The organism is Shewanella glacialipiscicola, assembly GCF_023283485.1.
Lineage (GTDB): Bacteria > Pseudomonadota > Gammaproteobacteria > Enterobacterales > Shewanellaceae > Shewanella > Shewanella glacialipiscicola.
This window is the reverse complement of record NZ_JAKILU010000003.1, coordinates 57,672-115,342: the sequence shown is the minus strand read 5'-3', so window position 1 is coordinate 115,342 and position 57,671 is coordinate 57,672. Positions and strand designations below refer to the sequence as shown.

The following is a 57,671-nucleotide window of genomic DNA, read 5'->3' as shown; positions in this document are numbered from 1 at the left end:
GCTTTATCATGGCTGGCGCTAAACTTACCGATGAACAAAAAGTTAAAATCCGCGCGTTAAATGAAGAACAATCAACACTAACGAATGAGTTCTCTCAGCGTTTATTACGCTTAACTAAAGAAATTGCGGTGGTAATGGATTCAAAAAATGAGCTTGCAGGATTAACTGATAGCGAAATCACGTCAGCAGCAAACGATGCCAAAGTAGCGGGTCACGAAGGCAAGTATCTAATTAACATCACCAACACCACTCGCCAACCTGTGTTGGCCTCACTGGAAAACCGTGAGCTACGCCAGCGTATTTGGGAAGCCTCAGCTAACCGTGGCTTGAGCGGTGAAAACGAAACGGCGTCGCTAGTATCTCGTTTAGCGCAACTCAGAGCAGAGCGCGCAACACTATTAGGCTATGAAAACTGGGCAAGTTATCGATTAGCACCGCAAATGGCAAAAACACCCGAAGCGGTTTACAGCATGTTTGGCTCAATGGTGCCTGCGGTAGTTGCTAACACAGAGAAAGAAGCCGCCGACATTCAAGCCATGATCACTAAAACCGGTGGAAAATTTGAACTGGCACCGTGGGACTGGGCATTTTACGCCGAAAAAGTCCGCCAAGAAAAATATGCACTGGATGGTGATAGTGTTCGCCCATACTTTGAGTTTAACCGCGTCCTCGAAGATGGCGTGTTCTACACACTCAAAGAACTCTATGGCGTCACCTTAAAACCACGCCCAGATTTACCGGTTTACCATCCCGATGTAAAAGCCTACGAAATGTTTGATGCCGATGGCTCAAGCATGGCCATTTTCTACGCCGACTATTTTGCCCGTGAAGGCAAACGCGGTGGTGCTTGGATGAGTTCGTTCGTCGGCCAATCCTTCCTCGAAGGCACTAAACCTGTGGTCGTCAACGTGATGAACATTAAGAAAGCGCCAGAGGGTGAACCCACATTCGTCAGCTATAACGAAGTCACGACCATGTTCCATGAAATGGGCCACGGCACCCACGGCATGTTCTCCAAAGTAACTTACCCAAGTCTGGCGGGCACCTCGGTTTCCCGCGACTTTGTCGAATTCCCATCGACGTTTGAAGAAGATTGGGCCGCCCATCCAAAAGTGTTGGCCAACTACGCTAAGCACTATGAAACCGGTAAACCTATTCCTGACGAACTACTGCAAAAACTACTGAAATCCGGCAGCTTCAACCAAGGGTTCGACACACTGGAATATATGGCTGCGGCATTAGTAGATATGGAGTGGCATTCAATAAGCCCAGATGCACCACTGCAAGATGTGCCAACCTTTGAAGCCAATGCGCTGAAAAAGCACGGCTTAAACATCAGCGCAGTACCGCCACGCTATAAATCGGCCTACTTTGCCCACGCCTTCCCCGGTGGTTACTCTGCAAGTTATTATGCATATATGTGGAGTGAAATTTTAGCGGCGGATGCCTTTGCCTATGTGCAAACCCAAGGCGGGCTTAATCGTGAAATCGGCATGAAGTACCGCAAAACTATCCGAGAAGTGGGCAATAGCATAGCGCCTATGGAAGCCTACAAAAACTTCCGCGGACAAGAGCCAACGACAGAAGGTTTACTTAACCGCCGTGGTTTAAATTCCGCAAATAAGTAAAGCTGACGTATTAATACTATCCATAACAAATCAGCCAGCATAATGCTGGCTGATTTTTTTATCTTTTATTATTTTTGCGCAATAACGTTTTACAGTGACAGGCTCAATTAACGGTTTAGTTAATCGCTCCTTTAGATTTGATTTTGAGCACAATAATACTGAGCACAAATACCACACTACAAGCCACTAATCCTGCGGTCACTGACTCGGTAAAACCAAGCACCACATAACCCGCCAAACTAATAAATGCCGCGATAAGCGCATAGGGAAGCTGAGTGACCACATGGTCGATATGATGGCAACTGGCCCCTGTTGACGACAAAATAGTGGTATCTGAAATGGGCGAGCAATGATCGCCAAATACCGCGCCAGCCAGCACAGAGGCAAGCATAGGTAACATCATGCTAGTGTGACTCCCCATGGCCATATCAGCCGCAATCGGCAACATGATCCCGAACGTGCCCCAGCTAGTTCCGGTAGAAAACGCAGTAATACCCGCTAACACAAACATCAACGCAGGCAAAAAGGCGAACGGAATATTGCCTGTCGCTAAGCTCGCCATAAACTTACCGGTTTCGAGTTGACCAATTACACCTGCAATCGTCCAAGCAAACAACAGGATATAAATCGCCGGCAGCATAGAGCGAGCGCCCTGCACAACACCTTTGACTATCATCGACTTTTCAACGCCCTGTATTAAATTCAACAGTAACGAAATGGCTAAGCCAATTAACGCACCAAAGAACAGTGATGAACTAACATCGGTTTTCTCAAAAGCGGAAATGATATTAAACTCAATCCCTTCTGCGGCTAATACTTGAGCCCCGCTATTGACCATAAAATATAAGGTGGCAAACACTAACGCGATAATGGGCAGAAATAATCCTAAGATCTTACCGGTTTCCGCTTCGGGTAAATCGGCATTCGCCCCTGGCGGTAATCCTTTTGACTCATCGTATAAATTCCCCCGTTGGGCATTAAGCTCATGCTCGCGCATTGGCCCAACATCTAATCCCATAAACACCACAAAAAGTAATAATAATAAGGAGAAGATGGCATAAAAATTCATGGGGATCATTTGAATAAAAATACTCAAATGGCCTGTATCTGCAAAACCATGGGCGGTTAATATTCCGCCGATGAGGGCAATAATATACGCGCCCCAACTTGAAACCGGAGAAATCACGCATACTGGCGCAGCTGTAGAATCGAGTAAATAAGCTAACTTAGCGCGGGAAATATAATAACGGTCAGTCACAGGTCTTGCGACCGAACCAACCACTAAGCTATTGAAATAGTCATCAATAAAAACTACGCAACCTAAAAACATGGTTAATAGTTTAGCGTCACGCTTATTACGAATGTGTAAACGAGCCCAATCGGCAAAAGCCCGAGCGCTGCCACTTACCGTAATTAACGCGGTGATCATTCCCAGTACAATTAAAAAACCGAGAATATATAAGTTCCACGAATTAAGGCCTTCACCCGTCCAAAAAAGTCCTTTAACGCCATTAAATACAAATTCACCAGTGGCTAAGGGTGAAAATTGATTGAGCAATAAAGCACCAATCAAGATACCTAGCCCCAAAGAAAGTAGTACACGGCGAGTAAAAATTGCCAACACAATCGCCACCGCAGGCGGCAATAAGGAAAGTGCCGAATCGGCATAATTCATAACAGTCATTGATTATTATCTTCGTTAAATACGAATGGAGGGCGACTGAACTGGTGGGGGAAGGCAATAGATACCCAAGGTCACCTGTCCTATCAGTAGCGCTCCATAGTAACTATTTCCAATATCCGTATCGGAAAATACTATGGCAGTGTTGTACCTATTAGGCACAACCCCAGCAGTTGATTGTGATAAATCGAACTACTTCGGCACCAAATCCTTTCGTAATCGATCAACGGAATCACCCTACTGATCACTACTGATATTTGGCGCACCTCTACTTCTAAGAACGCTCGTACTCGAGCGCGTGGCACATAAAAACATAAGCGGCTGAGCTGATGCTAGTGCAAAGCCGCTTAGTGTGATCTAGATCGCAAATAAAATCAACCGAGGCTAGAGATAAGCTCAGGCACAGCCTCAAATAGGTCAGCAACTAACCCATAGTCGGCCACTTGGAAAATTGGCGCTTCGGGATCTTTGTTGATAGCAACGATAACTTTGGCGTCTTTCATGCCCGCTAAATGCTGAATTGCCCCTGAGATACCAACAGCAATATACAAGTTAGGTGCGACAATTTTACCTGTTTGACCGACTTGTAAATCGTTTGACACAAATCCTGCATCAACAGCAGCACGCGATGCACCCACTGCTGCACCAAGTTTGTCAGCTAGCTGCTCTAACATGCCAAAGTTTTCACCACTGCCCATACCTCGACCACCAGATACAATAATACCCGCATTACCGAGTTCTGGTCGTTCAGAAACGGTCAATGATTGAGATACAAACTGTGTTTTCGCTTCAAACACCTTATCGAGTGTCGTCACAGCTGCGTTGTTGCCTTCTGATACTGCATCAAAGGCGCTGGCGCGCACTGTCATCACTTTAATGGCATCAAGGCTTTGCAGTGTTTCTAAGGCGTTACCCGCGTAGATTGGGCGCACAAAGGTGTCAGCACTCACTACCGCGATCACTTCCGAGATTTGCGCCACATCGAGCAATGCCGCCACGCGTGGCAGTGTATCTTTGCCTAAACTCGAAGCAGAGGCCAAAATATGACCATAACTTGGCGCTAAATCCACCAGCAATTTAGCAAAATTTTCGGCTAAGTGCGCTTGGTACGCACTGGCATCGGCCACGAGCACTTGGCTAACGCCTTGTAGCACCTGCGCTGCTTTGACAACAGCATCACACTGATGACCAGCAACTAAGACGTGCACTTCATCACCAATAGCGCGAGCAGCGGTAACTATTTTCGCGGTATCCAGTTTCAGCGCGCTATTATCATGTTCAGCTAATACTAAAATGGCCATTTAGATCACCTTCGCTTCATTTTTTAACTTTTCAACTAGCTCAGTTACCGACGCTACCATGATGCCTGCTTTACGTTCTGCTGGCGGAGTGACCTTAACAATCGTTTGGTGACTCTTTAACGTCACCCCTAAATCCGCCACAGTGAATATGTCTAATGGCTTACGCTTAGCTTTCATGATGTTAGGCAGTGAGGCATAACGCGGTTCGTTTAAGCGTAAATCCGCGGTGACAACCGCAGGTAAAGACAATTGCAGCGTTTGCATACCACCGTCAATTTCACGGGTAACTTGCAATCCATTCGCTTCTAATTTGATTTCTGAGGCAAAAGTCGCCTGCGGCATATCCATCAGTGCAGCAAACATTTGGCCGGTTTGGTTGTTGTCACCGTCAATCGACTGCTTACCAAAAATCACCAGATCAGCCTGCTCTTTGTCTTGTACTGCTTTAAGCAATTTAGCGATAGATAATGGCACTAGACTTTCGTCAGTCTCAATATGGATCGCGCGATCTGCGCCTAATGCCAGCGCGGTACGCAGTTGTTCTTGCACGGCTTTACCGCCAATACTCACCACCACCACTTCAGTAGCGCTACCCGCTTCTTTTAAACGAACCGCTTCTTCAACTGCGATTTCACAAAAAGGGTTTAACGCCATTTTTAGGTTTGCAGTGTCGACACTGGTATTGTCAGCTTTGACCCTGACCTTTACATTGGCATCAACAACGCGCTTAACGGGCACCAATACTTTCATAGGGTTTCCTTTCTACACTTTCATGTACATGGACAAAACATTGGTTAATACCAATGCAAGATACAGCAACTTTACGTCCTGTTGACGTTAACGTCAATCAAAGTAAAACGCTTGTTTGCATTTTTAATAAGCTTGAACGACCATTTTTAACGCACTTAATTAGCTCAATTTAAAAAGTTCAAAAATTAAATAATATTTAATTTTGATTAAATGCATAATTTTATTTGATTCGAGCTATATTAGTTTCTATCATTCAGGGGTTGTTCACCATTATCCTGTATTAAAAATTGAGTGGGACTAAAATAGATATGAACGAATTTTTAGAAATATTAACTCACGGTCGTCGTTTTAAAGCGGCAGTAAAAGAACTTAGCGTTGAAGAGCTACGTGATTTAGCCGACAAATTGAATAAGATTTTAGTAGAACGCGAGTCTATGGCCGAGGAAGAAGAACAAGCCATGGCAGCTCGTAATGCTAAAATTGAAGAAATCCGTCAGCAAATGGAAGCCGTTGGTTTATCCATTGATGATTTAGGTGGCACAGCTGCTAAAGCAACAGCAAAGAAACGTGCTCCTCGCCCAGCGAAATACCAAATTGAAGTTAATGGTGAAATGGTTCAGTGGACTGGTCAAGGCCGTATGCCAACAGTCTTTAAGAACGAGATCAACAAAGGTCGTTCTATGGAAGACTTTTTAATCTAATCGAGTAATAGATTAGGTACAGCACCCACCATATGTTGCATAAAAGCCCGCATTATTGCGGGCTTTTTTATATCTACACTTTATTTTAATCTTAAGCTATAGCTAGTAAATTTTATGCTTTAAATTACGTTACAATTCAATCTTAGTATTTACATCTGCTTTAAGTTAACCTTTATTCACTCTAACTAAAGTGAATAAAATAATGCAGATAAACAATAAGATAATTATAAGCTGCAGCATAATAGCGAGCTTAGTATCACAGGCAACATTTGCTAAAAACAATACTGAAACACCCCCAAATAAACTGACTGCCCTTACCCATGCTGAATTAATTATTGCTCCAGGTAAACACTTAACTAATGCGACTTTATTAGTTGAAAATAATCATATTAAGGCGATTATTGAACACGGTGAAATTCCCGCTGGCGCATTTGAAATCAACTTAAGTGGTTATACTATTTATCCGGGGTTTATCGATCCCTTCACCGACTATGCCATTGAGTTCGAATATCCGAAGCTTGGGCTCACGCGTCCTGTCTATGATATTAAACGTATTGGCGGCAATGCAGAAAATGGTGCAATTCATTCTGAAAAAGAATGGTTTAATTACGTTTACCCCAATAAAGAACGTGCAAAAGAGTGGATTAATAATGGTTTTACCAGTGTGCAAAGTAGCAAACTCGACGGTATCTTCCGCGGCACAGGTGTTAGTCTTTCATTAGCGGCTAAAACGGCCAATGAAGTGATTTATCGCGCTCGCAGTCAAACTTTTATGGCATTCGATAAAGGCTCGTCTGAACAAGATTATCCAGAATCATTAATGGGCAGCATTGCACTTATTAGGCAAACCTTTGCTGATGCGAGTTGGTATAACCAAAATAAAAGTAAACTCGCGAATGGGGTAATAAATAATCAAATAGAATTTAATATTGCCTTTGAACGCTTAGATAATTTGGCGAGTAAACAAATCATCTTTGAAACCAAAAATCTCAACGACCAATTACGCGCGGCCCATTTACTCAAAGAACATAAACTGCCAGCAAACCTGCTTGGTAATGGTCAAGAATACTCGCGTATCAATGAGTTAAAGGCGCTGAACTATCCGTTGATCTTGCCTTTAAACTATCCACAGGCGCCCGATGTTGGCACTGATGATACTGAGCGCGAAGTGTCACTAGCAGATTTAAGACAATGGGAGCGTGCGCCAACCAACCCCGCAGTAGTTGCCAAAGCAGGTATCCCCTTCGCGCTAACACAATTTGGCATTAAGACTGAAGATTTTTGGCCGCGCCTGCGCCAAGCAATTAATCAAGGTTTAAGTGAAGATCAAGCTTTAGCGGCACTCACTACCCAAGCCGCGAAGATGGCAGGTACTGATGATTTTACCGGCAAACTCGCGCCTGGCTATATGGCTGACTTTGTTATCACTAAAGGCAATATCTTTAAAGATGGGCAGATTTATAGCGTCTGGCTTCAGGGGCAAGCACAAACGGTTCGGTCCCTCGCGCAGGCTAAATTATTGGGGGATTATCAATTAAGCCTCGACAACCTCACGCTGGATTTATCGCTGCAAGATACCAGTAAAGGCAATAAGCCTAAAATCGAAGGTAACTTAAGCAGTGGCGATCACAGTATTACTCTTAGCCAACTTCAGTTAGATGACGATGGCAGAGTGAGCTTTACGGCTGACTTAAGCGCTGCAGGTATCAATGGCCTGAGCCGCTTTACGCTGTGGATGGCAAAGGAAGGCATCCAAGGCCGTATGACTGATGCCAATAGTCGCACCATAAATGTTGCGGGTATAGCAATAGCTAAAACGATAACTGTGACTCAAACAGCAACGATTGATAGTGTTGACCAAGCAAGAAACCAGCTACCCAAAAATGAAGTTAATAAAAATCTAGTGAGTCAGCTTACCTTCCCTAATGTCGCTTACGGCCTGAGTGAAGTGCCTAAGATTGAAAAACTGCACATAAAAAATGCCACCCTGTGGACATCGGATAAGCAAGGTATTCTCGAACATGCTGACCTTTTGATGGCCAATGGCCGTATCGAAAAAATTGGTCAGCAATTAAATACACCATCTGACTACCAAGTACTCGATGCAACGGGTAAACACCTCACCGCCGGCATAGTCGATGAACACTCGCATATCGCCATTAATGGCGGTACTAACGAAGGAACAGACGCAGTAACCTCTGAGGTGCGCATTGGCGATGTGATTAATCCCGATGACATTTCACTCTATCGTGCTTTAGCAGGCGGTGTCACCAGTGCACAATTGCTCCACGGCAGCGCCAATCCTATTGGCGGCCAAGCACAACTGATAAAAATGAAATGGGGCGAGCCAGCCGAACAGCTTAAATTTGCTAACGCGCCTGCCAGTATTAAATTTGCCTTAGGAGAAAACGTTAAGCAAAGTAACTGGGGGGAGAAATTTGTGCAGCGCTTCCCACAAACGCGTATGGGCGTTAAAGCATTTTTCGAAGAAACCTTCGATGCCGCCCTTGCCCATGAAGACGCATTAAAAGCCTATAATGATTTGCGCGCCAGCGATAAAAAGCAAACCATCGCGCCACGCCCAAGTTACCGTTTGCAAGCAGTGGCCGAAGTCTTAAATCAACAGCGTGATGTACATATCCACTCCTATGTGCAGTCAGAGATCCTGATGTTTATCCGCTTAGCCGAGGCCTATCACTTTAAAGTGCAAACCTTTACCCATGTGCTCGAAGGTTACAAGGTGGCGGGTGAACTTGCTGCCCATGGCGCCGGCGCATCAACCTTTGCCGATTGGTGGGCCTACAAGTTTGAGGTGTATGATGCGATTCCGCAAAATGCTTGTCTGATGCAAAACAAGGGTGTGACCACCAGCATTAACTCAGACGATTATGAAATGCAGCGCAGACTCAACCAAGAAGCGGCTAAGTCTATGATGTATTGCAATATGTCAAAGGAAGATGCTTGGAACATGGTCACCATTAATCCGGCTAAGCAATTAAGAGTTGATGAATTTGTGGGTTCACTCACTACAGGGAAAATGGCCGATATTGTGCTGTGGAACGCAGAGCCACTGTCGATTTACGCCAAAGTGACGCAGGCATGGGTTGAAGGAAAACGCTACTTTGACCGCGACCAAGACCAGCTCGCCCAGCAAGCTGTGGTGAACGAGCGCGCCGCACTTATCCAAAAAATTCTTAGTAGTGATGAGCAAGCCAAAGCAGGTGAAAAAGTCACACCACTTAACGAGCCTCAGTGGCACTGCGATACCCACTATCAGGCATGGGGTCACGCTCATCAGGGAGCCAAATAATGCATTATTCAGCTAAAACCTTTTTATTTACGCTGCTACTGGCCACTCTTTGTACCGCGCCGGTAATGGCTAATAATATCGTGCCTACACCTAAACAAAGCCGCAGCGTACTGATTAAAAATGCTACGGTGCACACCGTTAGCCAAGGCGTACTTAACAACACAGACGTCCTGATTGAAAATGGCAAGATCACTGCCGTTGGATCTCAACTCTCCAGCCAAATCAACAATGCAACCGCAGAAACCAGTGACACTCAAATCATCGATGCCAGCGGTAAACACTTGTATCCGGGCTTAATTGCCCTAGATACCAGCTTAGGCTTAGTCGAAATTGAAATGAGCCGCCCCACGGTTGATAACGCCGAAGTGGGTTATATCAATCCGCAGATCAGCACTGCCACTGCTTACAATGCGGATTCGGAGCTCATCCCGACCATACGTTTCAACGGTATTACCCATGCACAAATCGTCCCAAGCGGCGATGGTTTAGCAGGACAATCGGTACTGGTGGATCTCGATGCATGGACGATTGAAGATGCGCTGACGCCAAGTGCTGGACAGTTCCATGTCTATTGGCCGCAAATCAAACGCATGCCAGAAGATGAAAAAGAAAAAGCCAAGGCCATCGAGAAAAATCAGCTGGCGACCGACAAGCTCAATATCGCCTTTGAAGATGGCTATCGCTATTTCTTAAGTGATAAGGCCAACGGTAAAGACAAAAACCAGGATAAAGATCCACAGTCCGCGACCAACAACCTGCGCTGGCAGGCCATGTTGCCGCTATACCAAGGCAAAGCGACACTGTTTGCCCATGCCGACAGTGTTGGCCAAATTGAGCAAGTGATCGCCTTGACGAAAAAGTACCAATTCAAACTGGTGATTGTTGGCGGATATGATGCGTGGCGTTTGGCCTCAAGCCTGAAGGAAGTTAACGCTGGGGTTATTTATCCACATACCTTGAGTCTGCCAAGGCGTAAAGACGAGCCGGTGGATTTACCCTTTAAAATCCCATCCTTGCTCGCTAGTGCTGATATCCCCTTCGCCCTTGGGTTTTCATCGGACTGGAATAGCCGTAACCTGCCCTACGCTGCGGGTTATAGCGCCGCCTATGGTTTAACGCCTGAGCAAGCACTTAAGTCCATCACCTTAGATGCTGCAAAACTGTTAGGTATCGAGGATTTAGGCGCCATTGCCGTGGGGTATCAAGGTAGTGTTGTGCTGTCCGAGGGTGACATTCTCGACCCTATGACCAATAGAATCGATGCTATCTGGATTGAAGGGCGGCAGATAGATCTGAATAATCGCCATCAGCAGCTTTATCAAAAGTACCTTAAGCGGTAGAATTTACTCAGATAATAATATCGCATCGGCGCAGCCTACTTAAGCTGCGCAGTTTTTCCCCTTAACCTCAGGTCAAACCATGAAAATTATCTTCTCAAGTGCATTAGTGCTCCTGCTCAGTGCCTGTGCAAGCGACTACAGTTTTAACAGTAATTTGGACGGTGAGGCGATCAATGACTATTTCAAGGCATCCGATGTCGTCCTCTACGAAGGCGATGCCTTGCCTAAAGGTCATTATGAGTTAAAAGGGTTAGTCCAAGGTGAATCCTGTCAGGCCGATCTCAACGGTGCTCCGGCATCCTTAGCTGATGCGAGAACCGAAGCCCGTCGTAACGCCGCAGATAAAGGTGCTAACGGTATTGTCATTAAACAGTGCGTCATATTTGAAGAAGCTGCCCAAGGTTGTATCAGCCGCGCCTTATGCGTTGGCCAAGCAATCAAAACAGCAACAATCAAATAAGTTTCACGCATATCAAGCGTACTGCAAGCCACTTGATTCAATAGTGTTCTGAGATTGAGCATAGTAACCGCTTAATGACTAATGCTTCATGATTAGTGCTCAAAAACGGGCGATTAATGATGAGCTTAGGCGGTTGTTATCTTTACCCTTTTAGGTAGTTTTTGCATGACATTTACCAACCAAATAGTTGCAGTAGCAACATGCCGCACGCCCTACAAACAAAAATTTGGCATTCCAAGACAACCCGGGCTCGTTGAGGCTCGCGGCTATGTTGAACTTGAACCCCATGTGAATCATATCGATGCGGTACGTGGCATAGAGCAGTATTCCCATCTCTGGCTGCTTTTTTGCTTCCATGAGAATCTTGCCCAAGGTTGGAAAACTACAGTCAGACCACCGCGATTAGGTGGCAATGAAAAACTCGGCGTATTCGCCACTCGCTCCACTTTTCGCCCCAATGGTATAGGTCAATCAGTGGTGAAACTGCACGGCGTGGTGCAGCGCAAAGGCAAAGTATGCCTCGAGATTTCCGGTATGGATCTGCTCGATGGCACGCCGATTATCGATATAAAGCCGTACATTCCATTTTCGGATTCAATTATTGATGCTATCGGCGGCATTGCTCAAGACGCCCCTAAACTGATTAGCGTGGTGTATTCCGACAATGCCAAGACGCAGATAGAGCATTACGCCCAGCAAGAAAGCTATACCGATTTAGCCGTGCTTATCCGCGGTGTGCTAGGGCAAGATCCGCGCCCCGCCTACAAAAAAGCCAAAGACGACCCTAAGTTATATCAAGTCGCGCTCTATGATTTAGACATTTTTTGGCAAATGGCGGTCGATGATAATGGTCAAGAATACATCTTGGTATTAGAACTCAAACTGGGGAAATGTGGCTAAATGTCAGCGCCCATATCAACAATAGAGCCCGATTATCAAAGCCAACACAAGAAGCGCCTATCTTGGATGCCATGGCTGTATTTTTCTTTAAAAGAAAAACATTTAGTCTGGGCGAAGCCTTGGCAAGATCACATTCAAGCAAAACTTTGCGCCCTCGAAACGGTCAGCATCGGTGAGCACTGTTTTATCGCCCCCGAAGCACAGTTATTTGCTGAACCCAATCGTGATATCCGCATGGGTAATCGTTGCATGATCGCCGCCGAGTGTTTTTTACACGGGCCAATCACGCTAGGCGATGAAGTGGCGATTAATCATGGTTGCTCCTTCGATGGCGGCAGAGTCGGTATTCAGATAGGCAATCAAACCCGCATCGCTAATAATGTCACCCTTTACGCCTTCAACCATGGCATGGCGCCAGAGACGCCCATCTATCAACAACCCGCTAACTCCAAAGGCATTGTTATAGGCAAAGATGTGTGGATTGGCGCACAGGCTGGCATAGTCGATGGTGTGACCATTGGCGATCACGCTGTGGTTGGTATGGGTAGCATAGTCACTAAAGATGTGCCCGACTGGGCGATAGTAGCAGGCAACCCCGCCAAAGTGATTGGCGACAGGCGTGATAAAAGCTAAAGCGGCCAGTGCACCTCACCAGTTAAATTGCTCTCCTTTAGCTCAGTAATCCTCTCAAAAATGCTATTTGTCTCCCAACGAGTTGAATTTAACCTAAATCCATAGGTGACATCATCAAAGCAGGTGATAAAATGGCGACCATTCAACTCAAATTTGGACATCGGTAATGCGCGTCAGCAAGTACCTGCTATCAACACAAAAAGAAACTCCTGCCAACGCAGAAGTCATTAGTCATCAATTAATGTTACGTGCGGGCATGATCCGTCGTAATGCCTCGGGCCTTTATAGCTACCTTCCCACGGGTTTACGCGTACTGCGTAAAGTCGAAGCGATTGTTCGTGAAGAAATGAACAAAGCCGGTGCAATTGAAATTCTAATGCCTATGGTGCAACCGGCAGACTTGTGGGTTGAAACAGGTCGCTGGGAAAAGTTTGGCCCTGAACTGCTACGCTTTAAAGATCGTCACAATCGCGACTTTGTACTGGGTCCAACCCACGAAGAAGTGATTACCGATCTTATTCGTAAAGAAGTCAGCTCATACAAGCAATTACCACTGAACCTTTACCAAATCCAAACTAAATTCCGTGACGAAGTACGCCCACGTTTTGGCATGATGCGCTCACGCGAATTTTTGATGAAAGACGCCTACTCTTTTCACCTTGACGTCGATACCATGAATGAAACTTATGAGGCCATGTACACCGCCTATAGCAATATTCTATCGCGCATGGGTTTAGCCTTCCGCCCAGTATTAGCTGACACAGGTTCTATCGGTGGCAGCATGTCACACGAGTTCCACGTACTGGCACAAAGCGGTGAAGATTTAATTGCTTACTCAACGGGCAGCGATTACGCGGCTAACATTGAGAAAGCCGAATCACCTATGCCAACTGAACCACGCGGCGCAGCCACTGAAGCATTGCGTTTAGTCGATACCCCAAATGCGAAAACCATTGCTGAATTAGTTGAGCAGTTTGATTTAGATATCACTAAAACAGTCAAAACCTTGATTGTAGTAGGCGCGACAGAAGCCACGCCGTTAGTGGCACTAATTGTTCGTGGCGATCATGAACTCAACGAAGTCAAAGCCGACAAATTAGATTTAGTCGCATCACCATTAGAAATGGCATCAGAAACCTTAATTCGTGACGCTATTGGCGCAGGTCCTGGTTCACTTGGCCCTATCGGTCTTAAAATCCCTATCGTTATCGATCATAGTGTTAGCGTAATGAGCGATTTTGCCGCCGGTGCCAACGTCGATGATAAACACTACTTGGGTATCAATTGGGAGCGCGACCTACCGACAGCACAAGTTGCCGATATTCGTAATGTGGTCGAAGGCGAGCCAACACCTGATGGTTTAGGTACTTATGCTATGGCACGCGGTATTGAAGTAGGGCATATTTTCCAACTGGGTACCAGTTATTCAAAATCAATGAATGCAACGGTACTTGACGAAAATGGCAAATCACAGGTGTTATTAATGGGTTGTTACGGTGTTGGCGTAAGCCGTATTGTAGCAGCTGCCATCGAGCAAAACTTCGATGACCGTGGCATCATTTGGCCAGAAGCGATTGCGCCATTTAGCGTGGGCATTCTACCAATGAACATGCACAAGTCGCATCGCGTAACCGATATCGCCGAGCAGTTATACAAAGACTTAAGCGAAGCGGGTATCGACGTATTACTAGATGACCGTAAAGAGCGCCCAGGCGTGATGTTTGCCGACATGGAACTGATTGGTATCCCACATACTGTGGTGATTGGCGATCGCAATATCGATGCAGGCGTTTTTGAATACAAAAACCGCCGCACCGGTGAAAAACAAGATATCCCCTTTGATCAACTGCTCGATTTCCTGAAAAATGCCGTTAAAGGCTAAGCCTAAACGCTAGGTTTGATTTAGCACAATATCGACGACATACAAACGCACTTGGGCTCAGCTTAAGTGCGTTTTTTATTATATTACGGAGAATCAGGTGATTGGCGTTATCTGGATATGATACCAATCACATTAAATATCTAATCAGTTCAGAGCCTCACAGGTATTTCAATCCGAGGCGTATTGACGTAGAAATGGTTATTCCCTTTTAAGTCAATGCAACACGGGAGTGGAATACCTGTGGGGCTCCCAAAGGGCGGGTTTCAAAGCGCTTTATACTGCGTTTAAGGCTTTCGACAGAGCACCACTATGTCTTCAATCCTTCGCCTTGTCTAAAGCGCGTTGAACTCCCGCTGAATGAACAGATATTTAATACGACTGGTATGACACATCAGCCCTGCCTTTAGCGCCGAATCAATACCACTTAAAAATTAATTTATAAAAAAACCACTAATCTACGTTACAGACTTGCTTTTTATAGCACAGCATTGCTTTAATCAGATGATTATAATAATACATTGAGTCTGAACATTGCCAACATCAACCGCATTAGTTTTAGGTGGCGGCGGCGCCAGAGCCGCCTATCAAGTCGGCGTGCTCAAAGCACTGGTTCAACTTTATCCACGCAATCACGGCATTCCCTTTAAAATTATTTGTGGTACATCGGCGGGCGCCATCAATGGTACATCCATTGCTACCCATGCCTCTTGTTTTCATCTTGGTGTTAAAAAACTCGAATGGGTATGGCGTCATTTTGAGACCCGCAAAGTCTACCGCGCATCGATTACTGGTGTAGTTAGCCATCTTGGTAAAATGGCGCTCAAAGGCATGCAGGATGATAAAGTTAATACCGACGCAGGCAGCCTGCTGGATAACGAACCACTCAGAAAATTGCTCAATAAATTAATCGATTTTAAACGCATTGATCGAAATATTCGCAGTGGTGCACTTAACGCTCTAAGCGTCGATGCCTCTTGTTATAATAATTCTCGCTCGGTAACCTTTTTCCAAGCCACACGAGATCTTGAAAACTGGACTCGCGCAAGGCGCAGCGGCGAACGCATGATGCTCAACACTGAGCACCTACTCGCCAGCTCAGCAATACCGATGGTTTTCCCCTCCATTAAACTTAACCAAGGCTATTATGGCGATGGTTCAGTCCATCAACTCGCGCCGCTTTCAAGCCCCATTCATTTGGGCGCTAACAAACTCTTTGTGATTAATTTAGATAACCCACATAAATACTCTGCGATGAAAGCAGAATACCATCCTAAAACAGCGACGATTGCAGGCCACCTGCTGGATACTATATTTTCCGATACCTTGAATAGCGATCTTGAGCGACTTGAAAGGATTAATCACACCTTAAGCCAGATCCCTGAAGCCGGCCGTGTTAAAATTGCCCTGCAACCGATTAAAACGTTAGTAATAAAGCCCAGTGAAGATCTCAGTAAAATTGCTGCCCGCTTTTACGATGACATGCCATGGGCAGTAAAAACCTTACTCAGATTTATTGGTATCGATAGACAATCGGATTCGAGTATCGTTTCCTACTTATTATTTGAAAAAAACTATACCAGTGCACTTATAGACTTAGGTTATAAAGATGCCATGGCACAAATGGATTCAATTAAAGCATTTTTCGGTTTAGAGAACATTAGAGAAATATGAGATAAAGTTTGAATTTTAACGCTAATAATTCAAACTTTAGTATGAGCTTGCTAATCGATTTAACATTGATAATTTTATTTATATCACTTATTATGTTTTACTAGATTATCTTAGCATTACGTAATTTTTTCAAAAAGGGAATCACCATGAAAAAAACTTCACTAGCACTTATCGTTGCAATGACTGCATTTGGTTCAATGACTGCAACTGCAGCTGAAGGCGAAGCCGCAGGTACAAGTGCTGGCGCAAGCACTGGCGCTATCGCTGCTGGTAGCATTGCTGCTGCTGCTGCCATTGCTGGCGCAGTTGTTGCCTCTAATAGCTCTGATGGTAACCCAATTACCAACACAGGTACTGGCACTGGTACAACTACTGGTACTGGCAACTAAACCATTATTAGCAAACTCCTAAACAGCCGCCTTATTGGCGGTTGTTTTTTTTAAAGCATTTACACAGCTAAACTCATCACTTAAAACTGTCAGTTTCCTTTTAAATTCGATATTTAATCCTATTGAGAATAAGCAACTCGGATGCGTATACATAAAAAATTACTATCACTCCTTACAATCTCGATTGTATTAATGAATACAACAGCTTGTAGCCAAAGATTTAGTGCCCTTAATGATACCTTAAAACTGGCATTTATCGGTGACAATGATGCTGTACTGTCAACACAACAAGTTAATGACATTCCCTATGCCAGTATTTATGCCAAAATTGACGATGTACCACAGGCTTTCATTGTGCTTGCCCTCGCAGAACCTCTATTTACCTTAAATAAGCAACCGACGCCTACAGTTAAAGAGCTTAAATGGCTCTCAGCCGATAAAGCCATGCTAGTCACAGTCAATGGCCGTTTGGTGAAGACGCATAATCTCTTAACCGGTGATTTAGTCGCTGTAGAAAGTCAGCAAGCCGATCCATTACTGTTAGGGCTACATTTAGACACTACGCCCAAAACGTGGACTCGTACCATTGATTGGCAGCCTGGTTACCACTTTGGCTATAAGGTCAACTCACATTTCGATTTTATTGCTACAGAAACCATTCTTATCAATGAGACTCCGACTCAAGCACTGCATTACCTTGAATCCGTTGTCGTCGATAATCTGAATATTCAGTATCAAAATGAATTTTGGCTCGCGCCAGAGACAGGACATGTGATTAAGAGCCGTCAAAAGATTGCTCCAAATCAGCCTTTTATTGAAATGACCTTACTCAAATCGTTTGCGTCTTAGTGGAGATATGATGAGATCTTATTTATTACTCTCAGTACTACTTGGCTGTGTTTTTAGTACCATAGCTCAGGCTGAAACACAGGTTTTTGTGACAACGTCACCAAGCCAAGATGCCCTCGTTCGGCTCCATTATCCTGCTGCGGTTCGGCTTGAGCAAATAATACAAGACAGCTTACAACAGCTTCCAACACATAATAGTGACGCTAACGTCGTCCCAATTTATTGGTTAGGCGCTGCGCTGCTCGATGTTCAAAATACTGCAGTTTTAGAAGTAAAACGTAAAGAAGCACTAACTCAGCTTGCACAAATGGGTGAAGCTGCAGATGACAGCCTCTATATCGCCAAACTTGCGCAATTAGCGCAGTTTTTAAGACAAATAAAACTTGGCCAGCGTGTTATGCAGCCATTAGATTTCGATCTCATTCGCATAACTGAATCATACAATCCGCTCATTACTGGTCGCTTCGAACTGGTTTTACCTCCTCGTCCAACCACAATCTCGGTTGTTGGTGCCGTCGCTAAAACAGGCAGTGTGGATTGGCAGTTCAATACCAGTAGTCAAGAATATCTAGCGAAAGCCCAACCATTAGAAAACGCTGACGATAGTTTTGTATGGATAATTCAGCCTGATGGTAAAGCATTAAAACAACCGATAGCGTATTGGAATGCTCAAACGCAAAATATTGCGCCTGGTGCCGTACTTTATGTTGGGTTTTTAGACTTAATAGAAGACTACAGCACATTGAACAACAATATTATTGAATTACTAAGGAATCGGGCTCTGTAATGAATCACCCTACCCACTCTAATCTTACCTTGTGTAAGCTTTCAGCCATTGCTCTTGCCCTGTTTCCTTTATTTCATGCCCAAGCCGATGAGTTGAGCTATCCCCCATTATTAGCATCGCAGTCCGACTTTGGCGGGGTTGGTTTAATGCAAATGCCAACGGGTCGAATGGCACCCGAAGGTGAATTTAATTTTGCAACTACCTATAACTCTGAATACCAGCATTTTTCAGCCTCTGTACAGCTCTTCCCTTGGTTTGAAACCACAGTCCGTTATACCCAAGTACAAGATCTACTCTACAGTAATGATCCTAGCTTCAGTGGTAATACTAAATACACAGATAAAGGCATCGATTTTAAAATTCGTTTATTAGAAGAAAGTTATTGGCTACCTGAAACGTCTTTTGGCGTTCGCGATTTTGGCGGTACAGGGTTATTTGATGGCGAATTTATTGCCGCAACGAAACGCTTCGGGCCAGTAGATTTCACATTGGGCGTCGGTTGGGGCTATATCGGTAATAGCGGTAATTTGACCTCTGATAAAAAAGATCTTAATAGCAATTGCGATCGAGACACCTCCTATGGTGGTTCTGGAGGCACTGTAGATTATCAACGTTGGTTTAAAGGCTGCGCAGCTTTATATGGCGGTATTGAATATCAAACACCGTGGGAGCCCCTGCGCGTTAAAGTAGAATATGATGGCAACGATTATCAATCTGACTTCCCTGTGGTACGCGGTGGCATAGATATGCCACAAGACAGTAAGTTCAACTATGGCTTACTTTACCGCGCAACAAGTTGGAGCGATTTCCACCTAAGTTATGAGCGAGGTAATACTTGGACATTAGGCGTTAGCTTACAAACAAATTTCAATGATTTGCGACAAATTAAACGTGATACTCCTGCAGATAAATATCAGCCGATCGCAGCAGTACCTATGTCGAATAAAATACCTAGCAAGCCATCTGACACAAAACAAAGACAAGATGAACCGGTAATAACCTCAGTCGAAAATGTTGAGCTTGCGATAACAGCGCCAGCGCAGCCTTCAACGCAGGCGGATACACCAGCACTCGCAACTAACGCCATCAACGCACAAATGCTCAATCAAACGGATTGGAAAAAAGTGGCGGCAGACCTAAGTCGAATAGCGGGCTACGATAACCCTAAAATTTATCTTGATACCCATAGCGTCACTATCGTCGCCAATCAGCTTAAGTACATGGACCGTAAAGAGGCCCATCATAGAGCTGCGACGATACTGGCAAATAACACAGACAAGCAGATGATCACCGAGTATCGTCTGATTGAAACCCGTTATAACCAACCTATCACCGAGACACGTATCGACGCCGACAAATTTGCGCAAGTGGCCACTTACGGTTATATCGACGCCGATATGGCCGATAGCACCGAAGTCAGTATACCAAGATCACCACAGGGCACATTAGTCACTCAAACCGATGTGGACTGGCTAGATAAGCTCAGTTTTGATGTATCACCGACTATGGTGCAATCCTTCGGCGGTTCTGAAGGTTTCTACATGTTCAACATAGGCGCGACGGGGAGCTCGGCCTATCGCTTTAATGATAATTTAGAACTTTCAGGCTCGCTTTATCTTAACCTCTTGGATAACTATGATAAGTTTTTATACGATGTCCCACCTGATGGTACCGATTTAAAACGAGTGAGAACACTGATTCGCCAATATGTCCAAGACTCGCCGGTTAGAGCGACTAACTTGCAGCTCACTTGGATGGACAACGTGAGCGATAACATTTATTACCAAGCTTATGGCGGCTATTTGGAAATGATGTATGGCGGTATAGGCAGTGAATTCCTCTATCGACCGCTCAATAGTCAATGGGCCTTCGGTCTTGATGTTAATTATGCTAAGCAGCGCGATCCTGACAGCATGTTCGGTTTCTTCGAAGATGAACAGCAATTTGATCCTATAACTGGGAGTCATTATCGAGTACAAACAGGCGTAGTGACAGGACATGCTACGGCGTATTACCAACCAACATGGTTCCCAAATACGTTGCTTAAAGTCAGCGCTGGTCAATACCTTAGCGATGATAAAGGTGTGACTGTCGATTTCTCTAAACAATTTGATAGTGGCGTAATTGTCGGTGCCTTTGCGACTAAAACAAATCTATCGGCGGAAGAATATGGCGAGGGTAGCTTTACTAAAGGCTTCTATATCTCTATTCCGTTCGATTTAATGACGATTAGACCAACACAAAGTCGTGGTTTCCTTTCTTGGATGCCATTAACTCGAGACGGTGGCCAAATGCTCGGTCGTAAGTACAATTTGTTTGATGTAACAGATGCTCGCGCACCTTGGTATACCAAACCTATTGCTGATTCTACAAAGTAATTTATAGGTCATTAAAACAAAAATGGGCAAGAGATTTGATTTTCTTGCCCATTTTCACTAAATAACTTGTTGAAATATTTAACGTATAAACACTTAGCGAAATTTTTTATACTATGGGTGATTTCACGGCATGGGGCGCAGAGCGTAAATATTGTGGCGGCGCTTTAACCGTCGCGCCCAGTGTCGCTGCCGCATGCCAAGGCCAATGTGGGTTATAAAGCATGGTACGCGCTAACGCGATAGCATCAGCCTGCCCTTGAGCCAAAATCGCTTCGGCTTTATTCGCATCGGTTATCAATCCAACGGCAATCACCGGCATATTCACCTCAGCTTTAATCGCTTTGGCAAAAGGCACTTGAAAGTGCTCCGCTACAGGGATTTGTTGCAGTGGACTCAAACCGCCAGTGCTTACATGAATAAAATCACACCCTCGGGCATCTAATTCTTTTGCCAACACGATACTTTGTACTAAATCCCAACCACCCTCGACCCAATCCGTTGCTGAAATGCGTATGCCCAGCGCCATTTTAGGCGATATCACGGCTTTCACCGCATCAAATACCGTCAACAATAAACGCAATCGATTCTCTAAACTGCCACCATATTCATCTAGGCGTTGGTTTGATAAGGGAGATAGAAATTGATGCAATAAATAACCATGGGCAGCATGTAACTCAATCGCATCAAGCCCTAAGCGCTCAGCTCGTTGCGCTGAACTCACAAATGCCGCAATAAGCTCATCGATGTCATCAGATGTTATTGCACTAGGTAACGCTGTGCCTTCATTAAAAGCCTGAGCGGAAGGCGCTATTGTCTGCCAACCACTAGGTTCATCAGGCGCGATAGTGCCACCGCCCTCCCAAGGCTTTCGAGTTGATGCTTTACGCCCCGCATGGGCAAGTTGTATCGCCATGGGCATAGATGAGTATTGACGAACTGACTTAAGGGCATTCGCTAGCGCAGCTTCTGTTTTATCATCCCATAGTCCCAAATCAGCATAGGAAATTCGGCCATTGGGCAAAACGGCAGTGGCCTCTAAAATAAGCATTCCTGCACCCGATAATGCCATGCTACCTAAATGAATTGTATGCCAATCAGTTGCCTGTCCGTTTACAGCCGAATACTGGCACATAGGGGCAATAATAATACGGTTAGCTAACTCAAGCTGACCTAACATTAAAGGCGAAAATAACATGCTCATCGTCATTCCTTTTTATACACATAGTGAGTGATTTTATCGTGTTGTGCAGGCAGCGCTATCTCTCGCCGATAAAATTGGCGTGGCACTCAATGGCCAATTAATAGAAAAGTCGCTGCTATTCCAAGCTAAAATACGTTCATCTTCAGGATCATAATACTGAGTACATTGGTAGATAACATCGGCATAATCACTGAGCACATAAAACCCGTGAGCAAAGCCTGGTGGAGTCCACATTTGCAAATGGTTCTCTGCCGACAACACGCGCCCCACCCATTGACCATAGGTTGCTGAGGCGATACGTATATCCACGGCAACATCAAAAATGCTCCCAGCACAGACTCGCACCAATTTACCCTGTGGTTTACGTTGCTGGAAATGTAAACCACGCAGGACATTACGTTGCGAGCGACTATGGTTTTGCTGCACAAATATAGGCGGCTTTAATCCTTTAGCCGTAAAACAGCCATCAAAATAGGATTGCCTAAAGGTCTCCATAAAGAATCCTCGTTTGTCCCCAAATACTTTAGGTTCAAACACCAGCACTTCGGCCAACTCGGTTTCACTACATTTCATCAAATACCTGCTTATCGAGTAAACCGAGCAAATACTCACCATAACCACTTTTGAGTAAAGGTTGAGCTAATTCAGCTAATTCAGCTAATTCAGCTAATTCAGCTAATTCAGCTAATTCAGCTAATTCAGCTAATTCAGCTAATTCAGCTAATTGTGACACAGTGTTCCAACCATTGTGAAATGCCACTTCCTCCGGACAATTAATCTTCAAACCTTGGCGCTTCTCTATCGCGGCAACAAATTGCGTTGCCTCGGCATCCGACGTACCAGTATCTAATCAAGCGGTACCTCGTCCTAAAATATCGACTCGTAATTCGCCTAATGCTAAATAGTGGTGAATGACATCGACAATTTCTAACTCACCTCTTGCTGAAGGCACAACTGTTTTTGCAAACATAGTGGCTCTACCATCAAAAAAATAAAACCCCGGCATAGCTTAATGTGAACAAGGATGCAGAGGTTTTTCCTCAATAGAAAGAACGTTACCCGTATCATTGAATTCAATGACACCGTAGGCATGAGGATTAGCCACATGGTAACCAAAAACGGTCGCCCTTGATTGGGTTTGCCAAGCTCGATTCAAATTAGCCGTTAAGTGCTGGCCATAAAAAACATTATCACCAAGAATAAGCGCACAAGCTTCACCAGCTAAAAAAGACTCCGCAATCATCAGTACTTGCGCCAATCCTTTGGGCGACGCTTGCTCTGCATATTGTAATTTAAGCCCCCAACGACCACCATCGCCAAGTCATGCTTGAAATAGCGATAAATAATGAGGTGTGCAAATAATGAGGTGTGCAAATAATCAAAACATCGCGAATATTAGCCAGCATCAAGGTGACGTGTGGATAATAAATATCGGTTTATCGTATATTGGAAGGAGTTGCTTACAGACAACTTGCATCATGGAATGCTTTCTAGACGTAAAATACAAAAAATATTCAAAAAAAAGCCAAATCAATCCTGATTTGGCTTTTGAAAAAAAACAAAACTAAGAAAACAAAGTAACCACTTTCTTTTTAGCTTCAACTAGCGGTAACGATTTCTTTTGTAACCATACAAGATCACAAATACCATCTGTCGGATTAAAACCTGTTGGCGCGGTTAGCAGAATATCGCGGATCCACTCATGGTTGAACTCATGACAAGCTTTATCTAAGCCATTTATAATAATATCGAGCTCATTCCAAGGCAGACATAATTCATTGGCTGTCATAATACGTTCATGCTCAGTACCGGTAACATCATCACCAATCAGCAATTCTTCATATAGCTTTTCGCCAGGACGTAGGCCACTAAATTCAATTGCGATATCGCCATCAGGATTTTTTTCATCTTTAACTTCAAATCCACTTAGGCGGATCATCTTCGCCGCTAAATCAACTATTTTGACTGATTTCCCCATATCCAGTACAAACACATCACCGCCCTTTCCCATAGCCCCCGCCTGAATGACTAACTGAGAAGCCTCTGGAATGGTCATAAAGAAACGAGTGATCTCAGGATGTGTCACCGTCACTGGCCCACCGTTAGCGATTTGACTCCTGAATAAAGGCACAACTGAACCAGAAGATCCTAGTACGTTACCAAAACGCACCATACAAAAACGCGTGTTATGATCTAACTTCGATAACGCTTGCAGAACCAACTCAGCCATACGCTTAGTGGTCCCCATAATATTGGTCGGTCTTACCGCTTTATCCGTTGAAATGAGAACAAAGGTCTCAACATTAGCCGCTATAGCCGCTCGAGCGGTATATAAGGTGCCAAACACATTATTGCGAACACCTTCAACCACATTGTGCTCAACTAACGGAACATGTTTGTAAGCGGCGGCATGATAAACCGTCTGCACACTAAAAGCCTTCATCACGGCTTCAATGCGATTTGCGCGTTGAACAGAGCCCATCATGGGAAAAATTTCAACATCCAAACCTAAATCATGCGCCGTAGCGCGTAATTCGCGTTCTATGGCATATAGGCCATATTCCGATAGCTCAAATAGGATTAATTTTTTAGGACGTTGCTTGAGGATTTGCCGACAAAGTTCAGAACCAATTGAGCCGCCAGCACCGGTTACCATCACCACTTTATTACGAATATTCGCACTTAGAAGGTCGCTTCGCGGGTTAACCGCATCTCGACCTAATAAATCATCAATTTCGACTTCTTTAATGTCACTATATAATTTTGTGCCATTAACCAAATCAGCCATCGAGGGTAAGGTTAATACTTGAACGGCTAAGGGCTCAAGTTGTAATAAAATCTCTTGTCGACGAGATCGCGATGCACTAGGCATTGCCAACAACACCTTAGTAGCCGTTTTTTGTGAGATAAGCTTTTTTATAATAGAAGGCGAATGAACATGCACTCCTTGAATAACCGTGCCATGTAAGGTCATATCGTCATCAACAAATGCGAAGGGATAATATTCATGACTCTGGGCTAACGAAGTAACTAATTGGCGCCCACTTACACCGGCGCCGTAAATAATCACAGGTTCACCAATACGCTTCATACCTGAGCCCGCAAATGAGCGAACCATGGCACGAGTCCCCCCCACAAAAACTAACGAAAACGCAGCGTAGATAATCGGTACTGTGCGGGGTAATTGCGCCTCAGAATAATAGGCAACGATAACTAACGCAATTGTTGAAGCAACCACGCCAAGCAGAATGGCGGTAAGAGCTTGTAGACCCATATAACGTAACACTGCACGATATAAGCCCAACTTAGCAAATCCCACAATACTCAACGGAACAACAGCGATGAGCAGTGCCCAATAAGCACCATTAGTGAGCACATTGATATCGTCAACGCGTACGAATAATGCCGCCCAAAAAGCAAAGCAAAGGAACACCGAATCAACAACAACGCTCACCACACGTTTGTGGCCACGCTTTAAACGAAATAAACACTGCAAAAACTCCATTTTTCGCTCCAAATAAACAACATTCATAATTTAGCCAAAAAAGTTTAGCAATCTGACACTGAATAGTCTCAACATGCAAGGTTGGGGATTATAGCACCATGGTTGACTTGAGTGGCAATCCTATCGAGCTGTTTACAGTGAAAGGGGTACTTTTAGCAACAAACAAAATGAATCGAGGCCTCTCTCTGGCCAGTTTATCGTAAGCGGAAGAGAGCTCATTGATAGAGGGAAACGCCGATAGCAATGAGCAACAAGCAGCACTGAGACCTTGCTTTTCGAATACCCAATATCAATTAGACATATCCATTTCTAATGATGTAAAGCAAATGAATACACACGCGCTACATTCACAATAGAATAGACTATCTTACCGCATCACCCGAGCCACTGCCTGTTACCGTCATTAAGATATACTTGAAATAGTTTTTAATATTCAACGTATCTATCATCTGCTTATCTGTCTCGGCTAAGAGCTTAGGTGTAGACATATCAATATTCTGAACTTGTGCTAACCCAGTTACTCCAGGAAGAACATCATAAACACCCAAAGCATCGCGTTCTTTAATCAATTCTTCTTGGTTAAACAGGTTTGGACGAGGGCCAACTAAACTCATATCACCTTTGACGACATTAATTAGTTGAGGAAGTTCATCAATTTTAGTTTTACGTAAAAAATTACCTAGCTTTGTAATCGATGCATTATTAGCTAAATGACTTGCTACAGACTTAGTCTCTACTGACATAGTGCGAAACTTAATAAGTTTAAACGGCTTTTTATTTTTTCCAACACGAGTTTGCACAAACACTGGCGAACCAGTATCAAACATACCAATAACAGTCACAATAAGTAAAACCGGCCAAAGCAACAGCAAACCAAAGGAGGCTGCTAAAAAATCGATAAGACGGATCATTTTTTATTCTCAGAAAGTGAAGCCATTGCTTGCTCCATTGTATAAGGAGGAATCCACCCTAAGACTTCTTGAGCATTAGATGAATCAACCTGTAAGTTACCCAATAACTGCTCAGCCATTGCCGACTTCCTAACTAATCTAGCAACTAATCTCATAAGACTAACAGGAATAGGTAACTGGATTAACTTTTTATCTAGCCCTTTAGCTATTGCATTAGTGAAATCTTTGATAGAAACAGTTTCACCATCAGAAGCTAAAAACGTATGCCCCGGAGCCTTTGGATGCAAAGCACATGTTATGAGTAAATCAGCTAAATTTTTTACTGAAATAAAATCACGCTTATTGTCAGCTAGCCCAAAAGGCAGAACTGGGATGCGCTTAACCAGTTTTATTAATGAGCCAAAGTTACCCGGTGCATGGGCTCCATAAACCAACGTTGGTCGGACAATAACAACTTCAAGACCAGTTTCAGCAGCTATCTTCTTAAGACCGATTTCAGCATCATACTTAGATTTAGCATAAGCATTATGAGGGTGTACTGTAGAGTCAACGGAAAATGGAATATTTTTTGTCGATGGACCATTTACCCCTATTGAACTGATATATACAAAACGCTTAGCGCTGGCTTGTTGAGCTTGTTTAGCAAGCTCAATGGTCCCTAAAGTATTGATATTCTGATAAGATAATTCATCACTTTTAGCCATATGTGCAAGTGCTGCACAATGAATGATCACGTCAACCCCACGCAATGCATTAGCGTAATTAACTTCGGGGCCAATATCACCAACGGCATGATCCACTGTCATATTCTGGCTTATTTTTAACCTACCAGAGTCACGCCTTCCATAGGTACGAATAGGTAAAACAGCTCGTTGAGTTAGCTGATTCAAAATTTCACTACCGACGAAACCCGATGATCCAGTCAATAAAATCATATTAATTCCTGTCCTCAGAATATATTAAATATAAGTGCGAAAGATAATGCCACTCTATCACGCAACCTTCGCCTAATTTTATTAACATGCAACAACAAGTATAAGTTACCTAGGTATCCATTTTTCAAACCATACTTAACAATAGGTAAGTTTTGCAGATGTAGGTATTCAGCAATGTTAGTCGCCTGAATTCTATACCATTTATTTTTTATTAATAGAAAACGTTTTTTGGCAGCGACAAAACTGTTGTTAGTCCCAACTTGGTTATTCGCATGTTGCCGATAACGCATCATAGCTTCAGGATCAATAAACCAACGATAACCATGACTACGTGCAAAAGCATAAAGCAACCAGTCATGCAACGTTATATCTTCACCAATTTTTTCATAACGTTCTAGTAACCAAGTTTTAAATTGTATGGCTACTTCACGCTTAAAAACATAAGTACAACCAGGGCCAGCGGCTTCAAATAAGAAATCCCACTCTCGTTGTGCTTGAGCTTTATCAATCAGGACCTCGCGGCCATCCTCCCAAAATGCGGTGACGTTAGCAGAATAACAATCATAATGCTGTAACATTTCTATAGCTTTAGCTAATTTACTATTTGACCATATATCATCCTGATCGGCAAAAGCAACGTAATCATATTCAGAAAAATCTACATCTATTATTAAACGAAAGAAATTTCGGCCGGCACCACCTGATGCTTCAGTTACAGATAGAACCTTAATGTTACTAAATTCTGATACAAAGCCTTGTATACTCTTTTCAGAATCATCAGTAGAGGGATCTAAACGAATATAAACATCTAAACAAATATTCTTCTGAGATAATATAGACTTTATTTGTTCATTAATATATCGCTCACCATTGTATGCAGCTAAAAGAACACAAATTTTATTCATATTTTAAAGCACCGACTAAGTTAAAAAGTTCGCATTTATCATTCTGTAAAAAGTAAACATCCAAGCCACTTAGATGCCTTCTTACATCTAAAGCAAGAACATTCAACATCAAATATAGCCTGGCCATCATCTCGTTAAATTACCTTGTGCGCATTAATAAATTAATAATTAGATTTCTGCGCAGCCTTCAAATGATTCTACAAAAACATTGTACAAATAAAATAATCTACACTATTAATATTAAATCAGTTTAAAATAGCTAAACTTGAATTAAGAAAAACAATCAGAACAGGTAAAGCAGCAATGATGTAAAGTAATTTAGATTTATTTTTAAAAGAATAAATTGAATATGAAAATACCAAAGCATCGAATAGAGAAAATAATTCATGAAGCCGCAAAGCTATAGAATCCACATCCCTAAAAAAAACAAAAAGCAGCATCCCAAAATATGATAAACTGCCAAAAATGAACATTTTCTTATCTTTTACAACAGAAGCTTTTGAGAAAAAGACAAATATCATTACTACTTTAAAAATAAGATACGAGTTAAATAAACTTAATGAAGTTACAATATAGTTGCCATTTAAATAATCTGATAATCTTTCGCCAACCAAAGGCAATGTGACCACGATTGAAATATCAAAACTGAAAAAAATAGCAAACAAAAACAGTGCAACATATAAAAAAAAAGATAAAACTCTTGTTTTTCTACTAAGAATTAATGATAGAAAGAAAAAAATACATATAATAAAAGAAGACAAATGAAATAATAATGCGCTGACCCACAACAAACTAGCCTTATTCTTACTTCCCTCTAAGTAATAAATCACCCCAAGAGACGCGAGTGGTATTGCAACAGCGGCGCGAAATTGCGTCCCCTCCAATAAAAATAAAAAACGACAGAAATAAAAAACAAAGAAGAGCGTTAAAACTAACATTGAAGCGTTTAACACAGACAATAGCTTTATTTTAGCCCAAGCAGAAATTAAAACATAAAAAACTAAAAGGCCAATCATGCCAAAACCAAAAAAATGACTAAACTTAGAAAAAACAACAAACATTGGATCTTTATACAAAAAAATATTATCTATACCACTTGAAACAGAAAAAGCGTACCAATCAGCGTAATTGATAAAGTCTCGAGACTGAGCAAAATCGTAAAATAACACAAACAACAGGTAGAAAATAATAATAATTAGAAAACAGCCTTTATTATATGCTGACTTAATCATCAATTTTACCCATTCGCCCTAGAACACCATCAAAGTAACCTCTGACACAAAACTTAACTTTATTAAATAGATCTCTTTCGCATAAAATAATTCTGATTGAATTGTAAGTAGTTGCAATTAAATCAAAAACGAACCAAGATGGAACCTTTAAAGCGTAATTTCGATACATATATATTGAATTTCTTGCGATATAATATCTTCTGAAAGCAGAATGATTGGTGGGCACAAACTCCACACCACAAACTTTTTTTCTTTCCTTTTGACCTAAATTGTGAGTTAACAATGCATCTTTTGCAACTCCTATTTTGTAATCGTTCACAATAAGGCGCATGCAATATTCAGTGTCTACATAATCAATAAATAAATCTGTTTTAAAAAAACCAAGATCATGTAAAATATTTAGATTAGTCAAAGTACCAGACGTAATCACAACTAATATTTTATCGTCATTAGAAATTACGTCCGGCGACTTTCTTACGAAAGTAAATTTTTTATTTTCAACAAGATATTTGCAGTTTTTTGTATTCGCATTTTGATCAACTATATTTGGAGCTACAATCGCTACTTTGTCTCCGTATAGCTCACTCAATGCTTTCTGTTGTTTTTGTAACAGTTTCACCATTTGTTTATCTGGTGTACTATCTTGGTCAAATGTTATGCACCATTCGTATCCCAAATCCAAAGCAAGTTTCGCTCCAACATTAAGTGAGTTCGCAATACCAAGATTGTCTGGTGATAAAATCACTTCAACATTGTGCAGACCCATCTCATTTAATTGGTTTAACTTAGATTTATCTTTGCTACCATCATCAATAATTATTAGATGTTCCACTAGTCTAGCGATAAGTAAAGCATTATTCATTGCATTATCATCGAAGTTAAATGCTGCCACAATCCCACAAACATCGTTTTTACTATCTATTACGTCAGCTATTTTCATATTATAACCATTTATTTTAAATTTATCAAAAAATGTAAGACATGTTTTTTGCATGCAATAAAAAGTCAAGCAATTTGCATAAATAGTTTAAATCCATCGCATAGTTAATTTCTTTATGGTGCATGGTAATCTTATAACTATTTTCTTTTTATCAGGACAAGAGCATAAGTTATTAAAATATTAATTTCACAGTACAGACTCTCAGTAATAGTAAAGCTCGGTTTCAAAAGTATTGAGTATTTGTATTTTTGTACCTCGCGCAGGTCATACGATGAAATATATAACCAAAATAGGCTATTTTAGCCTCCGAATATTGTTTTAACAAAAAATTTACTCCTGTCTAGCCTTAGTATTTTCTACTTTTTCACTTTAACCGAAAATTTTGATAACGCCAAAATGAATGAACGAGTATGAAAGCATCGTTGCTACTCGACAAAATTGAATCGAAAGCCATTAAAAGATACAAAATCAATTACGAAATGCCTCATAAGCTCAAAGCGAGAGCTGGTGTAACACACATTTTTAAAGGTAATTCAATTGCTATGTGAGAAAAATGCACATATATCCTGAAATTAACATAGTAAAAGTGTCAACATGATCTATCGATGCTCTCGACCTGTCCATAGATAATAGGCCGTAATAAGGTTCTGCTTTTTCCTCATCAAACTTATGCGCTAAACAATTGTTTTTTTTGTAACTAAAACCACTTTGATATAACCACTTGTTTGTTAAAACAATAATAAACACCCACTAGCGGTTCGATAATATAAGCAAAATCTGATTGGCATGTTCAGTTAATTGCGGGACCGATACTGTTGTTTGTTTGGCAAATAAATGTGAGCTCACATCTTCGGCTTAAATTTCTAAGCAAAGGTGTCGTAAGCAATGTGACGCAGAAACGTTGATTGCTGGATACATGTCGCTAGAGAAACTACAAGTAGAACCGCCTTAGGAAGAAAGAGGGACGGCTTGAGATCACGAACTCAACAGTCACACGTCTGCTAGTGCTAGCTTCAAGGATCTAGTTGAGTTGTTTCAAAAAAAAGTTTTATAATTAGTAGATTAATTCTACTTTTAAAGAAACTTAAGCAACATGAATTATCACCGACAATAATGATAATCACCAGAGCGAGAGTATGAGTGGTTAATTTTCAAACGCGATGTATAGAAGATAATCCAATCTATATATTACAAAGCGATTCCTGTTTATTCAACACTCAATTTCCGTCTATTTTGTAAACGAGTTTAGGTTATAAAACGTTCACGATCTTGCCCTGTGATAATCACCAATTCCAGCTGTTTAATAATTTATAATCTTTATAAATTCATCAATTTCTTCATTAAACTTATGCTGTTCAAGTTCAATCAGAACTCGATAATCATCAAAGTCATGAATAGCTAATTCATAGTTAATCAAAGAGACTTGAATTGTTCTGGACACATCGGCGAAGAAACTGGGATTATCCTCATTGTGCTTGTATTTTCGAGGCACTGGAATATCTACATCATTACCAGCACTTCCTTTAACACCTGTAATAACAATACAACCGGCCATCGCAGCCTCTCTAGGGATCCTATCCTTGCCAGGATGATGACCAAAATCAATATAAATCTTTGATCTAGCAAGCAATTCAGCAACTTGTTCAGCCGTCATATTCTGAATAGGTATGAAAGATAAAGAGAGATTTTGATTAATCAGGCGCTGAGTCACTTCAGAGCCTTTTTTGGGGTTATAACAGATAATATTCTGTTTTTTCTCGATATTAAATTTATTTAAAAAGTGTTCTCTATTTAAATAATCTGATAATTTGCTAGACTGATATCCATATTGAGCAAGGAAGTTCTTCGCGTACTCACTTTGCACCAAATGCTCAAAACGACCCATCTTTTGAATATTGATATGAGTATTACGGCCTAAAAAAGTATTAATCCACCCTCTAAAACCCTTAGGTAAATCACAGAAATAATTATCAACAGATAACCACCAGATAAATATACGAGCATTTTTAAATAATCGACTAAAACCAGTTAGAACCTCAGGTAATACAACAACACTATTTTTTTTCTGTACATCGTTATTAAGCCGCATAGAACCTACATTATAATGTTTGTAAGCTTCCGGAACGACAAAATCAATATCAAATGGATAATAAACCATAGATGCATTATAGCCACGTTCATTTAAGCCATGGGCAAACTGATGCAATAGTTCTGGCCCACCAGTAACAAAACCGCCTGGGCATATGACGTAAATATCTTTCATTATATAGACTCTAGAGAATTAACAGTATTCAATGCACTTCTTATCACTTGATGCATGTCGTAATATTTATATTCAGCAAGGCGCCCACCGAAAACAACATTTTCAGACTTGGTTAGTTCACGATATTGCTTGAATAAAAGCATATTCTTATCGTCATTAATTGGATAATACGGCTCATCACCAACTTTCCACTCTGAAGGATATTCTTCAGTTATAACAGTATGCTTTGTATCAACTGGATCAAAATGCTTATGCTCAATAATCCGAGTAAATGGAATATCTCTTTCTGTATAATTTACAACGGCATTACCCTGAAAATTATCTTGTTGTAATACCTTAGTTTTAAACTCTAATGATCTATATTCAAGCTTTCCTAATCTATTATTGAAATACTCGTCAATAGGACCTGTATATATAACATTATCAGCTAATTCCATTAACTCTTCTTTTTGAGCTAAAAAGTCAATATTTAATCGAATTTCAACACCTGCTAACATTTTTTCAATTAACTTTGTATAGCCACCAATGGGCACACCCTGATACTTGTCAGAAAAGTAATTATTATCGTAAGTATATCTTACCGGTAAACGTCTAATAATGAATGAAGGCAGATCTTTACAGTCGCGTCCCCATTGTTTTTCTGTATAACCCTTGATGAGCTTTTCGTATATGTCGCGGCCAACAAGAGAAATAGCTTGTTCTTCAAGATTATCTGGTGATTTTCCATTTAGCTCTTTTGTTTGTTCTAACATCTTATCTTTAGCTTCTTGAGGTGTTTTAGTGCCCCAAAGCTGATAAAAAGTATTCATATTGAATGGTAAATTGTATAAATCACCTTCATAATTAGCTAATGGTGAATTAGTGAACCGATTAAATTCAACTAAAGAATTTACATAATCCCATATGTCTTTATCATTTGTATGGAATATGTGCGCACCGTATTTATGAACTTGAATACCATCATTATCTTCAGTATAGATATTACCACCTATATGTGTACGTTTATCTATAACTAACACTCTCTTACCTTTGGCGGTTAGCTCTTTTGCACACACAGAGCCAAACAAACCGGCTCCTACTATCAAATAATCATACTTCATTATTTATCCTAAATTTTTTAAACACAGGTATCTGGTATTTTTTTATTGTGAAAAACATTAATAACGTCACTATAGACTCAGTGATGACAACAGATATTGCAGCACCTTCTGCATCATAAAAATAACTTAATGGAACTAAGCTGATTAAACTAAATAAACCAGAAAGCATAAGAATTATAGAAAACTCTTTTTTGTAATTATGAGTTAATAAAACTAGTACGCCGAACACATTACTAAGACCGATGATAAAAGGTAAGACAGACATTATTTGCAGTATATCAGCACTTCTCTCATACTCTTCACCAAAAAGTATCTTAACGGCAAAGGGAGAAAAATAGTACATCCCCAAACCAATCAAAAGAGTGATTTTTATCTGTAACTTTAATACATATTTAATTAACTCTACTGCTTTCGTCTTGCTTTCAGCCATTAGACTATTTATTCGAGGATAAAAAGACGCGGTCAAAGGAGAATAGACACTTAGTCCGGCTTGCAATAATTTATTTGCAGATACATAAACTGCGACACTTACGGGCCCCCCTATGATACCTAAAATGACTGTCGTACTTGTTGTGTACAAACTAATAGCAGCACTTGAAATAAATAAATGCCAACCATCAGCTAGTTGCCCTTTCATTCCACTAAATGTTGGTTTACACCATACAACCCAACGTCGATGGCGAATTAAGTAAGAAGAAACTAAAGCCGTAATAAGAGGAGGCAAAGTTGTTAACAATGCCGTTATCCAAATATCTTCAGGACTTTTCACTAGTAAGAATAGCAATGGGATACTGATCAATTGGGATATGACTCTTATAATTGAAATTTTCCCTAATTGCTCTTTACCCTGAAAAAGCCATTGTGGAAAGATAGCATCACCAAGCACTGTTAGATATGATATTAATAATATAAAAAATATCGCATCAATGCCTTCAAAAAGAAAAGGAAGTAAACATAAAACCCCAAATCCTATTATTGCAATTAATAGTCTAGCGACTAGGATATTCCAATATATGACACTGATTTTTAATTTATCACTTTTACTTTCCGCAATTCTTTTAGTTGCTGAGAGATCAAAACCATAATTAACTGCGATTGAAAAGTATTGAATGATCGCTAAACAAAAAGCAAACGTTCCATACCCAACAGGTTCTAATACCCTAACTAAATAGGGTAATGTGATCAGCGGAATAATATAACCAGCAATTTTCAAACTAAATAAAGAAGATATATTCTTTATTATTACGCTATCAAGCATTTAACTTGCCTTTATACGACTCGAGGCTCATAGCATTGTTATCTTTTTCTGATAGCATTGGTTTTGTAGTAAAAGGCCATTCGATACCGATATCAGTATCATTCCAAGCAATAGAGATTTCAGATGCTGGATTATAATAGTTTGTACACTTGTATACAAATTCAGCTTCTTCACTTGTCACGTAAAAACCGTGTGCGAAGCCTTCAGGCACCCATAATTGACGTTTATTTTCTGCGGACAGATATACACCTACCCATTGACCAAATGTTGGAGAACCTTTGCGTATATCTACCGCAACGTCAAATACCTCACCAGACACGACACGCACTAGTTTACCTTGAGTATTGACGCTCTGATAATGCAAACCGCGTAAGATGCCTTGCTTGGACTTAGAGTGATTGTCCTGCACAAAATGTGTTTCTTTACCTGTTACAAGTTCTTCAAACTTTTGCTGACTCCAGGTTTCCATAAAGAAACCACGTTCATCCCCAAAGACTGCTGGTTCGATGATTTTAACGTCCGCAATGGTTGTATCAATAACTTTCATTTATGAATACTCTTTAATTCGCACTAATGCCGCTTGCCAGTCACTTTGCTTAATGCCAAATGCATTATGAATCTTGTCACAATTTAAACGTGAGTTTGCAGGGCGTTTAGCTGGTGTTGGATAGTCTAGTGTTGTTATTGGATTAACTTGAATAGGTTGGACAAGTACATTTTGCTCCAATGCTATTTCAAATATTTTTTCTGCAAAAGTATGCCAATTGACATGCGGGAAACCAGAAAAATGATAAATACCATAAACATGGCTATCTCGTGCTATTTGCTTTGAGATAGTGAGTATGGCGTTTGCTATATCACCCGCATAAGTAGGTCCGCCAAACTGATCAGCGACAACACCTAACGACTCTCTGGTTTTAGCAAGGCGTAGCATGGTTTTAACAAAATTATTCCCGTGCTCACCAAAGACCCATGCTGTTCTCAATATAATATGTTTAGGACAAGCTTGAGCAACAGCTTGCTCACCAGCTAACTTACTACGACCGTATTCCCCTTGAGGAGCGGTCGTATCTGACTCCGTATAGCTCTCTATGCTATCGCCATTGAAAACATAATCGGTCGAAATATGGATGATAGCTGCATTGATATTATTTGCCGCATGCGCAAGATTATGTGGACCGTCTCTATTGATAGCGTTGGCTAATTCACTTTCTTGTTCAGCTTTATCGACAGCGGTATAAGCTGCTGCATTGATGATTATATTAGGCTGAAACTCGCTGACAATTTTATCAACTTGAATTCGGTCGGCGATATCAAGCTCTTCACGACCTAATGCTAAAAAGGTTAGCTCAGTCTGTGCTTCGAGTAGATTGACTAAACATCTACCAACCTGGCCATTTTTACCCGCGATTAATATTTTCATACTTAAGCCCCGTTAGCTAAACGATCCAAGTATTGACCATAGTTATTTTTCATCATTGGTTTGGCCAATCCAGAGAGTTGTTCTGAGCTTAACCAATCATTACGCCACGCGATCTCTTCTAGGCAAGCCACTTTTAGGCCTTGTACATGTTCTATGGTTTGTACAAAAGAAGACGCTTCATGCAAACTTTCGTGCGTACCTGTGTCTAACCATGCAAAACCGCGACCGAGCAATTCCACATTTAACTCACCAGCATTCAGATACATCTCATTGAGAGTAGTTATTTCTAGCTCGCCCCGATGGGAAGGTTTAACCTGTTTAGCCAATTCCACCACTTTATTGTCGTAAAAATAGAGTCCTGTGACGGCGTAATTAGATTTAGGCTTGGCTGGCTTTTCTTCAATAGAAATGGCTTTCATATCTGCATCAAATTCCACCACACCAAAACGCTCGGGGTCTTTCACTTGATAACCAAAAACAGTAGCACCTGACTCACGCGAAGCGGCATTTTTGAGTGTTTTTGAAAAAGACTGACCATAGAAAATATTATCACCTAGCACTAAGCAAACATTATCATCGCCAATAAATTCTTCTCCGATGATAAATGCTTGTGCTAAGCCATCAGGTGATGGCTGTACGGCGTAACTTAAATTGATGCCAAAATCTGAGCCATTGCCAAGTAAACGTTTAAAGCTTTCATTATCTTCTGGAGTTGTGATAATTAATATATCTCTAATACCCGCTAACATAAGCGTTGATAAGGGATAATAAATCATCGGTTTATCATAAATCGGCAATAACTGTTTAGAGACACCACGAGTTAATGGATACAAACGCGTACCAGAGCCCCCAGCTAAAATAATTCCTTTCATAGTAAAATCAGTTCCTACATAAATAGACCCTAGGTTTATGGGACTCTAGGGCATTAAAAAAGATAGATTAAATGCCTAAACGCTCGCGTTGGTAAGTGCCATCTTGTACATGTTGACACCACTCTTGATTCGCTAAATACCATTCAATGGTTTTACGAAGGCCTGTTTCAAAGGTTTCTTCTGGTTGCCAGTTAAGCTCATCACTCATCTTAGTTGCATCAATTGCATAGCGGCGGTCGTGGCCTGGTCTATCTGTCACATAAGTAATTTGCTTTGAGTAAGGCGTATCTTTAGGCACTAGAACATCTAAAATAGTGCAAATCGTCTGTACCACTTCAAGGTTCTGCTTTTCGTTATGTCCACCGATATTGTATGTCTCTCCAACATTCCCTGAGGTGACTACTTTATAGAGGGCACGAGCATGATCTTCAACGAAAAGCCAATCGCGAATTTGATCACCTTTACCGTAAATGGGTAATGGCTTGCCTTCTAGTGCATTCAAAATCACTAGCGGGATTAACTTTTCGGGGAAATGATTCGGGCCGTAGTTATTCGAGCAGTTAGTCACCACAGTAGGCAAACCATAAGTGCGTAACCATGCTCTGACTAAATGATCGCTTGCTGCTTTTGATGCTGAATAAGGGCTGCTTGGTGCATAAGACGTATTTTCAGTAAATAATGGCAGCTCACCGTCTTGCTCATCAGGATGCGGCAAATCACCATACACTTCATCAGTAGAGATATGATGGAAACGAAACGCTTTCTTTGATTGCTCAGATAAACCATTCCAATACTCGCGAGTCGATTCAAGTAACGTATAAGTGCCAACAATATTGGTTTGAATAAAATCACTTGGACCTGTAATAGAACGGTCCACATGAGACTCTGCCGCCAAATGCATGACTGCATCAGGTTGGTAATGTGCAAATACTCTATCGAGTTCTGCTCTGTCACAAATATCAACTTGCTCGAAAATGTATCGTTCATTTTTTTCTACGTTTACAAGTGATTCAAGGTTGCCTGCATAAGTTAATTTATCAACATTAATAACAGAATCTTGAGTATTATTGATAATGTGACGAACAACAGCAGAACCAATAAAGCCTGCACCACCTGTGACAAGTATTTTCATTATTTACTACCAAAATCGTTGAGTTTAGCCATAGTCAATGGCAAATATAGAATGACAAACGCAGAAATTTTTCACTTTTTATCTCAGCCTTACAAATCAAACTGAGACATATTTCATCCATTTTGAGACAATCGACTTCTCACTGTCCCCTATAGAGCCTAGGTTTTACTTTTTTATTGAAACTGTCCCAATAGGCTTTTTTAGAGATATTTCAATCTCCTTTCCTAAAAAAATGTCTTACTAATACAAACATTATGCCGAGCATCCCGCCGAGCATAGTGCCTAATACGCAAATTAATGCGCGTTTGGGTTTAGCTTTTTCTTCAGGGACGAAAGCGGGGTCGATAGTTTTAAATACGTACTCATCACGTACTTCGGCAAACATAATAGTTTTAGCCTGCTCTTCAATCAGCTTGTAGAGGATTGTTTTTATGTCCGCAACATTTGTTAAGGCAATTTGTTGACTTAAAAACTCACGACTACGATTAGCCTCGGCAACATCGCGATCTTTCATCGTTTTATTAATATCTTGAACTAGCCAAATAATCCACTGCTGTGCGACTGTTGGTGATAAATGTTCAACAGCAATAGTCACCATGCCAGTCTCTTTAGCAGTATTAACCACGACAACTTTGCTAAACACTTTAAAAGCTTCTTGCATTGAAGGCTCAGGCCTGAACGGCGCTTTTACTTCACGGACCCATGTGTTGGCTTGTGCATCGTAAAGTTCAGGATCATAAATAAGTTTGTCCTGGGCAATATCCCACGCTTTTGCTGCCATTAAATCGGGCAGAATATTATGCTTTTGAATAAAATCCGCAGCAAATTGGCGTGATTTTATCACCTCGATTGCCATTTGGGTTTTATCGACACCGCCTTTTGCAGCTAAATTTACTCCAGCTAAGCTGGCTAAGCCGCCAAACTGCGATGCTAACGCACTTAAACCACCGCTTTGTTCTTCAGATGCAGGGGCTAATAAAGCTTCGGATTTATAGATATTGGGTTGTTTTATGGCAAAAATAATCGCGCTAATAGCAAATACAGCTGTAACAGCGATAATTAGCCATTTACCTTGCCAAATAACTGAGAAAAGCTCGCGCAGATCGATTTCGTCATCCTGTGCTGCCGACGGAAACGTTGCATCTTGCATATATTTGTTTATTTTATTGGGCATTTAAAACTTATCTCGTTATTTGAGTTCTCTTATACGATTAATGGTTAATAGAACGCTTCGCTCACAACGAGAGAAGACGGAACAGTAATGTAGATGATGTTCCGTTATCCGTAAGCCGCATTCCTAAAGCCACGTTGCGTTGCTATTACAATCCTGCAATCACTGATACGGCTACGGCGGTATTATAGATAATCCCCGTAATCTGCGTCCATAAACTTAAATTATCTTTATATTCAGTATCTAAAGGTACAATGATAGTATCGCCGGGTTGTAATTGATCTTCACTACTAAACCAGCTTGAACGTCCTGGCATTAGTACAGAACCATTCGCTTGAATAACATAAGTGCGGTCTTCATCGGCGCGCTTACGTGCACCGCCAGACATTGCTAAATACTGGTCTAGAGTCAGGCCATCTTTAAATCTATGCGTTGCAGGATGTTGAACTTCCCCCATAACGGCAATCGTTTGCTTAGTTGATGGTATATAGAGAATATCAGCATCTTCGAGCTGAATATTAGCCTGTTCAATCCCTAATGAAATCGCCGCTAAATCAACAACGAGACGTCCAACCGCTTTAATATTTTCCAGATCGGCCAGCATCAATTGTGCATCAGTATAATTAACCATAGTGCCATCTTGCGATACACCACGCGTGGCTATATCTCGGCGCAATTGATCGGCTAGCTTTTTAATCTCAATTTGTTCTTGTTGACGGACTGATTCACGCACAAACACTGCGGAGGGTAAATAGGCGTAATCAGTAAAGCCTCCCACCCGGGTAATTAAATCACTTAATGTTTCACCACGGTGAATATTATAACGACCAGGGAATTTAACTTCACCTCGGATTTCAACCACTTTAGTTTCTTGCCAATCAGGTGTCGTCATGACAGTTAACATGTCACGCCCTGTTAAACGAATATTGGCACTATCAAATCCCTGCAGAGCTTGTGTTAAATCAATATTATTATGTCTAATACTTGAACCATTAATATCGGTTGAGGTAGTGGTTAATTCTGCTTTGGCAGTATAAGCACCTTCCTTTAAACCGCCAGCAGCAATCACTAAATCATTAACACGGGCACCGACAGTGAGAGGATATACACCAGGTTGGCGGACTTGACCATCAATGGCAACAATTTGAATCCCTGAACCCGCGCGGCCTTGACTATTTAATTTAACCATTACGGGATACAGCAACTCTTGTCGTCCCATTTGATCGCTGAGTTTAAGTAGCTCAACGTCGTCAAAAAGATTAGCCAACATTTTATTGACAACACCTTTTACGACTTCAGCCTCTTCTGCTTCTTTTTTATCTGTTAATACCACACCCGCAAGATCTGAACGTTGTTTTAATTTGCTTTTGTCCAGTTGTACAAATCCCGCTTTAAATAGATCCGAGCCTAAAAGGTTATTGGTATTTAAAGACGTCACCTTTTCAACGCGTTCTTTCACTAATTTGTTTAACTCATAACGATTCTGAATATCATCAGAGAAGTTAAAAACAACAATTTTATCGCGTGCATTTAAATTTAAATCTTGACTGCTATCTTTAGCACCAATCGCTTTTCCTGGAGAAAACTGATGTACTTCGATATCGCCATATTGATTGACTTCACGAATTACAATCGCGTAATCAAGATCGGCAGAGGCGGCTAAATCACCCCACAACGAAGGTAATACATCACTAATTTTTTGACCCGCAAACCATTGGTATTTGCCAGGGCGAACCACTGCACCTGCGATAGAGATGGCACTTTCGTATTGCTCTGAAGCACTTTTCACTTTAACAACATCGCCGGCTTTAGCTAGTGTACCTTTGCCTTGCTCGGTAGTTAAATCCACATTTACAACGGTTTTAAGCGAGTTATTATTATAACGTTCAATAGAGCTACTTTTGGGATAGGCTCCAGCGTTTAACCCCGCGGCCATTGCAATAATGTCAGCCATATTTTCATTATGTTTTAATTCGTAAATAGCTGGACGTCTAACTTCGCCCGTCACAGTAACCAGCCCACCAATTGAGGGGATAAACACAACATCCCCAGAACGGAGCATTAAATCACCCGAAGCATCACCACGCATAAGGAGATCATATAGATCTAAAGTGCCTACAAGCTTGCCATTGCGCTTAAGTTGCACATTTCGTAGCGAACCAATTTCATTCACGCCGCCAGCAACAAATAAGGCTTGAGTAATAGTTGAAAGGCTTGAAACGGTGTAAGAGCCTGGTTTATAAGCGTCACCAGCCACAAAAATACGGATTGAGCGCAACTCACCCATAGTGATATTTGACTCGATGCCGATCATCTGTTGCTTAATTCGCTCGGATAAAGAGTCGCGAAGCTCAGAAAAGCTAAGACCCATAACCGGTATTGGTCCAAGTTCAGGAAACTGTATAACACCATCGCGATTGATAACTAAGTCATACTCTTTGTTATCTTTGCCATAAAGTTGGACTTTAATATTATCCCCAGGACCGACAAGATACTCACTAGGCACAGGCACATCTGATACTGGTGCAAAGGTACTCGGTTCACCCGCGAACATTTCGTAGCCGAAACGGCGCAATTTAATTTTGCTGCTATCTTCAGAAAAATCGAGCTCTGATTTATCCGTTTTTTTACGATTATCACGACTTCGTTCATCAGTCTTGCTATCGTTGTCATTTATATCTCTAGCCCCTACCACTTCTGGGTTTGAAAGCTGAGTTTGTGCCTGAGATCCAGAAAGCATCCCTGGATCGATTCCATATTGCTTCGCGAGCCTTGTTTGTTCCGATTTAGGTAATTGCTTGAACTGCTCAATCATTTGCGGAGATGGCGTGACGGCCAGAGCCTGAGTGCCCATCAATATGGTCGTACTAAGGCCAACTATGATGATTTTTTTGATTTGTTGTAACACCAGTTATCTCCGTTAATATAATTCAATCAAAACGTTAAGTTAAGCCTTCAGCTAAATACTCAGAGCAATTAAAGGCGGGATAATCTTTTATTTGAAGCTTGTGCGCATATATGACAACTGTACGTTCGAGATTTTTGGATCTTGTATAGTATAAGAGCCAAGCTGTAATTCTAATGCTTTCAAACACGCTAACTATCCACGTACGTCAGCTTAACGAAGACACCATTTAGTCATGTATCCATGCCTTTCAGACACGCTACCGCCCATAGATTACGGCTTCTAAATTGCCCTTCGCGATGCGAAAATTCTTATTTTTCATAAACAAAGCAATAATTGCATACCGTTATGGTAGCAAAATGTAGTGTTTAATATCTAACAGCTAGCGCGTGATACCATCAGCTTATAAAAACACGCTTAACAATTAACACTGCATCAATAACACTGCATATTACTCTAAAAAACCACTTCACTTTGTGCACTTAATCTTCAATTGAACACCTAGCCGTTCACATTTCAACCTATTAAGTTGTCAGCGAGTCAAACTTTGCGCACAAAGACTGCAACCTACTGTTTAATCGATGATTTATAATCATCTACCTTCTGAAAAACAAGTCAAGAGCAGTTTAAGAATGGCTAATGTCTTACAAAAAAACAGGCGAATATCTTACTGCGATGTCTATAAATCAAATATGAATTCGTTCTACACTTTGCTGTGGTACAGCAACGATTTTGACTTGGCCCATAATATTAAAAAGGATATGACAACGCTTATTAGGGCATTTTTCTTGAAAAACACCCTCTAAATCAATGAAAGGCCCATCTTTAAAACGAATTTTCTCCCCCGTTTTCAGCTCAGGTTCTTCAGCTAATTCGGTTTGGGAAGGCGTTAACTCTTTCATGCGAATGGCATGAATAACTCTATCGTCAATAGGCGTCATTTGCTCACGACAATTAACGATACGATTCACACCACGAGTAGAATGGACCTGCCTAACACTTGTCTGGCTTGGGTCAAAATTGATGAATAGGTAATTAGGGAATAATGGTACACAGCAGATTTGTTTACGCCCACGTAAAGATTTCTCTTCAGAAATCATCGGTAAGTAGGTTTCTAAATTTTGAAGTGCTAAGTTTTGTTGTGCTCTCGTTTCACTACGAGGCTTACAATACAAGAGGTACCATGCCTTCATACACTAATCTCACTGCCCTATTTTAAGTGACGTCCATTCACGGGGCGCAATCATAGCAAAGATGCTTAAGCTCATGGAAGTAGTTTTTAGTCAATTAACATCTCTCGTTCAGTATCCATACAATCACTTCTACATTAGCAAAAGTGTGTTAACTTTTTCGAATAACTCAATTGTCGACAATGTCACCACTTAGTGCTTACCAAAATTGACTTTTGTTGCTTTTAAGGGGTATATAAGGTGGGATTTTAGCGAAGCAACACATTTGAAAACTAAAAAAATTACTTTTACTATAAAAAAGTAACAATAACCCATACGTAACTAGCGGTTATTCAACAATTACAGAGCATGCTATTGTTTATCGTGCTAAATGATTGTCGATTAAACCGCTGACGATTTGGGACGAGTAATCATTATTTTTCTGTGGTGACATCATCCTGTTTCAGGGGCCCACAGGCAATCACGAGCTTAAGGTAGAATACTTCATGAGCGTAGCAAAACCACAAGGAACGATGCTTGGACATCCAAAAGGATTGTTCTTGCTGTTTACAACAGAACTTTGGGAACGTTTTAGTTATTATGCAATGCGCGCCATTTTGGTGCTGTACCTCGTCGATAGAGTTCAGAGTGATGGCGGGCATGGTTTAGGCTGGACTCAAGCAGAAGCCTTATCGCTTTATGGCACATTCACAGGTTTGGTCTATTTAACGCCACTTATTGGCGGTTGGTTAGCCGATAACGTACTGGGTCAACGTAAAGCGATTTATTTTGGTGGCGCCTTGATGGCGGCGGGTCAATTTTTACTTGCTGCGCCACATAGCTGGATCCCCGGTTTAGAAGCAACCGTATTCTATATAGGATTAGGTACACTCATTCTTGGTAACGGTCTATTCAAACCTAATATTTCAACAATGGTTGGCGATCTATACGAAGAGGGCGATCACCGCCGTGATGGTGCTTTCACTATTTTCTATATGGGTATCAATCTAGGCGCTGCTCTGTCTGGCTTCATCGTGGCTTGGGCATACACTACTTTCGGGTATGCTTCTGTCGTTAATGGAGAGGAAGTTTTTGTTAATAACTGGCAAGCAGGTTTCTTCTGTGCCGGTGTTGGAATGATTTTCTCATTAATCATTCAATTTTTGTTCGCACAAAAGTATTTAGGCGATATAGGAAGAGTGCCGGCAGCTAAGCTTGAAAAGCAAAAAGCACAAGAAAAGGGTGAAGAACGTAAGGAACCACTCACTAAAGTAGAGCGTGATCGTATTAAGGTCATCATGGTGATGGGTTTATTTACTATTATTTTCTGGGCGGGTTTTGAGCAAGCTGGCGGTTTAATGAATTTGTTCACTAACGAATTCACTGACCGCATGGTTGGCTCCTTTGAAGTTCCGACGACTTGGTTCCAATCTTTAAACGCTATCTTTATTGTACTATTCGCGCCAGTGATTGCTTCTATTTGGATCCGCTTAGGCAAAAATGAGCCAAACTCCCCTGTTAAGTTTGCACTAGGGCTATTTTTACTCGCCATCGGTTTCCTCTTTATGATTGGTGCTGTAATGCAAATGGGCGGCGATGCTTCCGTTAAATCAAGCATGTGGTGGTTGGTAGGCGCTTATTTCTTCCATACTATGGGTGAGCTATGTTTATCCCCAATCGGCTTGTCTATGGTCACTAAGCTTGCTCCACTGCGCATTGCTTCTTTGATGATGGGAGCTTGGTTCCTCTTCGTTGCAGCAGCCAACAAGATTGGTGGTGTTGTTGGCTCGTTTATTGGGCATGGCGGCGAAAAAGAAGAGCAGTTAGCTAATGCAATGGCAATTTTCTCTGGCATTGCAATCACTGCCGCATTTTCAGGCGTAGTCTTGTATTTTATGGCTGATAAGTTAGTCGATTGGATGCACGGTGCAGAAAGCAAACATCAAACAGAAGCCGAAGCATTAGAAAGTGAAATAGCGGTAACAGCTGAGCATGAAGCAATAATTAAACGCTAGTACTTTGCTCAACTGCAAAAACAAAAACGCCTTACTTGTAATAGTAAGGCGTTTTTTATTACGCGATACAAATATCAAAGTATTATACCAATCGTATTAAATATCTGTTCATTCAGCGGGAGTTCAACGCGCTTTAGACAAGGCGAAGGCTTGAAAGCATAGTGGTGCTCTGTCAAAAGCCTTAAACGCAGTATAAAGCGCGTTGAAACCCGCCCTTCGAGAGCCTCACAGGCATCCCACTCCCGTGTTGCATTGACTTAAAAGGGAATGACCATTTCTGCATCAATGCGCCTCGGATTGAAATACCTGTAAGGCTCTGAACTGACTAGATATTTAATGTGGTTGGTATTACTCAATATAAAACAGTCACCGACTTGTAAACGTTAAAGGCTCAACTGCAAAAAACCGCCAGCAGGTAATGTTTTATCGTAAATTAGCCCCTTAAACTGGTTATCGAGCAACAACTGTTTATGTTCTGGTTCACTTGTCGCGATGCATAACTGTTCTTGTGGCAACATACTACGAAACTGAATACTCGGCTTAACCCAATCTAATACACCCAACTGTGAACTCTCTGAGAGTGCAAGCGGACTCAAGCCTTCGCTATTACGTAAGTAACAACGTAGTCCCTTCCCCGCATGAGCAATAGCAGTTCGATACTTTGTCAGTTCAATAGAGATATAAATCATATCCGCTTTGATATCGAGACCCGATTTCACTAAACGTTCATTCAGGTAACTCAGCATATTAAATGGCTCAATAATGGTCTGACTCTGTCCACAACGAAAGTCTTTAAGTTTCTGATTAACAAAACTTCTAAGCAGCACGCAGGCAAACGCGGCTCGGTTATCTTCCGGATATAAATGGGCCATATACATGATGAGATGATGACTACCCACCATGGTTGAGTCGATAAAGTAGCTACTTATGTCACTGTTTTTATATAAACTGTAATCGACTTTAGCTGCGGGGTAACTGATATTTGAAGCAGGAAAAAGCTGTTGTTGGACCTGTTTTGCTGCAGCAACACTTTGCTCTAGCACTGCAAGATTATCGCTCAACTCTTGAAAAGAAAGCGCATCAAAGTCGGCGGCATGAACATCATCAGTGTGAGAACGATGAAAGCTTTGCTTAATAGCTTGTTCAATAATAAATAAATCAGCTACGGGTTTGACTAAATAATCACTTGCACCGAGCCGTAATGCTTCAACAACGTCGGCCATAACATTATTACCCGAGATCACGATATAAGAAACTAAAGGCGCTAACGTTATCATTTCCTTTAACATATCGAGCCCGCCAAGCTTAGGCATACTCAAGTCGGCAAGGACTACATCAAAATGCTGCGATTTAAAAAATGACACACCTTGCTCACCATCACAGGCTTGCGTGACCTGAGCACCTTGGTTTTCAAGGAAATGTGCAACTATTTGCCTAAACACAGGGTCATCTTCAACTAACAGAACAGCAACACTATTTAACGCCATAAAGGTTTCCGAATAAAATTCAGCATATAACCGTTAATCAAGTGATGCTGCCGTTAGAGCCCTTTAAAAAATAAGGCAAATACTTTGCTACTATCAACAAATACAATCAGTACGGCAAATAATCTTACTCAAGCTCCTGCATATATTGCTCGAGTAACTCATCATCATCTTGTTTTTGAGGAACATTACCATCATAGACTTTATAGTCCATATGCTGTAAATAGGCATCTTTAACGAAGGCATAGGGGTCGAGTGCATTATCGACTAACCGTTCTTGATCAATCGCTGAGGCTCTAGAATGAAGGTTTTTAAGCCCCCATTTAACGACCGTTTGCCACATGGTTAACTCCGATAACGGAAAGTATAGACCATCGACCCAATCTGACGCGAGTTCTCGCACTACATAGGGTCCGGCAAACGGCGCCATAAAATATGGACCATTGGGCACGCCATAATAGCCAAGCACTTCGTTAAATTCGTCTTGTTTACGGCTCATACCCATCATATCCGCAACATCAATAATACCGAGTAGTCCAACGGTCGAGTTAACGGTAAAACGCCCACCGGCATTTGCTGCCCAGCCCAATTTTCCTTGCAACAAGTTATTCACTAAGCTGCTAGGTTCTTCAAGGTTCTGAACAAAGTTATTGATACCCGTTTTAGCTGGAATTGGAATGTAATCGTTATAACCGTGAGCAATTGGGCGATAAATATATCTATCTAGATAAAGATAGTTAAAATCCCACATCGCGCGGTTGAAGCCTTCGAATGGGTCGCGGGGATCATCATAGGTAATTTGTACCGTCGGAGTTGCTTGTGCCACAGCCTCTTGCGCGGGTTCATCTGCTGCATATACCTGAGGCAACAGTATTAATCCCAAAGATAACCCCATCCATTTCAACGTCATATCACTCTCTTAATATAAATGTACAGCTTAGACACCCAGTTTTAGCTAAAGTGACGAGATAAAAATGACGATATAAAGATAATTCGTCTTAATAGCGTACTATCAGTATGGCAGTTGTTTATCACAAAGCGCATAAGCATACTGAGCAAAAAAAATTGGTCAATTGTTAATTTTATCAAACGAATATATCGCAGTATAACTATGAAAGGACATTAAATGGAGTCAATACCACCTACTAACAATCTAAATACACAGCCTCAAACAGCTGTAGCTCAAACTGAGGCACAAAATACCGCTTCACGCCCTATTCCTGTTCAAGTGCAAACCTCACCCGAGGGTGATAGTATTATTCTAAACGGTACAGAATATAATTTAAAGCTTGTTAATGCTCAACAGCGTCAAACATTGTTAACTACAAGTCATTTTTTATTAATGCAGAATATCACCGCCAGCCCAACATCAGCTCTTGCGGTACCAAGCCCAACAAGTCAACTACTGACTTTAGCATCACCTATTATACTTAAAGTACCTGATGCTATCATCAATTTGGCACAACAAAATGGCATTACCTCAGCACAGCTTGAAGCTCTTGCTACCCGTGTCCAAGGCTATCCATTGCCCAACGTCACCATAGTTAACAAAGAATTTCACTTTGCAAACGGCGCTGTTATAGCACAAGATCCTGGAGCAAAACTCACACAAGGAGAATTCTTAGCAAGAATAAGCTTACAGCAAGGCCGCCCCATTTTATTACTCACCCCAATACAGGGCAAACTTGAAATCGCTATTGGGGCGCCAGTAAATGAAACTCAAGTTCCCATAAATAAATTATCGCCTGATATTGTTATCACAAAAATAGAACCGGTCCAGATCATCGCTGCCTTTTTTAAAAAACTAGAAACAATAACACCGTCATCTGACTCAGCAAAAAACACCATCATAACTAATTTAGCGACAGCTCAAAATACGTCCAAGACAGAAACTAGCATTACTGACCTCGCTAAATTAGTTAATAATACAAGCTCAAGTGATAAAGGGACTGGAACACTAGGGGGCGAGATTAAAGCAGATGTTTCGACAAAAACTGTGGACGTTTTACAAAAAGCGTTCAATAAAGCCGGCGCGCTACCTATAGAGGCATCTCCCCACAATAGCAGCTCAAATTTAGCATCAGAGCTTTTTAAGCACATGCCACATTTAGGATTCCCCCCCTTAAGTCAATTAAATGATGTAGATTTTCTTAAGGCAAATATTCTTGGACTTGCGAGCCTAAATCTTGCCTCTCCGCAACTAAATCAAAATTCAACCTTTATGAATACCAGTGCAATTAGCTCACTATTCCAACTCATCCTAGGGTTTACAGCAAGTAATACTTCAATATCAATGAGTAAAAAACTCGTGAATTATCTAGAGCAGTTACAGTCTAAAGTTGGTTTATCAACTAAACAGCTTGGCCAACTAGGCAAAGCCGGCGGTCTAGAGTCCATGGCGCAATTTGCTTCTAACTTACATCTATACCCACAGGCAAGTACTGAAAATACAGGTAATTTAGTTTGGTTTTTTGCATTACCCTACAGTATCAATCAACGACATGAACAGCTAGAAGGGAAATTTGAACAAGAAACCGACCCAGATGATGCAGAAAAAAAATCGGGCTGGCGCTTACAACTCAAATTTAACCTAGCACAAGGCCCTTTACTGATTGCTGCACAACACCAGAAACAGAAGTTGGATATTCAGTTCCAGGGCAACAACCAAATACTTCTCAATAAAGTGGATAATTATTTGGTGCTTTTAAGTCAAAAGTTAACACAATTAGGCTTTACCCCTGGCAACCTAACGACACAAATAGCGCAAGTTCCGGCAACTTTACTGCCTGGAGATCACTTTCTGGTAAAAACAAAAGCCTAACCGTTACTATATGATTATAAATTTACAAAGATGAATAAGCATGAGGATTAAAGTATGAGTGAAAACAATGAGCCTAAACAAGCTGTAGCGCTAAGTTACGATGGCCGTAATGCACCTAAAATTGTAGCGACTGGCGAAGGTTTGATTGCTGAAGAGATCATTGCAATAGCCAAAGCTAATGGAGTATTTATCCATCAGGATCCGCATCTCAGCCGTTTTTTACAATTATTAGAATTAGGAGAGGAAATTCCTAAAGAGCTTTATCTTCTTATCGCTGAACTTATCGCATTTGTGTATATGCTAGATGGCAAATTTCCCGAACAATGGAATAATATGCATCAAAAAATCGTAGAACAAGCTTAACAGTTAATAAAAATAAAGCTAACTTGGATAGTTTAGCTTTCACTCGATAAAGTTTAACGACTTGCTGATTACTTTCGATGTAAACGGATCAACAACTCAGCCTCAGCTTTAGGTAGTTCGCACTCTTTAATCAGCTCATCAACACCGGCACCCAGCGCAACCATTTTCATCGCCCGCGTATAGAGCTTTGCCTGTGGGTCTTGTTGCGTTGACTCTTCTATTCGCTCTGATTGTTGTAGCAAACGCTTTTCTAATTCAATCACACGGCGGCCGACACCTATTGTGCCACTGCGTAATTCTTGTAACTCACGCTTAAATGACTCTCTCTGCCGATCGCCTTCTTTAACTAAGACAGTTAATGCTTCAACTTTATTTCTTAGTTTACTCAGCTGTTTCTGTAAATAAAGAACTAATCCTAAGCACGCGATGACATAAACTAACGCTGCGATCAAGAATTCATCGCCCATTAAACATCCTTATACTCACTAATAGCCGTCAACTGACAGATATCATAAGTGAGATTTCAATCTCAAAGTGTTGCACTCGAAGTACTTTACTCGATTGGCCAATTAATGATTCATCGAATAAGAATAAATCCACATATATAGATCACAAAAAACGAATACACACCAACTAACAAAAGCTGAATACAATCATAGTATTCAGCTTTTTATCGTCATTGGTTAGAGTTGAGTCAACTCGACCCACTCTTCATCTGACAATAGTTTATCAAGATCAACCAATATCAGTAATTCATTATCACGATTACTCACACCTTGAATAAACTTAGCGCTTTCTTCTGTGCCAACGTTCGGTGCATTGTCAATTTCAGAACGACGCAGATAGACCACTTCGGCAACGCTATCGACTAAGATACCAATAACTTGCTTTTCCGCTTCGATAATCACAATTCGAGATGAATCGTCGACTTCAGCAGATTGCAGTCCAAAACGCGAACGGGTATCGATAACCGTCACAACATTACCACGTAAGTTTATGATACCGAGTACGTAATGCGGAGCGCCTGGCACCGGAGCAATTTCCGTATAACGTAATACTTCCTGTACCTGCATCACGTTGATACCGTAAGTCTCATGATCTAACTTAAAGGTAACCCATTGTAATACTACATCATCTTTACTTGCAGCGACTGCTGCTACATTTCTTGTATCTTTCATGTTTACCTCAACCAATTGAGTCCTGACAGCCTAAACCCGCATTGAGCATTTCAACTAAGGCTTGTACGTGTAAAATGCCACACATCTGTTCTTTCACTACACCTGCCAACCAAGGACGTTTACCTGCTTGACTACGCCAATTGACCTGCGACTTATTAATTTTTACCGCATTAACTAAAGACTCACAAGTTAATCCCCAGTTACTTCCTTCTAATAATACAAGATATTGATAATTTACCGATTGCGCCAGTTTATCAGTGTATTTTTCTGGCATAACCCACGCACAGGTATCGACAATATTTAATTGTTGTTCCCTATACGTCTGCACACCTAAGAACCATGCTGGACGGCCAAAAATGTGGTTTATCCGTTCAAGCTTGACTATGCCACCAAGGCTAACCAAAGGCACCGCTAGAGTAAGTCCCGCGACTTGAAAAAAGAGCACTTGAAACTCATCATCGAGCACTTCTTGTAAGCCTTTTGTCACACTCGGTGGCGTAATACCTACCTGAGTTTCAGGTTCTATAGTTTGCTTATCAACAGCTTCAACAATGACAGGCTGAATCGGCGTAATATCAGGTACCATTTTAGCTTTAAACTGTACAATATCTTCAACCTTGGATTGTGCAACTTCTGCAGCTTGTGGCGCAGAATCGAGCATTTTAGCTTTTAATACTGGTGCTAATAATTTCTCGAGCGCTTGCTTATTTACTTGGGAAGCCATGGCGCTTATTGGTGCAACAAACTCATTTTTTATTGGTAGAGTCTTTGATTGTAGTTGTATTTCAGGTGTAGCTGTTTTCTCTATATTTTTCAGAACAGCACTGCGACCGTTTTCAGCCAAAATAGCAGCATCAAGTAAAACATTTTCTGTTTGATTAACTGTGGCACTCTGATTAGATTCTACGTTTATGGCGCTTTGAGGCGAAACAACGCAATTTGAATCGTCATCTTCTTGCAGCAATAATGCGAAAAAATCAAAAACAGTTTCATCAACCGATTTTGACATGGCCAAACTCCCCAACTAATAAGAAATCTAATAACCTTTCATAAGCTTTTACACCACGACAACCACTGGCATAATGCGATACGGGTAAATGCGCTAAGCTAGCATCTCTAAACTTAGTGTCTACAGGGATCACATCTTGCCACAAGGTCAGACTGTATTCAGCCCCAAGGACTTGCAAAGCGGCTGGAGACGCTTTAGTACGTTTATCGTACATTGTTGGCACAACTGTGTAGCTATAGCGTGTGTTTTTCGAGCGGCCCATCAACTCCATTGTCTTAACCATTCGTTCCAGCCCTTTAATAGCCAGAAACTCAGTCTGTACTGGAATAATAATATGTTGGCTAGCGGCAAGCGCATTGACCATTAACACCCCAAGTACGGGCGGGCAATCCACAATAGCCACATCATAATCATCGGCAACTAGCGCTAATAAATTACGTAGAACTAATCCCATTCCCTCTTGATGACCTAAGGCCCTATCTAAAGTGGCAAGCGCCATCGTAGCCGGCAATAAATCTAAGCCATCAACGAGAGTAGGCACAATATGAGATAACACCAGTTCTTTGGAAAGACTTTTATGTGCAAGAAAAACATTAAATAATGATCCTGCAACCTCTTCAGAATCAATACCTAAGTAATAACCTAATGAAGCATGTGGATCTGTATCTATCATCAGAACACGCTTACCGCGCTTAGCTAAAGTGCCCGCTAAGCTCGCAACCGTTGTGGTTTTACCGACGCCACCTTTTTGATTAGCTATAGTCCAGACTTTCAAAAAATGCTCCAAAAATTATATTCAAATTTTTATTAAAATCTTTAAAATGAGTGCTTAATCGCTATTGGCCTTCTCTGGTTGTTACTCGAATACCACCATTAGGTAGGCTAATCACTTTAACACCATCAACATTTTCGGTAATAACAATGGCGTTATTGGGTTCGGCTTGCTTTAACTTTGCGTCAGGTATTTGAAGCTGTTTTGGAACTGAAAACTCTTGAGTAGAACTCCCCATGCCTGCTTCTACTTCTGAAGTATGCTTTTCTAGTAAAGATGGAACCGCATTCTTTACAATAGGTGCTGGCCCTATTGTCATTGCTTTATGTCCATCTGACGCGGCTTGTAACATCAGCTGAGTTTGCTCAGGATGAGAAGCTAGCCAAGTCGCAATCGCTTCTGCTTGACCGTCGGGCACCATTAACAGCACCTGACTCGACTCTAATCGTGTCACATCTGCACGCAACAAACTATTTTTATGACGATAATCTAGACTTAGCGCACTAAGGCATAAAATAACAATGCCCATTAACAACATGATGAGCACAATATTTGTGCTCATCGGGGCTTGATTCTTAGCCACGAGCGGACTCTTTTAAAATTGACTCAGCCATATTATCTAAAGCAATAGATTGGGTCGCTATGCCTGCACTAGCAACGGCCTGCGGCATTCCATAAACAACGCAACTGGCTTCATCTTGAGCCCAAATAGTGGCACCTGCAGATTTCAACATACGAGCCCCCTCTCTTCCGTCCGCTCCCATGCCGGTTAACACCACGGCAAGTATATCGCCACCAAAAGCTTTAGAAGCAGAAGCAAAGGTAATATCAACACAGGGTTTATAATTCATATCCGCACTACCAGCGAGTATTTTTAATCGACCAGTTGCCCCTGCTCGTTCAATCATCATTTGCATACCGCCCGGCGCTAAATATGCGCAACCAGGCTTTAAAACGTCACCATTAACGGCTTCTTTCACTTCAATGTTGCATAAGCCGTTTAGACGACTAGCAAATGCTGGAGTAAATGCAGCAGGCATATGTTGAATTAATAAAATAGGGTGTGGGTAGTTTGCTGGAAATTGTGTGAGTATTTTCTGTAACGCAACTGGCCCGCCAGTAGATGTGCCAATTAATAACAATTTATACTGCTTACCACTGGCTCGAATCGATGCCGTAGGTGAAGTACGCACTGGCGGTGCAACAGGTACTGGAGCGGCGATGTTTGAAGTCCTTAAACCGCTTGTTGTCGGACGTGAGGCTGGCGTTGGTGCCACCACAGCTCGTGCGACTGGCCGAAAGATTCTGCGGCGTCCAAGGGCTTTAACTCTTTGTTGCAGCAATAAAATAGCATCATCTTTATTGGTTGCGATATCTTCAAAACGTTTAGGTAAAAAATCTAACGCTCCCGCATCTAAAGCATCTAACGTCGCCCTCGCCCCATCATGGGTCAGCGAAGAAAACATCAAGATAGGTGTCGGGCATTTAGCCATAATCTCACGAACCGCGGTGATGCCATCCATGACGGGCATCTCAATATCCATAGTGATAACTTGAGGATTGAGCTCAGCCGCCATCTTCACCGCTTCAGCCCCATTTGAGGCCGTCGCGATAACTTCCAGTTCAGGATCTTGGTTGACTATTTCACTCACTCGTCGTCTAAAAAAACTTGAGTCATCAACGACTAATACTTTAATGGTCATTCCATTCCTTAGCGTGGAAATTAATTTCTACTTTTCGCATAATGCTTTAATAAACCAGGCACATCTAAGATCAGCGCAATACCACCATCCGATGTAATCGTCGCGCCTGCCATTCCTGGCGTACCTTGTAACATAGCACCAAGAGGCTTAATAACAACTTCTTCCTGCCCAATTAAGCCATCGACCACAAAGCCAATTTGCATCATACCTAATTGAACTATCACTACATGGCCATGGGTTTTATCGCCATGTTTAAAAGTGGTCTTATTTTTATGTAACCAGTGCTCCAAATAGAACAATGGTACCGCTTTATTTCGGACGATGACGGTCAGTTGCCCATCAACGATATTAGTTTTAGTCAGATCGAGATGGAATATCTCGTTAACACTAGATAAAGGCAGTGCAAATACTTGTTTGGCAACATCGACCATTAACGTTGGCATAATCGCCAATGTTAACGGTACCTTAATCTCAAGTATTGTGCCTTTGCCTTTCATCGAATCAATATGCACCGTACCGTTAAGCTGAGTAATGCGCGTTTTGACTACGTCCATACCCACACCACGACCAGAGATATCGGATATTTCGACTTTAGTTGAAAAACCAGGTGCGAAAATCAGATTATAGGCTTCATTATCAGTCATACGTGCAGCAGAGTCCTCATCAAGCACTCCACGAGTTATCGCAATTTGTTTCAACTTTTCAGGATCCATACCTGCACCATCGTCTTCGATTTTCAGCAGTATATGGTCACCTTCTTGGCTTGCAGATAACGTGATAGTTCCCGTTCTCGATTTACCGTTAGCTTCGCGCTCATTTGGCATTTCAATGCCATGATCGACCGAGTTACGTACTAAGTGAACCAATGGATCCGCAAGCGCTTCTACTAAGTTTTTATCTAGATCGGTTTCTTCTCCGACCATGATTAAATCAATTTCTTTATTGAGTGTACGTGCTAGATCGCGTACTACTCGCGGAAAACGACCAAACACTTTCTTGATCGGTTGCATGCGAGTCTTCATTACCGCGCCTTGTAAATCGGCGGTAACGAGATCTAAATTTGCTAAAGCTTTGGACATTTCCTCATCATCGCGACTGATGCCTAAACTAATGAGACGGTTTCGAACTAATACCAGCTCACCGACCATATTCATGATCTGGTCAAGCCTTGCCGTATCGACTCGTACAGTCGTTTCACCTTGGGGCACATTCGATGATGCAGCTTTTGCAGGTGCTTTATCGACAACGGCTATTTCAACTTTAGGCTTTACCGCAACAACACTTGCCATAGCAGAAGCCGCTGGTGTGATTACCGCTTTCACTTCAATTGTTGCAGGTTTTGCTTCAACTCTAGTAGGAGTGCTACCTTTACCGTGCAACTCATCGAGTAACCGCTCAAACTCTTCATCGGTGATTTCATCTGCATCAACAATAGATTGAGGGGGAGTTGTAGAGGCAACCTTTGGCGCGATAGTGACTTCAGTTTCAGCTTTAAATTTACCAGAACCGTGTAACTCATCTAGCAATGCTTCAAACTCATCATCAGTTATGTCACTACTTGATACGGCTGATTTAATCGAATCATTAGACTTCACCGCAGTGGTGGCAACAGCATCAACTGCAGCGGGGCCTTTGCCTGAACCATGAAGGGCATCTAGCAATGCTTCAAACTCAGCATCATTAATATCATCAATAGAAGATGAATGAGAGGAGATATTAACAGCTACATCTTGAAGAACAGTAGGCTCAACGTCAACTACGACCTCTCGCTCTACAGTTGTTGCAGAAACTACCTCAGAGGCCAAAGGAGCTCCAGAACTTAGCATTTTCAATCTTGCCAACAAACCAGATTCTGCAGGGTCTTGTTGTTCACCCTGTTGGGTTTGCGCAAACATAGTATTAATGGCATCAACAGCTTGTAAAATAATATCCATCAGCTCGGCATTAACACTACGCTTGCCTGTTCGCAATAGGTCGAAGGTGTTTTCGGCTTCATGACAAACGTCAACCATAGGGGTTAAACTGAGAAATCCTGCGCCGCCTTTGACAGTATGAAATCCTCTGAAAATGGCGTTAAGCAAGTTAGTATCGTCAGGATTATTTTCAAGCGCAACAAGCTGCTCTTGAAGCAACTCTAAAATCTCACCCGCTTCGACTAAAAAGTCCTGGAGTATCTCTTCATCTACATCAAAGGCCATCAAATTGACTCCCAGTTAGAAACCCAGACTAGACAGAAGATCATCTACTTCGTCTTGACCCGTTACGACATCCTGACGAAGCTCGGCATTCATTATCGGGCCTTCTGCTTCAATATTATTTTTATGAGCAATCTGATTATCGATCATGGGCTGTTCACCAAATACCGTCAGCATAGAAACCAGATTACTTTCTACTTCCATAACCAGATCAATAACACGGCGTATCATTTGCCCAGTTAAGTCTTGAAAATCTTGTGCCATTAAAATTTGATTAAGCAACTCACGTAATCGAGTAGAGTCATTCTCGCTGCGAGTCATCAGATCTTGTACGTCATAACAGAGAACTTTAAACTCATTTAATGCTATCTCGCGACGCATTAATCGATCCCAAGATGGCATAACCTGTTGGATATTTGCAGTCAGCGCGTTTGCTAAAGGCAAACACTCTTCTACCGCATCCATCGTTTTATTAGCCGCTTGTTCGGTCAAATCAATAACGTAATTTAAACGTTGTTTCGCATCGGGAATTTCTGTACTAGCTAATTC

47 protein-coding genes, 1 pseudogene and 1 riboswitch (2 of these 49 cut by a window edge) are annotated in these 57,671 nt (G+C 41.6%); of the genes and pseudogenes, 16 read left to right on the top strand and 32 right to left on the bottom strand.

Features of this window, described 5'->3' with window-relative positions:
* Nucleotides 1–1,628, top strand: partial view of a M3 family metallopeptidase gene (locus L2717_RS03560; RefSeq protein ID WP_220774439.1) — the 3' portion only. It extends 526 nt beyond the left edge of the window; 1,628 of the gene's 2,154 nt are visible here — the last part of the coding sequence; its start codon lies off the left edge, out of view; its stop codon occupies nucleotides 1,626–1,628.
* 115 nt (nucleotides 1,629–1,743) lie between these two features.
* Here the strand turns inward: L2717_RS03560 and L2717_RS03555 are convergent, their stop codons facing one another.
* From L2717_RS03555 to L2717_RS03545, 3 genes are all read right to left on the bottom strand, one after another.
* The gene (locus tag L2717_RS03555; protein ID WP_248937983.1) at nucleotides 1,744–3,312 is read right to left on the bottom strand and encodes a Na+/H+ antiporter NhaC family protein; all 1,569 of its coding nucleotides are present in this window, start codon (nucleotides 3,310–3,312) and stop codon (nucleotides 1,744–1,746) included.
* A 79-nt stretch (nucleotides 3,313–3,391) separates the two neighbouring features.
* Nucleotides 3,392–3,588: riboswitch (Lysine riboswitch) on the bottom strand.
* 95 nt (nucleotides 3,589–3,683) lie between these two features.
* Complete coding sequence (locus L2717_RS03550) at nucleotides 3,684–4,610, bottom strand: electron transfer flavoprotein subunit alpha/FixB family protein (protein ID WP_220775074.1); 927 nt, start codon at nucleotides 4,608–4,610, stop codon at nucleotides 3,684–3,686.
* Complete coding sequence (locus L2717_RS03545; RefSeq protein ID WP_220775075.1) at nucleotides 4,611–5,360, bottom strand: electron transfer flavoprotein subunit beta/FixA family protein; 750 nt, start codon at nucleotides 5,358–5,360, stop codon at nucleotides 4,611–4,613.
* A 308-nt stretch (nucleotides 5,361–5,668) separates the two neighbouring features.
* On the opposite strand from L2717_RS03545, the gene L2717_RS03540 reads away from it, so the two are divergent.
* From L2717_RS03540 to L2717_RS03485, 12 genes are all read left to right on the top strand, one after another.
* Nucleotides 5,669–6,061, top strand: coding sequence for an H-NS histone family protein (locus L2717_RS03540; protein WP_248937982.1), 393 nt, complete (start codon nucleotides 5,669–5,671; stop codon nucleotides 6,059–6,061).
* Between the two features lie 202 nt (nucleotides 6,062–6,263).
* On the top strand, nucleotides 6,264–9,371 hold the full coding sequence (locus tag L2717_RS03535; RefSeq protein ID WP_220774657.1) for an amidohydrolase family protein: 3,108 nt from the start codon (nucleotides 6,264–6,266) through the stop codon (nucleotides 9,369–9,371).
* Nucleotides 9,371–10,711, top strand: a complete 1,341-nt coding sequence (locus L2717_RS03530) for an amidohydrolase family protein (RefSeq protein WP_220774656.1) — start codon at nucleotides 9,371–9,373, stop codon at nucleotides 10,709–10,711. Before L2717_RS03535 ends, L2717_RS03530 begins: the two co-directional genes overlap by 1 nt.
* 79 nt (nucleotides 10,712–10,790) lie before the next feature.
* Complete coding sequence (gene rcsF, locus L2717_RS03525) at nucleotides 10,791–11,171, top strand: Rcs stress response system protein RcsF (protein WP_220774655.1); 381 nt, start codon at nucleotides 10,791–10,793, stop codon at nucleotides 11,169–11,171.
* Between the two features lie 165 nt (nucleotides 11,172–11,336).
* Nucleotides 11,337–12,071, top strand: a complete 735-nt coding sequence (gene tsaA / locus L2717_RS03520; RefSeq protein WP_220774654.1) for a tRNA (N6-threonylcarbamoyladenosine(37)-N6)-methyltransferase TrmO — start codon at nucleotides 11,337–11,339, stop codon at nucleotides 12,069–12,071.
* Nucleotides 12,072–12,704, top strand: a complete 633-nt coding sequence (locus L2717_RS03515) for an acyltransferase (RefSeq protein WP_220774653.1) — start codon at nucleotides 12,072–12,074, stop codon at nucleotides 12,702–12,704.
* A 166-nt stretch (nucleotides 12,705–12,870) separates the two neighbouring features.
* Complete coding sequence (locus L2717_RS03510; RefSeq protein ID WP_220774652.1) at nucleotides 12,871–14,586, top strand: proline--tRNA ligase; 1,716 nt, start codon at nucleotides 12,871–12,873, stop codon at nucleotides 14,584–14,586.
* Between the two features lie 531 nt (nucleotides 14,587–15,117).
* Nucleotides 15,118–16,257, top strand: coding sequence for a patatin-like phospholipase family protein (locus tag L2717_RS03505; RefSeq protein WP_220775144.1), 1,140 nt, complete (start codon nucleotides 15,118–15,120; stop codon nucleotides 16,255–16,257).
* A 146-nt stretch (nucleotides 16,258–16,403) separates the two neighbouring features.
* Complete coding sequence (locus L2717_RS03500; RefSeq protein WP_220775145.1) at nucleotides 16,404–16,646, top strand: hypothetical protein; 243 nt, start codon at nucleotides 16,404–16,406, stop codon at nucleotides 16,644–16,646.
* Nucleotides 16,647–16,787: 141 nt separating this feature from the next.
* A complete protein-coding gene (locus L2717_RS03495) occupies nucleotides 16,788–17,495 on the top strand; it encodes a YjbF family lipoprotein (RefSeq protein ID WP_220774484.1) in 708 nt (235 codons plus the stop codon).
* 10 nt (nucleotides 17,496–17,505) lie between these two features.
* Nucleotides 17,506–18,282, top strand: a complete 777-nt coding sequence (locus tag L2717_RS03490; RefSeq protein WP_220774485.1) for a capsule biosynthesis GfcC family protein — start codon at nucleotides 17,506–17,508, stop codon at nucleotides 18,280–18,282.
* Nucleotides 18,282–20,660: a YjbH domain-containing protein gene (locus tag L2717_RS03485; RefSeq protein WP_220774483.1), complete on the top strand. Its 2,379-nt coding sequence runs from the start codon at nucleotides 18,282–18,284 to the stop codon at nucleotides 20,658–20,660. The genes L2717_RS03490 and L2717_RS03485 overlap by 1 nt, the downstream gene beginning before the upstream one ends.
* A 106-nt stretch (nucleotides 20,661–20,766) precedes the next feature.
* Here the strand turns inward: L2717_RS03485 and L2717_RS03480 are convergent, their stop codons facing one another.
* From L2717_RS03480 to rfaH, 19 genes and pseudogenes are all read right to left on the bottom strand, one after another.
* A complete protein-coding gene (locus tag L2717_RS03480; RefSeq protein WP_220774482.1) occupies nucleotides 20,767–21,861 on the bottom strand; it encodes an NADH:flavin oxidoreductase/NADH oxidase in 1,095 nt (364 codons plus the stop codon).
* A 33-nt stretch (nucleotides 21,862–21,894) separates the two neighbouring features.
* A complete protein-coding gene (gene rfbC / locus L2717_RS03475; protein ID WP_220774481.1) occupies nucleotides 21,895–22,434 on the bottom strand; it encodes a dTDP-4-dehydrorhamnose 3,5-epimerase in 540 nt (179 codons plus the stop codon).
* A pseudogene (locus tag L2717_RS18175) lies at nucleotides 22,424–23,341 on the bottom strand (sugar nucleotidyltransferase). Before L2717_RS18175 ends, rfbC (L2717_RS03475) begins: the two are co-directional and overlap by 11 nt.
* A gap of 84 nt (nucleotides 23,342–23,425) precedes the next feature.
* Nucleotides 23,426–25,366, bottom strand: a complete 1,941-nt coding sequence (locus L2717_RS03460; RefSeq protein ID WP_220774480.1) for a polysaccharide biosynthesis protein — start codon at nucleotides 25,364–25,366, stop codon at nucleotides 23,426–23,428.
* A 362-nt stretch (nucleotides 25,367–25,728) separates the two neighbouring features.
* The gene (locus tag L2717_RS03455) at nucleotides 25,729–26,277 is read right to left on the bottom strand and encodes a sugar transferase (protein WP_220774479.1); all 549 of its coding nucleotides are present in this window, start codon (nucleotides 26,275–26,277) and stop codon (nucleotides 25,729–25,731) included.
* Nucleotides 26,274–27,212, bottom strand: coding sequence for an NAD-dependent epimerase/dehydratase family protein (locus tag L2717_RS03450; RefSeq protein ID WP_220774478.1), 939 nt, complete (start codon nucleotides 27,210–27,212; stop codon nucleotides 26,274–26,276). Before L2717_RS03450 ends, L2717_RS03455 begins: the two co-directional genes overlap by 4 nt.
* A gap of 14 nt (nucleotides 27,213–27,226) precedes the next feature.
* Nucleotides 27,227–28,117: a glycosyltransferase gene (locus tag L2717_RS03445; RefSeq protein ID WP_248937981.1), complete on the bottom strand. Its 891-nt coding sequence runs from the start codon at nucleotides 28,115–28,117 to the stop codon at nucleotides 27,227–27,229.
* Nucleotides 28,118–28,362: 245 nt separating this feature from the next.
* A complete protein-coding gene (locus tag L2717_RS03440) occupies nucleotides 28,363–29,349 on the bottom strand; it encodes an EpsG family protein (RefSeq protein ID WP_248937980.1) in 987 nt (328 codons plus the stop codon).
* A complete protein-coding gene (locus L2717_RS03435) occupies nucleotides 29,342–30,289 on the bottom strand; it encodes a glycosyltransferase family 2 protein (protein WP_248937979.1) in 948 nt (315 codons plus the stop codon). Before L2717_RS03435 ends, L2717_RS03440 begins: the two co-directional genes overlap by 8 nt.
* A gap of 1,300 nt (nucleotides 30,290–31,589) precedes the next feature.
* On the bottom strand, nucleotides 31,590–32,552 hold the full coding sequence (locus L2717_RS03430) for a hypothetical protein (protein ID WP_248937978.1): 963 nt from the start codon (nucleotides 32,550–32,552) through the stop codon (nucleotides 31,590–31,592).
* Complete coding sequence (gene glf, locus L2717_RS03425; RefSeq protein WP_248937977.1) at nucleotides 32,552–33,652, bottom strand: UDP-galactopyranose mutase; 1,101 nt, start codon at nucleotides 33,650–33,652, stop codon at nucleotides 32,552–32,554. Before glf ends, L2717_RS03430 begins: the two co-directional genes overlap by 1 nt.
* On the bottom strand, nucleotides 33,642–34,910 hold the full coding sequence (locus tag L2717_RS03420) for a flippase (RefSeq protein WP_248937976.1): 1,269 nt from the start codon (nucleotides 34,908–34,910) through the stop codon (nucleotides 33,642–33,644). Before L2717_RS03420 ends, glf begins: the two co-directional genes overlap by 11 nt.
* Nucleotides 34,903–35,457, bottom strand: a complete 555-nt coding sequence (gene rfbC, locus L2717_RS03415; RefSeq protein WP_220774251.1) for a dTDP-4-dehydrorhamnose 3,5-epimerase — start codon at nucleotides 35,455–35,457, stop codon at nucleotides 34,903–34,905. The genes L2717_RS03420 and rfbC (L2717_RS03415) overlap by 8 nt, the downstream gene beginning before the upstream one ends.
* Entirely contained in the window at nucleotides 35,458–36,333 is an 876-nt protein-coding gene (gene rfbD, locus L2717_RS03410) for a dTDP-4-dehydrorhamnose reductase (RefSeq protein WP_220774252.1), read from the bottom strand.
* Between the two features lie 2 nt (nucleotides 36,334–36,335).
* On the bottom strand, nucleotides 36,336–37,205 hold the full coding sequence (gene rfbA, locus L2717_RS03405) for a glucose-1-phosphate thymidylyltransferase RfbA (protein ID WP_220774253.1): 870 nt from the start codon (nucleotides 37,203–37,205) through the stop codon (nucleotides 36,336–36,338).
* Nucleotides 37,206–37,272: 67 nt separating this feature from the next.
* Nucleotides 37,273–38,337: a dTDP-glucose 4,6-dehydratase gene (gene rfbB, locus L2717_RS03400; protein WP_220774254.1), complete on the bottom strand. Its 1,065-nt coding sequence runs from the start codon at nucleotides 38,335–38,337 to the stop codon at nucleotides 37,273–37,275.
* A gap of 211 nt (nucleotides 38,338–38,548) precedes the next feature.
* Nucleotides 38,549–39,511: a Wzz/FepE/Etk N-terminal domain-containing protein gene (locus L2717_RS03395; RefSeq protein ID WP_220774255.1), complete on the bottom strand. Its 963-nt coding sequence runs from the start codon at nucleotides 39,509–39,511 to the stop codon at nucleotides 38,549–38,551.
* Between the two features lie 145 nt (nucleotides 39,512–39,656).
* Nucleotides 39,657–42,416: an SLBB domain-containing protein gene (locus L2717_RS03390; RefSeq protein ID WP_220774256.1), complete on the bottom strand. Its 2,760-nt coding sequence runs from the start codon at nucleotides 42,414–42,416 to the stop codon at nucleotides 39,657–39,659.
* A gap of 683 nt (nucleotides 42,417–43,099) precedes the next feature.
* Nucleotides 43,100–43,606, bottom strand: coding sequence for a transcription/translation regulatory transformer protein RfaH (gene rfaH / locus L2717_RS03385; RefSeq protein ID WP_220774257.1), 507 nt, complete (start codon nucleotides 43,604–43,606; stop codon nucleotides 43,100–43,102).
* Between the two features lie 482 nt (nucleotides 43,607–44,088).
* On the opposite strand from rfaH, the gene L2717_RS03380 reads away from it, so the two are divergent.
* Nucleotides 44,089–45,597: a peptide MFS transporter gene (locus L2717_RS03380; protein WP_220774258.1), complete on the top strand. Its 1,509-nt coding sequence runs from the start codon at nucleotides 44,089–44,091 to the stop codon at nucleotides 45,595–45,597.
* A gap of 383 nt (nucleotides 45,598–45,980) precedes the next feature.
* On the opposite strand, the gene L2717_RS03375 is transcribed toward L2717_RS03380, so the two are convergent.
* Both L2717_RS03375 and L2717_RS03370 read right to left on the bottom strand, forming a co-directional pair.
* Nucleotides 45,981–47,084, bottom strand: coding sequence for a response regulator (locus L2717_RS03375; protein WP_220774259.1), 1,104 nt, complete (start codon nucleotides 47,082–47,084; stop codon nucleotides 45,981–45,983).
* Nucleotides 47,085–47,208: 124 nt separating this feature from the next.
* Complete coding sequence (locus L2717_RS03370; protein WP_220774260.1) at nucleotides 47,209–47,991, bottom strand: MlaA family lipoprotein; 783 nt, start codon at nucleotides 47,989–47,991, stop codon at nucleotides 47,209–47,211.
* Nucleotides 47,992–48,207: 216 nt separating this feature from the next.
* On the opposite strand from L2717_RS03370, the gene L2717_RS03365 reads away from it, so the two are divergent.
* Nucleotides 48,208–49,902, top strand: a complete 1,695-nt coding sequence (locus L2717_RS03365; RefSeq protein WP_220775089.1) for a hypothetical protein — start codon at nucleotides 48,208–48,210, stop codon at nucleotides 49,900–49,902.
* A 54-nt stretch (nucleotides 49,903–49,956) separates the two neighbouring features.
* Nucleotides 49,957–50,265, top strand: coding sequence for an EscU/YscU/HrcU family type III secretion system export apparatus switch protein (locus tag L2717_RS03360; protein WP_220775088.1), 309 nt, complete (start codon nucleotides 49,957–49,959; stop codon nucleotides 50,263–50,265).
* Nucleotides 50,266–50,333: 68 nt separating this feature from the next.
* Here L2717_RS03360 and L2717_RS03355 read toward each other — a convergent pair whose 3' ends face one another.
* The 8 genes from L2717_RS03355 to L2717_RS03320 form a co-directional block, all read right to left on the bottom strand.
* Entirely contained in the window at nucleotides 50,334–50,732 is a 399-nt protein-coding gene (locus L2717_RS03355) for a DUF2802 domain-containing protein (protein WP_220775087.1), read from the bottom strand.
* A 216-nt stretch (nucleotides 50,733–50,948) separates the two neighbouring features.
* The gene (locus L2717_RS03350; protein ID WP_220773019.1) at nucleotides 50,949–51,443 is read right to left on the bottom strand and encodes a chemotaxis protein CheW; all 495 of its coding nucleotides are present in this window, start codon (nucleotides 51,441–51,443) and stop codon (nucleotides 50,949–50,951) included.
* A 7-nt stretch (nucleotides 51,444–51,450) separates the two neighbouring features.
* Complete coding sequence (locus L2717_RS03345) at nucleotides 51,451–52,452, bottom strand: chemotaxis protein CheW (RefSeq protein WP_220773020.1); 1,002 nt, start codon at nucleotides 52,450–52,452, stop codon at nucleotides 51,451–51,453.
* Nucleotides 52,436–53,227, bottom strand: a complete 792-nt coding sequence (locus L2717_RS03340; RefSeq protein WP_220773021.1) for a ParA family protein — start codon at nucleotides 53,225–53,227, stop codon at nucleotides 52,436–52,438. The genes L2717_RS03345 and L2717_RS03340 overlap by 17 nt, the downstream gene beginning before the upstream one ends.
* A 61-nt stretch (nucleotides 53,228–53,288) precedes the next feature.
* Nucleotides 53,289–53,786: a membrane anchored protein in chemotaxis locus gene (locus tag L2717_RS03335; RefSeq protein ID WP_220773022.1), complete on the bottom strand. Its 498-nt coding sequence runs from the start codon at nucleotides 53,784–53,786 to the stop codon at nucleotides 53,289–53,291.
* A gap of 13 nt (nucleotides 53,787–53,799) precedes the next feature.
* A complete protein-coding gene (locus L2717_RS03330; protein WP_220773023.1) occupies nucleotides 53,800–54,927 on the bottom strand; it encodes a protein-glutamate methylesterase/protein-glutamine glutaminase in 1,128 nt (375 codons plus the stop codon).
* A 20-nt stretch (nucleotides 54,928–54,947) separates the two neighbouring features.
* Nucleotides 54,948–57,125 (bottom strand): chemotaxis protein CheA, encoded by a 2,178-nt coding sequence (locus L2717_RS03325; protein ID WP_220773024.1) that lies wholly within the window; start codon nucleotides 57,123–57,125, stop codon nucleotides 54,948–54,950.
* A gap of 15 nt (nucleotides 57,126–57,140) precedes the next feature.
* Nucleotides 57,141–57,671, bottom strand: the 3' portion of a protein-coding gene (locus tag L2717_RS03320; RefSeq protein ID WP_220773025.1) for a protein phosphatase CheZ. It continues 207 nt past the right edge of the window; only the last 531 of its 738 coding nucleotides appear in the window; the start codon falls outside the window, past its right edge; it ends in the stop codon at nucleotides 57,141–57,143.

Coding starts and splice junctions, on each gene's coding strand:
- L2717_RS03380 (WP_220774258.1), top strand. CDS start 44,089: ATGAGCGTAGCAAAACCACAAGGAACGATGCTTGGACATCCAAAAGGA.
- L2717_RS03485 (WP_220774483.1), top strand. CDS start 18,282: ATGAATCACCCTACCCACTCTAATCTTACCTTGTGTAAGCTTTCAGCC.
- L2717_RS03490 (WP_220774485.1), top strand. CDS start 17,506: ATGAGATCTTATTTATTACTCTCAGTACTACTTGGCTGTGTTTTTAGT.
- L2717_RS03545 (WP_220775075.1), bottom strand. CDS start 5,360: ATGAAAGTATTGGTGCCCGTTAAGCGCGTTGTTGATGCCAATGTAAAG.
- L2717_RS03530 (WP_220774656.1), top strand. CDS start 9,371: ATGCATTATTCAGCTAAAACCTTTTTATTTACGCTGCTACTGGCCACT.
- rfbC (WP_220774251.1), bottom strand. CDS start 35,457: ATGAAAGTTATTGATACAACCATTGCGGACGTTAAAATCATCGAACCA.
- L2717_RS03555 (WP_248937983.1), bottom strand. CDS start 3,312: ATGACTGTTATGAATTATGCCGATTCGGCACTTTCCTTATTGCCGCCT.
- L2717_RS03335 (WP_220773022.1), bottom strand. CDS start 53,786: ATGAGCACAAATATTGTGCTCATCATGTTGTTAATGGGCATTGTTATT.
- L2717_RS03325 (WP_220773024.1), bottom strand. CDS start 57,125: ATGGCCTTTGATGTAGATGAAGAGATACTCCAGGACTTTTTAGTCGAA.
- tsaA (WP_220774654.1), top strand. CDS start 11,337: ATGACATTTACCAACCAAATAGTTGCAGTAGCAACATGCCGCACGCCC.
- L2717_RS03365 (WP_220775089.1), top strand. CDS start 48,208: ATGGAGTCAATACCACCTACTAACAATCTAAATACACAGCCTCAAACA.
- L2717_RS03550 (WP_220775074.1), bottom strand. CDS start 4,610: ATGGCCATTTTAGTATTAGCTGAACATGATAATAGCGCGCTGAAACTG.
- glf (WP_248937977.1), bottom strand. CDS start 33,652: ATGAAGTATGATTATTTGATAGTAGGAGCCGGTTTGTTTGGCTCTGTG.
- L2717_RS03395 (WP_220774255.1), bottom strand. CDS start 39,511: ATGCCCAATAAAATAAACAAATATATGCAAGATGCAACGTTTCCGTCG.
- L2717_RS03330 (WP_220773023.1), bottom strand. CDS start 54,927: ATGACCATTAAAGTATTAGTCGTTGATGACTCAAGTTTTTTTAGACGA.
- L2717_RS03500 (WP_220775145.1), top strand. CDS start 16,404: ATGAAAAAAACTTCACTAGCACTTATCGTTGCAATGACTGCATTTGGT.
- L2717_RS03455 (WP_220774479.1), bottom strand. CDS start 26,277: ATGATCCGTCTTATCGATTTTTTAGCAGCCTCCTTTGGTTTGCTGTTG.
- L2717_RS03375 (WP_220774259.1), bottom strand. CDS start 47,084: ATGGCGTTAAATAGTGTTGCTGTTCTGTTAGTTGAAGATGACCCTGTG.
- L2717_RS03460 (WP_220774480.1), bottom strand. CDS start 25,366: ATGGAGTTTTTGCAGTGTTTATTTCGTTTAAAGCGTGGCCACAAACGT.
- rfbA (WP_220774253.1), bottom strand. CDS start 37,205: ATGAAAGGAATTATTTTAGCTGGGGGCTCTGGTACGCGTTTGTATCCA.
- L2717_RS03355 (WP_220775087.1), bottom strand. CDS start 50,732: ATGGGCGATGAATTCTTGATCGCAGCGTTAGTTTATGTCATCGCGTGC.
- L2717_RS03515 (WP_220774653.1), top strand. CDS start 12,072: ATGTCAGCGCCCATATCAACAATAGAGCCCGATTATCAAAGCCAACAC.
- L2717_RS03435 (WP_248937979.1), bottom strand. CDS start 30,289: ATGAAAATAGCTGACGTAATAGATAGTAAAAACGATGTTTGTGGGATT.
- L2717_RS03445 (WP_248937981.1), bottom strand. CDS start 28,117: ATGAATAAAATTTGTGTTCTTTTAGCTGCATACAATGGTGAGCGATAT.
- L2717_RS03430 (WP_248937978.1), bottom strand. CDS start 32,552: ATGAAAGATATTTACGTCATATGCCCAGGCGGTTTTGTTACTGGTGGG.
- L2717_RS03510 (WP_220774652.1), top strand. CDS start 12,871: ATGCGCGTCAGCAAGTACCTGCTATCAACACAAAAAGAAACTCCTGCC.
- L2717_RS03360 (WP_220775088.1), top strand. CDS start 49,957: ATGAGTGAAAACAATGAGCCTAAACAAGCTGTAGCGCTAAGTTACGAT.
- rcsF (WP_220774655.1), top strand. CDS start 10,791: ATGAAAATTATCTTCTCAAGTGCATTAGTGCTCCTGCTCAGTGCCTGT.
- L2717_RS03345 (WP_220773020.1), bottom strand. CDS start 52,452: ATGTCAAAATCGGTTGATGAAACTGTTTTTGATTTTTTCGCATTATTG.
- L2717_RS03420 (WP_248937976.1), bottom strand. CDS start 34,910: ATGCTTGATAGCGTAATAATAAAGAATATATCTTCTTTATTTAGTTTG.
- L2717_RS03535 (WP_220774657.1), top strand. CDS start 6,264: ATGCAGATAAACAATAAGATAATTATAAGCTGCAGCATAATAGCGAGC.
- rfaH (WP_220774257.1), bottom strand. CDS start 43,606: ATGAAGGCATGGTACCTCTTGTATTGTAAGCCTCGTAGTGAAACGAGA.
- L2717_RS03370 (WP_220774260.1), bottom strand. CDS start 47,991: ATGACGTTGAAATGGATGGGGTTATCTTTGGGATTAATACTGTTGCCT.
- rfbC (WP_220774481.1), bottom strand. CDS start 22,434: ATGAAATGTAGTGAAACCGAGTTGGCCGAAGTGCTGGTGTTTGAACCT.
- L2717_RS03480 (WP_220774482.1), bottom strand. CDS start 21,861: ATGAGCATGTTATTTTCGCCTTTAATGTTAGGTCAGCTTGAGTTAGCT.
- L2717_RS03450 (WP_220774478.1), bottom strand. CDS start 27,212: ATGATTTTATTGACTGGATCATCGGGTTTCGTCGGTAGTGAAATTTTG.
- L2717_RS03495 (WP_220774484.1), top strand. CDS start 16,788: ATGCGTATACATAAAAAATTACTATCACTCCTTACAATCTCGATTGTA.
- L2717_RS03540 (WP_248937982.1), top strand. CDS start 5,669: ATGAACGAATTTTTAGAAATATTAACTCACGGTCGTCGTTTTAAAGCG.
- L2717_RS03440 (WP_248937980.1), bottom strand. CDS start 29,349: ATGATTAAGTCAGCATATAATAAAGGCTGTTTTCTAATTATTATTATT.
- rfbB (WP_220774254.1), bottom strand. CDS start 38,337: ATGAAAATACTTGTCACAGGTGGTGCAGGCTTTATTGGTTCTGCTGTT.
- rfbD (WP_220774252.1), bottom strand. CDS start 36,333: ATGAAAATATTAATCGCGGGTAAAAATGGCCAGGTTGGTAGATGTTTA.
- L2717_RS03350 (WP_220773019.1), bottom strand. CDS start 51,443: ATGAAAGATACAAGAAATGTAGCAGCAGTCGCTGCAAGTAAAGATGAT.